The organism is Streptomyces sp. NPDC004435, assembly GCF_042873895.1.
GTDB lineage: Bacteria > Actinomycetota > Actinomycetes > Streptomycetales > Streptomycetaceae > Streptomyces.
The window spans coordinates 167525-222907 of record NZ_JBIAMB010000012.1; the positions used below are offsets into that span (position 1 = coordinate 167525).

At 72.4% G+C, this 55383-nt stretch carries 56 protein-coding genes (2 of these 56 only partly in view); 27 read left to right on the forward strand and 29 right to left on the reverse strand.

Annotation, left to right across the window (positions count from 1 at the left end):
• A protein-coding gene (locus ACFYT9_RS22740; protein WP_389166562.1) for an FG-GAP repeat domain-containing protein crosses the window boundary here: on the reverse strand, positions 1-1645 show its 5' portion. It extends 80 nt beyond the left edge of the window; 1645 of the gene's 1725 nt are visible here — the first part of the coding sequence; its start codon is at positions 1643-1645; the stop codon falls past the left edge of the window.
• Positions 1646-1737: 92 nt separating this feature from the next.
• Complete coding sequence (locus ACFYT9_RS22745) at positions 1738-2217, reverse strand: GNAT family N-acetyltransferase (RefSeq protein ID WP_376603271.1); 480 nt, start codon at positions 2215-2217, stop codon at positions 1738-1740.
• A gap of 51 nt (positions 2218-2268) precedes the next feature.
• Here ACFYT9_RS22745 and xth point away from each other — a divergent pair, with 51 nt between their 5' ends.
• Entirely contained in the window at positions 2269-3072 is an 804-nt protein-coding gene (gene xth, locus ACFYT9_RS22750; protein ID WP_387277202.1) for an exodeoxyribonuclease III, read from the forward strand.
• A gap of 47 nt (positions 3073-3119) precedes the next feature.
• On the opposite strand, the gene ACFYT9_RS22755 is transcribed toward xth, so the two are convergent.
• A complete protein-coding gene (locus tag ACFYT9_RS22755; protein WP_389166567.1) occupies positions 3120-3809 on the reverse strand; it encodes a MerR family transcriptional regulator in 690 nt (229 codons plus the stop codon).
• Positions 3810-3942: 133 nt separating this feature from the next.
• Here ACFYT9_RS22755 and ACFYT9_RS22760 point away from each other — a divergent pair, with 133 nt between their 5' ends.
• From ACFYT9_RS22760 to ACFYT9_RS22780, 5 genes are all read left to right on the forward strand, one after another.
• Positions 3943-5481 (forward strand): flavin-containing monooxygenase, encoded by a 1539-nt coding sequence (locus ACFYT9_RS22760; protein ID WP_389166570.1) that lies wholly within the window; start codon positions 3943-3945, stop codon positions 5479-5481.
• Positions 5478-6383 (forward strand): alpha/beta fold hydrolase, encoded by a 906-nt coding sequence (locus ACFYT9_RS22765; RefSeq protein ID WP_376598717.1) that lies wholly within the window; start codon positions 5478-5480, stop codon positions 6381-6383. The genes ACFYT9_RS22760 and ACFYT9_RS22765 overlap by 4 nt, the downstream gene beginning before the upstream one ends.
• A complete protein-coding gene (locus ACFYT9_RS22770; RefSeq protein WP_389166573.1) occupies positions 6380-7261 on the forward strand; it encodes an SDR family oxidoreductase in 882 nt (293 codons plus the stop codon). Before ACFYT9_RS22765 ends, ACFYT9_RS22770 begins: the two co-directional genes overlap by 4 nt.
• A 120-nt stretch (positions 7262-7381) precedes the next feature.
• Positions 7382-7570, forward strand: a complete 189-nt coding sequence (locus tag ACFYT9_RS22775; RefSeq protein WP_389166576.1) for a hypothetical protein — start codon at positions 7382-7384, stop codon at positions 7568-7570.
• 179 nt (positions 7571-7749) lie between these two features.
• The gene (locus tag ACFYT9_RS22780) at positions 7750-8274 is read left to right on the forward strand and encodes a GNAT family N-acetyltransferase (protein ID WP_389166579.1); all 525 of its coding nucleotides are present in this window, start codon (positions 7750-7752) and stop codon (positions 8272-8274) included.
• Here the strand turns inward: ACFYT9_RS22780 and ACFYT9_RS22785 are convergent.
• Positions 8217-11507: a S41 family peptidase gene (locus ACFYT9_RS22785; protein WP_389166582.1), complete on the reverse strand. Its 3291-nt coding sequence runs from the start codon at positions 11505-11507 to the stop codon at positions 8217-8219. The two genes, ACFYT9_RS22780 and ACFYT9_RS22785, sit on opposite strands and share 58 nt — an antisense overlap.
• A 187-nt stretch (positions 11508-11694) precedes the next feature.
• On the opposite strand from ACFYT9_RS22785, the gene ACFYT9_RS22790 reads away from it, so the two are divergent.
• Together ACFYT9_RS22790 and ACFYT9_RS22795 are read left to right on the forward strand one after the other, a co-directional pair.
• Entirely contained in the window at positions 11695-12267 is a 573-nt protein-coding gene (locus tag ACFYT9_RS22790; RefSeq protein ID WP_387280483.1) for a TetR/AcrR family transcriptional regulator, read from the forward strand.
• 108 nt (positions 12268-12375) lie between these two features.
• Positions 12376-14553 (forward strand): MMPL family transporter, encoded by a 2178-nt coding sequence (locus ACFYT9_RS22795; RefSeq protein WP_389166585.1) that lies wholly within the window; start codon positions 12376-12378, stop codon positions 14551-14553.
• Between the two features lie 96 nt (positions 14554-14649).
• Here the strand turns inward: ACFYT9_RS22795 and ACFYT9_RS22800 are convergent, their stop codons facing one another.
• A complete protein-coding gene (locus ACFYT9_RS22800) occupies positions 14650-14994 on the reverse strand; it encodes an SsgA family sporulation/cell division regulator (protein WP_376598706.1) in 345 nt (114 codons plus the stop codon).
• A 189-nt stretch (positions 14995-15183) separates the two neighbouring features.
• Between ACFYT9_RS22800 and ACFYT9_RS22805 the strand changes: the two genes are divergently transcribed.
• From ACFYT9_RS22805 to ACFYT9_RS22825, 5 genes are read left to right on the forward strand one after another with little or no spacing between them, the layout of a single operon-like run.
• Positions 15184-16230, forward strand: a complete 1047-nt coding sequence (locus ACFYT9_RS22805) for an energy-coupling factor ABC transporter permease (protein ID WP_389166589.1) — start codon at positions 15184-15186, stop codon at positions 16228-16230.
• A 1-nt stretch (position 16231) separates the two neighbouring features.
• Positions 16232-16993: a cobalt ECF transporter T component CbiQ gene (gene cbiQ / locus ACFYT9_RS22810; RefSeq protein WP_376598702.1), complete on the forward strand. Its 762-nt coding sequence runs from the start codon at positions 16232-16234 to the stop codon at positions 16991-16993.
• A 15-nt stretch (positions 16994-17008) separates the two neighbouring features.
• Positions 17009-17755 carry an energy-coupling factor ABC transporter ATP-binding protein gene (locus ACFYT9_RS22815; protein WP_376598700.1) on the forward strand — a complete coding sequence of 249 codons (747 nt, stop codon included), beginning with the start codon at positions 17009-17011 and terminating at the stop codon, positions 17753-17755.
• A 42-nt stretch (positions 17756-17797) separates the two neighbouring features.
• Positions 17798-18958, forward strand: a complete 1161-nt coding sequence (locus ACFYT9_RS22820; RefSeq protein ID WP_389166593.1) for a serine hydrolase domain-containing protein — start codon at positions 17798-17800, stop codon at positions 18956-18958.
• Positions 18959-18966: 8 nt separating this feature from the next.
• A complete protein-coding gene (locus ACFYT9_RS22825) occupies positions 18967-19704 on the forward strand; it encodes an SDR family NAD(P)-dependent oxidoreductase (RefSeq protein ID WP_376598697.1) in 738 nt (245 codons plus the stop codon).
• Positions 19705-19726: 22 nt separating this feature from the next.
• Here the strand turns inward: ACFYT9_RS22825 and ACFYT9_RS22830 are convergent, their stop codons facing one another.
• The 3 genes from ACFYT9_RS22830 to ACFYT9_RS22840 all read right to left on the reverse strand — a co-directional run bounded on the left by ACFYT9_RS22830 (position 19727) and on the right by ACFYT9_RS22840 (position 22950).
• Positions 19727-20572 (reverse strand): EamA family transporter, encoded by an 846-nt coding sequence (locus ACFYT9_RS22830; RefSeq protein ID WP_389166597.1) that lies wholly within the window; start codon positions 20570-20572, stop codon positions 19727-19729.
• Entirely contained in the window at positions 20569-21069 is a 501-nt protein-coding gene (locus ACFYT9_RS22835; protein ID WP_376598693.1) for a YbaK/EbsC family protein, read from the reverse strand. Before ACFYT9_RS22835 ends, ACFYT9_RS22830 begins: the two co-directional genes overlap by 4 nt.
• A 252-nt stretch (positions 21070-21321) precedes the next feature.
• A complete protein-coding gene (locus ACFYT9_RS22840) occupies positions 21322-22950 on the reverse strand; it encodes a penicillin-binding transpeptidase domain-containing protein (protein WP_389166600.1) in 1629 nt (542 codons plus the stop codon).
• 238 nt (positions 22951-23188) lie between these two features.
• Between ACFYT9_RS22840 and ACFYT9_RS22845 the strand changes: the two genes are divergently transcribed.
• From ACFYT9_RS22845 to ACFYT9_RS22855, 3 genes are read left to right on the forward strand one after another with little or no spacing between them, the layout of a single operon-like run.
• On the forward strand, positions 23189-23707 hold the full coding sequence (locus ACFYT9_RS22845; RefSeq protein WP_387271414.1) for a hypothetical protein: 519 nt from the start codon (positions 23189-23191) through the stop codon (positions 23705-23707).
• Complete coding sequence (locus ACFYT9_RS22850) at positions 23707-26010, forward strand: hypothetical protein (RefSeq protein WP_389166603.1); 2304 nt, start codon at positions 23707-23709, stop codon at positions 26008-26010. Before ACFYT9_RS22845 ends, ACFYT9_RS22850 begins: the two co-directional genes overlap by 1 nt.
• A 2-nt stretch (positions 26011-26012) precedes the next feature.
• Complete coding sequence (locus ACFYT9_RS22855) at positions 26013-26642, forward strand: hypothetical protein (RefSeq protein WP_389166606.1); 630 nt, start codon at positions 26013-26015, stop codon at positions 26640-26642.
• Positions 26643-26651: 9 nt separating this feature from the next.
• Here the strand turns inward: ACFYT9_RS22855 and ACFYT9_RS22860 are convergent, their stop codons facing one another.
• The 18 genes from ACFYT9_RS22860 to ACFYT9_RS22945 form a co-directional block, all read right to left on the reverse strand.
• Positions 26652-27449, reverse strand: a complete 798-nt coding sequence (locus ACFYT9_RS22860) for a hypothetical protein (RefSeq protein ID WP_389166608.1) — start codon at positions 27447-27449, stop codon at positions 26652-26654.
• A gap of 1092 nt (positions 27450-28541) precedes the next feature.
• Entirely contained in the window at positions 28542-29771 is a 1230-nt protein-coding gene (locus tag ACFYT9_RS22865; RefSeq protein ID WP_389166611.1) for a tyrosine-type recombinase/integrase, read from the reverse strand.
• Between the two features lie 82 nt (positions 29772-29853).
• Positions 29854-30078, reverse strand: coding sequence for a helix-turn-helix domain-containing protein (locus ACFYT9_RS22870; protein ID WP_389166614.1), 225 nt, complete (start codon positions 30076-30078; stop codon positions 29854-29856).
• 310 nt (positions 30079-30388) lie between these two features.
• Complete coding sequence (locus ACFYT9_RS22875; protein ID WP_389166616.1) at positions 30389-31930, reverse strand: YfjI family protein; 1542 nt, start codon at positions 31928-31930, stop codon at positions 30389-30391.
• Complete coding sequence (locus tag ACFYT9_RS22880) at positions 31927-32214, reverse strand: hypothetical protein (RefSeq protein WP_389166619.1); 288 nt, start codon at positions 32212-32214, stop codon at positions 31927-31929. Before ACFYT9_RS22880 ends, ACFYT9_RS22875 begins: the two co-directional genes overlap by 4 nt.
• Positions 32211-33050, reverse strand: a complete 840-nt coding sequence (locus ACFYT9_RS22885; protein WP_389166765.1) for a DNA primase — start codon at positions 33048-33050, stop codon at positions 32211-32213. Before ACFYT9_RS22885 ends, ACFYT9_RS22880 begins: the two co-directional genes overlap by 4 nt.
• A 164-nt stretch (positions 33051-33214) precedes the next feature.
• A complete protein-coding gene (locus tag ACFYT9_RS22890; protein WP_376597496.1) occupies positions 33215-33403 on the reverse strand; it encodes a hypothetical protein in 189 nt (62 codons plus the stop codon).
• A gap of 37 nt (positions 33404-33440) precedes the next feature.
• A complete protein-coding gene (locus ACFYT9_RS22895) occupies positions 33441-33692 on the reverse strand; it encodes a hypothetical protein (RefSeq protein ID WP_389166621.1) in 252 nt (83 codons plus the stop codon).
• A 141-nt stretch (positions 33693-33833) separates the two neighbouring features.
• Positions 33834-36023: a cell division protein FtsK gene (locus ACFYT9_RS22900; protein ID WP_389166624.1), complete on the reverse strand. Its 2190-nt coding sequence runs from the start codon at positions 36021-36023 to the stop codon at positions 33834-33836.
• Positions 36024-36109: 86 nt separating this feature from the next.
• Entirely contained in the window at positions 36110-36319 is a 210-nt protein-coding gene (locus ACFYT9_RS22905; RefSeq protein WP_389166626.1) for a DUF6257 family protein, read from the reverse strand.
• 83 nt (positions 36320-36402) lie between these two features.
• Positions 36403-36789 (reverse strand): DUF6251 family protein, encoded by a 387-nt coding sequence (locus ACFYT9_RS22910; RefSeq protein WP_389166629.1) that lies wholly within the window; start codon positions 36787-36789, stop codon positions 36403-36405.
• Positions 36790-36802: 13 nt separating this feature from the next.
• Positions 36803-37075: a hypothetical protein gene (locus ACFYT9_RS22915; protein WP_389166632.1), complete on the reverse strand. Its 273-nt coding sequence runs from the start codon at positions 37073-37075 to the stop codon at positions 36803-36805.
• Between the two features lie 16 nt (positions 37076-37091).
• Positions 37092-37427 carry an RRQRL motif-containing zinc-binding protein gene (locus ACFYT9_RS22920; protein ID WP_389166635.1) on the reverse strand — a complete coding sequence of 112 codons (336 nt, stop codon included), beginning with the start codon at positions 37425-37427 and terminating at the stop codon, positions 37092-37094.
• Positions 37424-38563: a conjugal transfer protein gene (locus ACFYT9_RS22925; RefSeq protein ID WP_389166638.1), complete on the reverse strand. Its 1140-nt coding sequence runs from the start codon at positions 38561-38563 to the stop codon at positions 37424-37426. The genes ACFYT9_RS22920 and ACFYT9_RS22925 overlap by 4 nt, the downstream gene beginning before the upstream one ends.
• Positions 38560-38844, reverse strand: a complete 285-nt coding sequence (locus ACFYT9_RS22930; protein WP_389166641.1) for a hypothetical protein — start codon at positions 38842-38844, stop codon at positions 38560-38562. Before ACFYT9_RS22930 ends, ACFYT9_RS22925 begins: the two co-directional genes overlap by 4 nt.
• Positions 38841-39107, reverse strand: coding sequence for a DUF6284 family protein (locus ACFYT9_RS22935; protein WP_389166644.1), 267 nt, complete (start codon positions 39105-39107; stop codon positions 38841-38843). The genes ACFYT9_RS22930 and ACFYT9_RS22935 overlap by 4 nt, the downstream gene beginning before the upstream one ends.
• 154 nt (positions 39108-39261) lie before the next feature.
• Positions 39262-39459 (reverse strand): hypothetical protein, encoded by a 198-nt coding sequence (locus ACFYT9_RS22940; RefSeq protein ID WP_389166647.1) that lies wholly within the window; start codon positions 39457-39459, stop codon positions 39262-39264.
• Positions 39460-39581: 122 nt separating this feature from the next.
• On the reverse strand, positions 39582-40040 hold the full coding sequence (locus tag ACFYT9_RS22945) for a protein kilB (RefSeq protein WP_389166650.1): 459 nt from the start codon (positions 40038-40040) through the stop codon (positions 39582-39584).
• A gap of 635 nt (positions 40041-40675) precedes the next feature.
• Between ACFYT9_RS22945 and ACFYT9_RS22950 the strand changes: the two genes are divergently transcribed.
• Positions 40676-41446, forward strand: a complete 771-nt coding sequence (locus ACFYT9_RS22950; protein WP_389166652.1) for a helix-turn-helix domain-containing protein — start codon at positions 40676-40678, stop codon at positions 41444-41446.
• Positions 41443-41916, forward strand: a complete 474-nt coding sequence (locus ACFYT9_RS22955) for an NUDIX hydrolase (RefSeq protein WP_389166654.1) — start codon at positions 41443-41445, stop codon at positions 41914-41916. Before ACFYT9_RS22950 ends, ACFYT9_RS22955 begins: the two co-directional genes overlap by 4 nt.
• Here ACFYT9_RS22955 and ACFYT9_RS22960 read toward each other — a convergent pair.
• From ACFYT9_RS22960 to ACFYT9_RS22970, 3 genes are all read right to left on the reverse strand, one after another.
• Positions 41904-42473 carry an HD domain-containing protein gene (locus ACFYT9_RS22960; protein ID WP_389166657.1) on the reverse strand — a complete coding sequence of 190 codons (570 nt, stop codon included), beginning with the start codon at positions 42471-42473 and terminating at the stop codon, positions 41904-41906. The two genes, ACFYT9_RS22955 and ACFYT9_RS22960, sit on opposite strands and share 13 nt — an antisense overlap.
• Positions 42474-42484: 11 nt before the next feature.
• A complete protein-coding gene (locus ACFYT9_RS22965) occupies positions 42485-42928 on the reverse strand; it encodes a GntR family transcriptional regulator (protein ID WP_389166659.1) in 444 nt (147 codons plus the stop codon).
• 180 nt (positions 42929-43108) lie between these two features.
• The gene (locus ACFYT9_RS22970) at positions 43109-44866 is read right to left on the reverse strand and encodes a dolichyl-phosphate-mannose--protein mannosyltransferase (RefSeq protein WP_389166662.1); all 1758 of its coding nucleotides are present in this window, start codon (positions 44864-44866) and stop codon (positions 43109-43111) included.
• A 91-nt stretch (positions 44867-44957) separates the two neighbouring features.
• Here ACFYT9_RS22970 and rsmI point away from each other — a divergent pair, with 91 nt between their 5' ends.
• From rsmI to ACFYT9_RS23015, 9 genes are all read left to right on the forward strand, one after another.
• A complete protein-coding gene (rsmI, locus tag ACFYT9_RS22975; protein ID WP_376604516.1) occupies positions 44958-45803 on the forward strand; it encodes a 16S rRNA (cytidine(1402)-2'-O)-methyltransferase in 846 nt (281 codons plus the stop codon).
• A gap of 173 nt (positions 45804-45976) precedes the next feature.
• Positions 45977-46396, forward strand: a complete 420-nt coding sequence (locus ACFYT9_RS22980) for a hypothetical protein (protein ID WP_389166665.1) — start codon at positions 45977-45979, stop codon at positions 46394-46396.
• 113 nt (positions 46397-46509) lie between these two features.
• Positions 46510-47379 carry a TatD family hydrolase gene (locus ACFYT9_RS22985; protein ID WP_387271424.1) on the forward strand — a complete coding sequence of 290 codons (870 nt, stop codon included), beginning with the start codon at positions 46510-46512 and terminating at the stop codon, positions 47377-47379.
• Positions 47380-47530: 151 nt separating this feature from the next.
• Positions 47531-48841, forward strand: a complete 1311-nt coding sequence (locus ACFYT9_RS22990) for a ubiquitin-like domain-containing protein (protein WP_389166668.1) — start codon at positions 47531-47533, stop codon at positions 48839-48841.
• Positions 48842-48876: 35 nt separating this feature from the next.
• On the forward strand, positions 48877-49749 hold the full coding sequence (rsmA, locus tag ACFYT9_RS22995; RefSeq protein ID WP_376603654.1) for a 16S rRNA (adenine(1518)-N(6)/adenine(1519)-N(6))-dimethyltransferase RsmA: 873 nt from the start codon (positions 48877-48879) through the stop codon (positions 49747-49749).
• A complete protein-coding gene (locus ACFYT9_RS23000) occupies positions 49746-50687 on the forward strand; it encodes a 4-(cytidine 5'-diphospho)-2-C-methyl-D-erythritol kinase (RefSeq protein WP_389166671.1) in 942 nt (313 codons plus the stop codon). The genes rsmA and ACFYT9_RS23000 overlap by 4 nt, the downstream gene beginning before the upstream one ends.
• 98 nt (positions 50688-50785) lie before the next feature.
• A complete protein-coding gene (locus ACFYT9_RS23005; RefSeq protein ID WP_376603658.1) occupies positions 50786-52078 on the forward strand; it encodes an acyltransferase in 1293 nt (430 codons plus the stop codon).
• 73 nt (positions 52079-52151) lie between these two features.
• On the forward strand, positions 52152-53957 hold the full coding sequence (locus ACFYT9_RS23010) for an ABC-F family ATP-binding cassette domain-containing protein (protein WP_389166674.1): 1806 nt from the start codon (positions 52152-52154) through the stop codon (positions 53955-53957).
• Positions 53958-54070: 113 nt separating this feature from the next.
• A protein-coding gene (locus tag ACFYT9_RS23015; protein ID WP_389166676.1) for a PQQ-binding-like beta-propeller repeat protein crosses the window boundary here: on the forward strand, positions 54071-55383 show its 5' portion. The gene runs 562 nt beyond the window's last position; 1313 of the gene's 1875 nt are visible here — the first part of the coding sequence; the start codon lies at positions 54071-54073; the stop codon falls past the right edge of the window.

The window sequence follows — 55383 nt, forward strand, 5'->3', positions numbered from 1 at the left end:
CCTGGTAGTACCAGAGGACGCCGGCGGAGTCGCGGGCCACGAGGTCGGCCCGGCCGTCCGAGTTCAGATCGCCGGGCGAGACCAGGGAGGTGTACACGCCCCAGCCGCCGCCGACCCGGTGGGGGGCGCCGAAGGCGCCCTTGCCGTTGCCGGGGTAGAGCCACAGCACGCCGGCCTTGTCGCGGGCGATCAGGTCGGGCCTGCCGTCACCGCTGAGGTCGGTCCCGCCGGCCAGCGCGTTCATGACGTTCCAGCCGCCGCCGATACGGGTCTTGGCGGCGAACGGAGCCGTCTTCACGCCGGTGCCCCGGTACAGCCACAGCACGCCGGCCTTGTCGCGGGCGACCAGATCGGCCTTGCCGTCGCCGGTCAGGTCGCCCGCGCCGGCCAGCGCGTTGAAGACGTTCCAGCCGCCGCCGACCTTCCGGCGGGCCTGGAAGAGTCCGCCGTCCCCGGAGGGCGCCAGGAACCAGAGCACACCGCCGCGGTCGCGGGCCACGGCGCCGGGGCCGGTGCTCTGCACGGTCAGCGGACCGAGGCGGGTGAGGGCCGAGTAGCCGTTCCAGTCGGTCGTGCCGCCGACCAGATCGCTGTACTTGAAGATCTGCGGGCTGCGGCCGGAGCCCTGGTTGAAGTAGAGGTCGCCGCTCGGCGTGCGGCCGGTGAGCTGGTAGCGCGCGGTGACCGGGATCGTGCCGGCGACGCCGAAGTCGGCCGCCTTCTCCGGGTTCCCGGTGCCGAAGTCGTACACCTCGTAGACGCCGGTGGTGCGCAGCCGCCAGGCGGGGGCGGTCGCGGCGGCCTTCAGGGTGTAGCTGACCGTGTAGTCGCCGGGCTTGCCGATCTCGCAGCGGATGTCGCCGCCCCAGCCGATCTCGCCGAGCGAGTGGTCGCACGCGGCACCGGCGGCACCGCCCGCGTCCACGCCGGTGACCTGGACCTTCAGCTCACCCTCGTCCCAGCGCCGCTGGCCGGGCGCGGGGGACAGGCCGAGGACGAGCTTGCCCGCGTCGACCGCGTGCAGCTTCACGGTGTGCTTGACCGTGCCGCCGGCCGGGAGGGCCGGGACGGTGAAGGCCATGGTGTTCTTGGCCACGTGGGCGCGGGTCTTCACGGTGATCGTGGAGTGCGCCCTGCGGGTGCCGATCGGCTTGGTGGCGGCGGTCTGCGCCTCCTTGATGCCGGCGTCGACGCTGGAGCCGCGCGGCACGTAGACCAGCGAGTAGTACGCGGTCGTGTTGTCCGCCGCGGTGCTCGTCGCCTCGACCTCGGGCGCGGGGAAGCCGGCCGACCGGAGGTCGCAGAGGTAGACGCCGGCCTTGCCGCTCTTCGGCTTGCAGTCGCCGGTCGGGTCGACCTTCAGGCCCGCGGGGGCGCCGCCGCCCGACCAGCCGGCGTCTGTCAGCGGCTTCTTGCTGATGGCGTAGACGAAGGTGCCGTCCGGCTCCCCCGTGTGCTGGCCGCCGCTGCCGGACGGCGACAGCCAGGTGTAGCCCTCGCCCGGCATGAGGACCCGGGCGTCGACGGGGTCGAAGTAGTACGTCGGGTCGCCGGCCGCCATGGCCGTCCCCGCCCCGCCGACGATGCCGCCGGTGGCGAGCAGCGTCGCCGCCACTCCGGCGCTGAGAAACGTGCGCTTGCGCAAGTAGGTGCCCCCCTCGGGCGTTTGTTCGGTCGGCGGACGCTAGCACGCCGGGCCGACGGTCCCAGGGGGGGAGGGAGCCAGGGCGGGTCAGGTCAGGTCAGCGGCTTGGCGAAGCAGCGGCTGCTCTCGTGGTGCCGGTAGTGGCCGAACTTGGCGCACGGCTCGTAGCCGCTGGAGGCGTAGAGGGCGATGGCCTCGGGCTGGGCCGTGCCGGTCTCCAGGACCATGCGGGTCCGGCCGGCGGCACGGGCGTCGTCCTCCAGGAGGGCGAGGAGGCGGCGGGCCAGGCCCAGGCCGCGCGCCTCGGGGACGACGTACATCCGCTTCAGCTCGGCGTCGCCGTCCGCGTAGCCCTCCTCGTTCTCGTCCTGGCGGCGCCAGGCGCCGCTCGCGACCGGCCGGTCGGCGGAGTCGTACGCGAGGAGGTAGAGGCCCCGCGGCGGGACGAACATGGCGGGGTCGAGCGGTGTGGCGTCGCCCTCGCTGTCGTAGCGGACGGCGTACTCGGCCTGCACCGCGTCCTGCAGTTTCACGGCGTCGGGGTGGTCGTACGGGGTCGGCTGGATGCGCATGCCGGCCATCGTACGTGTGAGCGAAGAGCCGGGTGTCGGTATTCTCCCGGGATGTTCACTGTCACGAGCGCGAACGTCAACGGTCTCCGTGCCGCCGCCAAGAAGGGCTTCGTCGAGTGGCTGGCGGAGACCTCCGCCGACGCCGTATGCCTCCAGGAGGTGCGCGCCGAGGAGGCCCAGCTGCCCGCCGAGGTGCGGACCCCCGAGGGCTGGTTCACCTTCCACGCGCCCGCCGCCGCCAAGGGCCGCGCGGGCGTCTCCCTGTACCTCCGCCGCGAGCCCGACGCCGTCCGCGTCGGCTTCGGCTCCGCGGAGTTCGACGGCTCCGGCCGCTACATCGAGGCCGACCTGCCCGGCGTCACCGTCGCCAGCCTCTACCTCCCCTCCGGCGAGGCGGAGACCGAGAAGCAGGACGAGAAGTACCGCTTCATGGGCGAGTTCCTGCCCTACCTCAAGGAGCTGCGGGTCCGCGCCGCCGCCGACGGGCGCGAGGTCGTCGTCTGCGGCGACTGGAACATCGCCCACCGCGAGGCCGACCTCAAGAACTGGAAGGCCAACCGCAAGAGCGCCGGCTTCCTCCCCGAGGAGCGCGAGTGGCTCACCCGCGTCCTGGAGGAGACCGACGGCGGCTACGTCGACGTCGTCCGCGCCCTCCACCCCGACCAGGAGGGCCCCTACTCCTGGTGGTCCTACCGGGGCCGGGCCTTCGACAATGATTCGGGATGGAGGATCGACTACCAGATGACCACCCCGGGGCTGGCCGAGAAGGCGGTCAAGGCGTACGTGGAGCGGGCCGCCACCCACGCCGAGCGGTGGAGCGACCACGCGCCCGTGACCGCCGTCTACGCGCTCTAGGTGCACTCGGGCCGGGGGCCGTCAGGCCGTCAGGCCCGTCAGGCCCGTCAGGCCCGTCTGTCGCGGAGGCGGCGGTCGAGGGCCATGGAGAGTTCGGCCTCCACGACGCTCTTGGCCAGCGGGCGGAGGCGCTGGACGTCGGCCTCCTCGGTGTGGCCGGTCAGCATCTCGGCGAAGAGGCCGGCGAGCGCCTCGGCGTGTTCGCGGACGCGGGCGCCGGCCTTCAGGACCTCGGCGAGCGGCACGCCCTCGCGGACGAGGGCGGCGGAGACGTCGAGGAGGCGGCGGCTGACGTGGATGATGTCCTCGCCGTCGGTGGCGAGGTAGCCGAGGTCGAGGGCGGCGGCGAGGTTCTCCGGTGTGACCTCGCCGGCGAAGCGGTCGGCCAGCTCCTCGGGGGTGAGCCGGACCGGCTCCTCCTCGGTCGGGGGGCCCAGCTCCAGGACCTCGCCGACGTCGCGGCCGGACTCGAAGGCGGTGGTCAGGTCGGCGATGCCGGTGAGGGTGTGGCCCCGTTCGAGCAGGGCGGCGATGGTGCGGAGCCGGGCCAGGTGGCTCTCGTCGTACCAGGCGATCCGGCCCTCGCGGCGGGGCGGCGGGATCAGCCCGCGCTCCCGGTAGAACCGCAGGGTCCGCACGGTGATCCCGGCCGCCTCGGCCAGCTCGGCCACGCGGTACTCGTGCGGGGGCTCCTGGGCCTCCGCGGGCACCGCCCGTTCTCCTGATCGTTCCGCCACGCCCGCCAGCCTATGTTGTACCGCCGGTAACTTTCCCTCGCGCGACCCCTACCGCTCGGTATGGAGCTGCTCTACAGTCCCGACTGTGCCAGTGATTGCTGGCGGAATCTTGGCCGGGCGCACGGGAGGCGGCATGGCGAAGCACGAGCACGTTCGGGTGGCGGTGATCGGATCGGGGTTCGGCGGGCTCGGCGCCGCCGTCCGGCTGCGCCGCGAGGGGATCACCGACTTCGTCGTCCTGGAGCGGGCCGACTCGGTGGGCGGCACCTGGCGGGACAACAGCTACCCCGGGTGCGCCTGCGACGTGCCCTCGCACCTGTACTCCTTCTCCTTCGCGCCCAACCCCGACTGGCCCCGCACCTTCTCCGGGCAGCGGCACATCCGGGCCTACCTGGAGCACGTCGCCGACACCTTCGGGCTCCGGCCGCACCTGCGGCTGAACCACGAGGTGCGGCGGATGGAGTGGGACGCCGACGAGCTGCGGTGGCGGATCGAGACCAGCGCCGGATCGTTCAGCGCCGACGTCGTCGTCTCCGCCACCGGGCCCCTCTCCGACCCCAAGATCCCCGACGTCCCGGGGATCGACGGCTTCACCGGCAAGGTCTTCCACTCGGCCCGCTGGGACCACGACTACGACCTGCGCGGCAAGCGCGTCGCCATGATCGGCACCGGCGCCTCCGCCATCCAGATCGTCCCCGCCATCCAGCCCGAGGTCGGGAAGCTGACGCTCTTCCAGCGCACCGCCCCCTGGGTCATGCCCCGCATGGACCGGGCCATCAGCGGCCCCGAGCGCTGGCTGCACCGGAAGCTGCCCGTCACCGCCACCCTGCGCCGCGGCATCCTGTGGGGCATCCGGGAGCTCCAGGTCGGCGCCTTCACCAAGCACCCGGGCGAGCTGGGCCTGGTCGAGAAGCTGGCCAAGGCCAACATCGCCAAGGCGGTCAAGGACCCGGTGCTGCGGGCCAGGCTCACGCCCTCGTACCGCATCGGCTGCAAGCGGATCCTGCTCTCCAACACGTACTACCCGGCCCTCGCGCAGCCCAACGTCGACGTCGTCGGCGGCGGGCTCAAGGAGATCCGCGGCAACGTCCTCGTCGGCTCGGACGGCAGCGAGACCGAGGTCGACGCGATCATCTTCGGCACCGGCTTCCACGTCACCGACATGCCGGTCGCGGACCGCGTCTTCGGCGCCGACGGACGCTCCCTCGCCGAGCACTGGAAGGACGGCGTGCAGTCGCTGCGCGGTGCCACCGTAGACGGCTTCCCCAACTGGATGACGATCATCGGGCCCAACACCGGCCTCGGGAACTCCTCCATGATCCTCATGATCGAGTCCCAGCTGAACTACATGGCCGACTACCTGCGCCAGCTCGACGTCCTCGGGGGCAGGTCCGCGCTCGCCGCCCGCCCCTCCGCCGTCCACGCCTGGAACCGCAAGGTCCAGAACCGCATGGAGCGGACCGTCTGGAAGGCCGGCGGCTGCGACAGCTGGTACCTCGACGCCAACGGCCGCAACACCACGCTCTGGCCGGGCACCACCGGTGAGTTCCGCCGCGAGACCCGGCTCGTCGACCTCTCCGAGTACGAGGTGCAACGCGCCCCGAAGCCGGTCACGGCCACCCCCGAGCCGGCCGCCCGCCGCGCCGCCCGCAAGAAGGAGGCCGCCCAGTGATCGGCCTCCCCGCACCCCGTACCCTCACCGTCCGGTCCGCCGACGGCGCCGAGCTGCACGCCGAGGTGTACGGCCCCGAGGGCGCGCCCGCCGTCGTCCTCGCCCACGGCTGGACCTGCTCCATCGGCTTCTGGGCCGAGCAGATACGGGCGCTCGCCGCCGACCACCGGGTCATCGCCTACGACCAGCGGGGCCACGGCCGCTCCCCGGTCCCGGCGCCCGGCGGCTACTCGACCACCGCCCTCGCCGACGACCTGGAGGCGGTGCTCGCGGCCACCCTCGGGCCCGGCGAGCGGGCCGTCGTCGCCGGCCACTCCATGGGCGGCATGACGATCATGGCCGCGGCCGGCAGGCCCGGCTTCGTCCAGCACGCCGCCGCCGTCCTGCTCTGCTCGACCGGCCCGTCCCGGCTCACCTCCGAGGCCACCGTGGTGCCGCTCGGACCCGGTCGGCTGCGGACCCGGCTGACCGGCGCCGTCCTCGGCTCGAAGGCACCGCTGGGCCCGGTCAACGGCATGTCGAAGAAGGTCCTCAGGTACGCGACGATGGGACCGGGCTCCGCGCCCGACCGGGTCGACACCTGTGCCCGCATCGTGCACGCCTGCCCGCGCCCGTCCCGGTACGGCTGGTCGCAGGTGCTCGCCGGCCTCGACCTGGCGGCGGGCGTGCGGGAGCTGCGGGTGCCGGCCGCCGTCCTGGTCGGCACCGCGGACCGGCTCACCCCGCCGGTCCACTCCCGGGCCATGGCGGAGGCGCTGCCGCACTGCACCGGCCTGACCGAGCTGGCCGGCATGGGCCACATGACGCCGGTCGAGGCCCCGGAGGCCGTCACCGCGCAGATCCGCGAACTGACGCTCACGTATCTCGGGGCGCACCCGACCGGCAAGGAGGCAGGGGTATGAGCAGGGTCAGTCTGGAAGGACAGGTCGCCGTCGTCACCGGCGGCGCCCGCGGGGTCGGCGAGCTCCTCGCCCGCAAGCTCTCCGCGCGCGGCGCGCGGATCGCCCTGGTCGGCCTGGAGCCGGAGCTCCTGAAGGAGGTCGCGGCACGGCTGCACACCGAGGCCGACTGGTGGGAGGCGGACGTCACCGACCACGAGGCGATGGCCCGGGTCGCCGCCGAGGTCAAGGAGCGGTTCGGCAAGGTCGACATCGTCGTCGCCAACGCGGGCGTCGCGGCCGGCGGGCCGTTCGCCGACTCCGACCCGGTCGCCTGGCGGCGGGTCATCGAGGTCAACCTGATCGGCGGGGCGGTCACCGGCCGCGCCTTCCTGCCGGTCCTCATGGAGTCCCGGGGGTACTTCCTCCAGATCGCCTCGCTCGCCGCGATCACCCCGGCCCCGATGATGACCGCGTACTGCGCCTCCAAGTCCGGCGTCGAGGCGTTCGCGCACAGCCTGCGCGCCGAGGTCGCCTACAAGGGCGTGAAGGTCGGCGTCGGCTACCTCTCCTGGACCGACACCGACATGGTGCGGGGCGCGGACCAGGACGACGTGATGAAGGAGCTGCGGCAGCGGCTGCCGTGGCCGTCGAACCGCACGTACCCGCTCGGCCCGGCCGTGGACCGGATCGTCGAGGGCATCGAGCGCCGCTCGGCCCATGTGTACGCACAGTGGTGGCTGCGCGGGATGCAGGCCGTCCGCGGCTATCTGCCCGGGATCATCGCCACCGTCGGCAAGCGCGAGGTGGCCCGCTTCGAGCCGCGGCTCTCCACGGTCTCCAAGGGGCTGGTGGGCGCGGGCGGTGCGGCCGACGAGCAGTCCCGGGCGGGGAAGGGCTGAGGTGCGGCCGCACGGATGGTAACTGATCGAAATGCGTGGAATGTTCGCTCGTGCAAGGCTGGTCGAGGCCCAGGGGCACGCGCCCCCGACCCCTCTCTCACCCTTCTAGGAGTGACTTTCATGGGCATCAAGGACCAGTTCCAGGACAAGGCGCAGGAGCTCCAGGACCGAGCCAAGGACGCCATGGGCAAGGCCAAGGACCAGGCATCCCAGCGCGCTTCGCAGAGCCGCGAGGGCTCCCAGGACGCGAAGGAGCGCACGGAGCGCGAGGCGCGGCAGAGCGGCGTCCGCCGCGACCACGAGGCCTGAAGCCCGTCCTGTGACGGAAGGCGCACCCGGGACGCCGGGTGCGCCTTCCGTGCGTGTGCCCGTGCGTGTCCCGTGCCTTTCCGCGCGTGTGCTTTCCGTGCGTGCGCCCGGTGCTTCCGGCGGCCCGCCGGTCCGTAATGCGCGCGCGTGCGCGGGGGGATCTTCGTACCGTGGCCCCCATGTCCGTCGTACTGGAACGCCTGCGCCCCGACCACGCACCGGCCCTGCTCGTCTTCGAGCGGGAGAACCGGGCCTACTTCGCCGCCGCCGTGCCCGACCGGGGGGACGCCTACTTCGAGGAGTTCGACGCCCGGCACCGGGCGCTGCTCGACGAGCAGGAGGAGGGGACGGTCCGCTTCCACGTCCTGGTGGCCGGGGACGGGGAAATCGTCGGCCGGGTCAACCTCGTCGACGTGGCCGACGGCGCCGCCGAACTCGGCTACCGGATCGCCGAGTCGGCGACCGGCCGGGGGCTCGCCACCCGGGGCGTCCTGGAGGTGTGCCGGCTGGCCGTGGAGGAGTACGGGCTGCGCCGGCTGTACGCGAAGGCGTCGGCAGGGAACGCCGCTTCCCGGGCGGTGCTCGCCCGGGTCGGCTTCGGCGCGGTCGGCGGCGAGCGGCTGCGGACCGGGGAGTCGGCGATCGCTTACGAGCTGGACCTCGGGGGGAGCTTCGGGCGGGAGCGGTCCGGCACGTCCTCGTAGCCGGGCGGGTTCGCCGCCGGTTCCGAGTCCAGCAGGGCGAGGGCCTTGTGGACGGCGTCGTCGAGCTGGGCGTGGCGGCCCTCGGCCCAGTCGAGGGGGGTGCGCAGGACGGCGAGGTCGGGCACGACGCCGTGGTTCTCCACCGACCAGCCCCACTCGGTGAACCACGCGGCGTTCATGGGGACGGTGATCTGGGTGCCGTCGCCGAGCTTGTGGCGGCCGGTCATGCCGACGACCCCGCCCCAGGTGCGCTGGCCGACGACGGGGCCGAGGCCGAGGAGCTTGAACGCGGCGGTGATCATGTCGCCGTCGGAGGAGGTGGCCTCGTCGGCGAGGGCGACGACGGGGCCGCGGGGGGCGTTGGAGGCGTAGCTGACGGGCTGGGCGTTGCGGGTGAGGTCCCAGCCGATGATCTTGCGGGTGAGGGTCTCCACGACGAGTTCGCTGATGTGGCCGCCGGCGTTGCCGCGCACGTCGACGATGAGGGCCGGGCGGGAGACCTCCATCCGCAGGTCGCGGTTGAACTGGGCCCAGCCGGAGCCGCCCATGTCGGGGATGTGGAGGTAGCCGCAGCGGCCGCCGCTGAGTTCGCGGACGACGGCCCGGCGTTTGGCGACCCAGTCCTGGTAGCGCAGCGGGCGTTCGTCGACGAGCGGGACGACGGCGACGCGGCGGGCGCGGCCCTCGCCGCCGGCCGGGGTGAAGGTGAGTTCGACGGTGGTGCCGCCGGTGCCGGCGAGCAGCGGGTAGGGGCCGGTGACGGGGTCGACGGGCCGGCCGTCGACGTGGGTGAGGGCGGCGCCCTCGCGGATGCCGGTGCCGGCCAGCGGGGAGCGGGCCTTGGAGTCGGAGGACTCGCCGGGGAGGATCCGCTTGACCAGCCAGCCGTCGTCGCGGGGGACGAGGTTGGCGCCGAGGAGGCCCTGGGGGCGCTGGTAGTGGGCGGGGCCCTCGTTGCGCCGGGCGGGGGTGACGTAGGCGTGGGAGGTGCCGAGTTCGCCCATGACCTCGCGGAGCAGGTCGGCGAACTCGTCGGGGGAGGCGACCCGTTCGAGGAGGGGCCGGTACTGGTCGAGGATCGCGTCCCAGTCGACGCCGCTCATCCCCGGGTCCCAGAAGTAGGCGCGGACGATCCGTCCGGCCTCGTCGTAGGACTGGCGCCATTCGGCGCCGGGGTCGACGTCGTGGAGGATGCGGCGCAGGTCGAGGTAGACGGTGGAGTCGCCGTCGCCGGGCTCGGTGGCGGGGACGGCCCGCAGTTCGCCCTCGTCGAAGACGACGAGCCGGGTGCCGTCGCCGCTGACGGCGAACCAGTCGAGGTCGCGGGCGAGTTCGGTGCGGCGGGCCTTGACGACGGAGTAGTGCTCCAGGGTGGGGCGGCCGGAGGTGTCGGCGGGGTTGGCGAAGGTCTCGCCGAGGGCGCCGGAGATGGGCCAGCGCAGCCAGACGAGGCCGCCGCCGGAGACGGGGGCGAGCGCCGAGTACTTGGAGGCGGCGACGGGGAAGGGGGTGACCCGGTCGGGCAGTCCCTCGATCTCGACGGTGACGGTGCCGTCGCCGCTGTCGGCGCCGTCGTCGGCGGGGTCGAGGCCGCCGGCCGCGGGGCGTCCGTCGGGGAGGAGCGCGAAGGGGGAGGGGGTCGCGGAGGAGAGCGGGACGAGGTAGGGGCGGCAGCCGAGCGGGAAGGACAGGTCGCCGGTGTGGACGTCGTACACGGGGTCGAAGCCGCGCCAGGAGAGGAAGGCGAGGTAGCGCCCGTCGCTGGTGAAGACCGGGTTCTCGTCCTCGAAGCGCCCGTTGGTGACGTCGATGACCGTGCGGGGGCCGGGGCCGGAGATGCGGACGAGTTTGATGGAGCGCAGGGAGCGGCCGATGCCGGGGTGGGACCAGGTGAGCCAGGCGCCGTCGGGGGAGAAGGCGAGGTCGCGGACGGGGCCGTTGACGGAGCGGATGAGTTCGGTGACCTCGCCGTTGGAGTCCTCGGTGGCGTCGATGAGGAGGAGGCGGCCGTCGTGCGAGGCGATGGCGAGGCGTTCGCCGTCGGGGTCGGCGACGAGTTCCTCGACCCGGCCGAGTTCTCCGGCGGCGAGCCGGCGCGGGGGCCGGTCGCCGCTGGCGCGGGGCAGGTAGGCGATCTCGACGGCGTCGTCGCCCTCGGCGTCGGTGACGTAGGCGATCTGGCCCCCGCTGCCGAGCATCTCGGGGAGCCGGACGCGGACGCCGGGGGTGTCGGTGATCGCGCGGGCGGGCCCGTCGCGGTGGGTGAGCCAGTAGAGGCTGCCGCGGACGCCGACGGCGCTGGCCCGGCCGGTCTCGTCGACGGAGAGCGCGTCGACGTGCCGGGAGGCGGGGACCTGGTAGGGGCGGCGGCCGGCCCGCTGGCCGCCGAGGCGGACCTCCAGGCGGCGCGGCTCGGAGCCGGCGGTGAGGTCGTCGACGATCCACAGCTCGCCGGCGCACTGGTAGACGATCCGGCGTCCGTCGGAGGAGGCGTGGCGGGCGTAGAAGTCGGCGTGGTCGGTGTGGCGGCGCAGCCCGGTGCCGTCGGGGCGGCAGGAGTAGAGGTTGCCGATGCCCTCGTGGTCGGAGAGGAAGGCGATGCGGTACCCCTCCTCGCCGGGCGGGGCGGCGACGAACATCGGGTCGGCGAGGTGGCCGCCGATGTCGGGCAGGAGCCGTTCGCCGTGGAGCCAGAGTCGGCCGGTGGCGCCGCCCCGGTACCGCTTCCAGGCGGCGGGTTCGTGCGGCGGGGTGCCGGTGAGCAGGAGGGTGCGGCGTTCGCCGTCGAGGTCGCGGACGGCGATGTCGGAGACCGGGCCCCAGGGCATCTTGCCGCCGGGCGAGCCGTCGGTGGCGACGGTGTGGGCCCAGGAGAAGTACGAGAAGGGCTGGCCGTGCGAGGAGACGGCGAGGATGTCGCCGTCGGGGGACCAGCCGCAGACGCGGGTGTCGGTGGAGCCCCAGTGGGTGAGCTGGCGGGCGTGGCCGCCGTCGACCGGCACGAGGTGGATCTCGGGGTCGAGGCTGCGCCAGTTCGTGTACGCGATGTGGCGCCCGTCGGGGGAGAAGCGCGGGTGCCCGGCGCGGGTGCGGTCGACGGTGAGCCGCCAGGCGCGGCCGGGGCGTTCGCCCGCGGGGGCGAGGGGGGCGATCCAGAGGTCGTCCTCGGCCGTGAAGCACAGCAGGTCGTCGTGGAGGTGCGGGAAGCGGAGGTAGGCCACGTCGTCTCTCACCCGTTCATGCTTTCCGCGCGGAGGGGGTGCGGCAACTCGTACGGGCGTACGGAAGGGCGCGGGGTGTGGCCCAGGACACGTACGAAACGGTTTCGTTTCGCTGTCGGCGGGGGTACCTTCGTAGCGTACGGAGAGTACGAAACCGTTTCGTTCGCTCTCCTCGTCCCCCGCAGTCCGGAGGTAAGGCATGGCCCGCAGCAGACTCACCCCCGAGCGTGAGTCCGAGCTGTACGCGGCCGTGCTCGACCTCCTCCGCGAGGTCGGCTACGACGCCCTCACCATGGACGCCGTCGCCGCCCGCACCCACTCCAGCAAGGCCACCCTCTACCGCCAGTGGGGGAGCAAGCCGGAGCTGGTCGCCAAGGCCCTGCGCCACAGCAAGCCGTCCGGTTTCGACGAGATCGACACCGGCACGCTGCGCGGTGACTTCCAGGCACTCCTGGAGCTCGCCGACGACTGCCAGATGGAGAAGGACACCGCGCTGATGCGGGGTCTGGCCCATGCCGTCCACACCAACCCCGACCTGCACCAGGCCCTGCGCGAACTGCTCATCGACCCCGAGCTCAACGGGTTCGCCGAGTTCCTGGGCCGCGCGGTCCGCAGAGGCGAGGTCCAGCCGGACAACCCGGCCCTGGACTTCGTCCCGCACATGCTGATCGGAGCGCTCGTCGCCCGCCCGCTGATCGACGACCAGCCGGTCGACCACGCCTTCCTCAGCAGCTACGTCAACGCCGTGGTGCTCCCCTCGCTCGGCGTCTGACCCACCCCGCACCACCCGCACGTCCCTGCTCCACCTGACAGCGCACCGCTCACGCCGTCGGGCCGGCTCCCCATGCCCTGTCCCGCCCCACTATGGGAGTACGCACCCGTGGCCACCTTCCTGTACAAGCTGGGTCGCACCGCCTTCCGGCGCCGACGGCTCGTCGCCCTCCTCTGGGTGGCGCTCCTCGCGCTCGCCGGAGTCGGCGCCGCCACCGCGCCCGCCGCGACCTCCAGCTCCTTCTCCATCCCCGGCACCGAGGCCCAGCGCGCCTTCGACCTGCTCGAAGAGCGCTTCCCCGGCGCCGGCGCCGACGGCGCCACCGCCCGGGTCGTCTTCAAGGCCCCCGACGGCGGCAAGATGACCGACGCGGCCCCCAAGGCCGTCGTCGAGGAGACCGTCGACGCCCTGCGGTCCGGCTCGGACCAGATCGTCTCCGTCACCGACCCGTACACGGCCCAGGCCGTCTCCCGGGACGGCTCCACCGCCTACGTCTCCGTCGCCTACAAGGTCAACGGGATGGAGCTGACCGACGAGACCCGTGAAGCCCTCAAGCAGGCCGGACACGCGGCCCAGGGCAAGGGCCTGACGGTCGAGCTCGGCGGCGACGCCCTCCAGACCATGCCCGAGACCGGCGCCGGCGAGATCGTCGGCGTGGTCGTCGCCGGCATCGTCCTCGTCATCACCTTCGGCTCGCTCGTCGCGGCCGGACTGCCGCTGCTCACCGCGATCATCGGCGTCGGCATCGGCGTCTCCGCGATCACCGCGCTCGCCAACGTCCTGGACCTCGGCACCACCACCTCCACCCTGGCGATGATGATCGGCCTCGCCGTCGGCATCGACTACGCCCTCTTCATCGTCTCCCGCTACCGCGCCGAACTGGCCGACGGGCGGGACAAGGAGGACGCCGCCGGCCGCGCCACCGGCACCGCCGGCTCGGCCGTGGTCTTCGCCGGACTCACCGTCGTCATCGCCCTCGTCGGCCTCGCCGTCGTCAACATCCCGATGCTGACGAAGATGGGCTTCGCCGCCGCCGGCACCGTCGTCATCGCCGTCCTCATCGCCCTCACCCTGATCCCCGCGCTGCTCGGCTTCGCCGGCGACAAGGTGATCGGCCGCAAGCAGCGCAAGAGCGCCGGATCGCCGCAGACCGAGACCCCGGAGAAGGACGCCAAGCCGAACGCCGGCACCCGCTGGGCCCGCTTCGTCCTCCGCCGCCCGGTCTTCGTCCTGCTGGCCGGCGTCATCGGCCTCGGCGCGATCGCAATCCCGGCCGCCTCCCTGGAGATGGGCCTCCCGGACGACGGCGTGAAGCCGGTCTCCGCGACCGAGCGCCGCGCCTACGACCTGCTCTCCGAGGGCTTCGGCCCCGGCTTCAACGGCCCGCTGCTCGTCGTCGTCGACGGCGACAAGGCCGCCGCCGACAAGACGGCCGACACGATCAAGGGCCTCGACGGCATCGCCGCCGTCACCCCGGTCACGCCCAACAAGGCCGGCGACGCCGCCATGATCACGGTGATCCCGAAGGACCGCCCGTCCTCCGGCGCCACCGAGACCCTGGTCCACGACATCCGCGGCGCCACCGGCGACGACGTCCTCGTCACCGGCGCCACCGCGATGAACATCGACTTCTCCGAGAAGATGAACGACGCCCTCGTGCCCTACCTGGCACTCGTCGTCGGCCTCGCCTTCGTCCTGCTGACCGTCGTCTTCCGCTCGATCCTGGTCCCGCTCAAGGCCGCCCTCGGCTTCCTGCTCTCGGTGGTCGCCGCCCTCGGCGCCGTCGTCGCGGTCTTCCAGTGGGGCTGGCTGGGCAGCCTGTTCGGCGTCGAGCAGACCGGCCCGATCATGTCGATGATGCCGATCTTCATGGTGGGCGTGGTCTTCGGCCTCGCGATGGACTACGAGGTCTTCCTCGTGACCCGGATGCGCGAGGCGTACGTCCACGGCGAGCGGCCCGGCGAGGCGATCGTGACCGGCTTCCGGCACAGCGCCCGGGTGGTCACCGCCGCCGCGGTGATCATGATCGCGGTCTTCTCCGGCTTCATCGGGATGACCGACCAGATGATCAAGATGATCGGCTTCGGCCTCGCCGTCGCCGTCCTCTTCGACGCCTTCGTCGTCCGCATGGCGATCGTCCCGGCCGTCCTCGCGCTCCTCGGCCACAAGGCCTGGTGGCTGCCGAAGTGGCTGGACCGGGCGCTGCCCAACGTCGACGTCGAGGGCGAGGGCCTCGCGGCCCAGGACTCCGGCGCCCCCGCGAAGCCGGACCTCGTCAAGGCGTGACCTTCACAGAACCCCGGGGCCGCCCCTGAGCGGGGGGTGCGCCCCGGACCGCGCCGGAACCTGTGGGGACGGGGAGCCCGACGCGGCCGTACGCCGTCAGCGCGTCGTCAGCGACGTGCCGACGGCGTACGTGTGCTCCAGGAAGCGGTTCAGGGCGACGGTGTCGAACTGGACGACCGCGACCTCGTCCCGGCCGTGGAACTCCACCACCGTCTGCACCCGCCCGCACGGCCAGACCGCTATGTCGCCGCGGTGCGCGGGATCCCGCAGCCCGTCCTCCAGGAGGGCGCGGGGGAAGGACCACTCGACCCCGCCGGGGAGGACGAAGCGGACGGTCGCGGGGGAGAAGCCGGGGTCGTAGCGGAGGGTCACGGGTACGGCCCGGGCGACCGGGGCGTCGCCGATCAGACGGCCTCGGGCGCGGTCCTCGACGGCGGGCATCGACGGCTCCTCACGTAGGGCTGCGATTTGCTACTCAATGTCGCATTCTTCCCCCATGGGAGCGTGGTCACTCCCGAAACGGACGGACAGTGTCCGCCCTCACACGCCTGCCCCCCGCTCCCGCTCCTACCCATCTTGTGATGTGGGCGCTCTTGCGAGTCATTTGCAGGAGCGCTCATCATTCGGGTCGTGCATGTACCTGACGGATTCATCAACGCCCCCGTGTCGGCCGTCGCCGGTGTCGCCGCCGCGGGCGCCGTCGCCCTGAGCCTGCGCGGCGCGCGCAAGGAACTCGGCGAGAAGGCCGCGCCCCTCGCCGGTCTCGTCGCCGCCTTCGTCTTCGCCGTCCAGATGCTGAACTTCCCGGTCGCCGCGGGCACCAGCGGCCACCTCCTCGGCGGCGCGCTCGCCGCGATCCTCGTCGGACCCTGGACCGGCGTCCTCTGCATAGCCGTCGTCCTGCTCATGCAGGGCGTCCTCTTCGCCGACGGCGGCCTCACCGCCCTCGGCGTCAACATCGTCGTCATGGGCGTGGTGACCGTCGTCGTCGCCCACTTCCTCTTCCACGGCCTGCGGACCGTGCTGCCCCGCACCCGCGGCGGCGTCACCGCCGCGGCCTTCGTCGCGGCGCTCGTCTCCGTACCGGCCTCGGCCGCCGCCTTCACCCTGCTCTACGCCGTCGGCGGCACCACCCACGTGCCGATCGGCAAGGTCCTCACCGCCATGCTCGGCGTCCACGTCCTCATCGGCATCGGCGAGGCCGCCATCACCGCCCTCACCGTCGGCGCCGTCCTCGCCGTCCGCCCCGACCTCGTGTACGGCGCCCGCGGCCTCACCGCCCCGCTGAAGCTCCGCGTCGACGGCGAGCTGGTCGACGCGGCCCCGGCCGAGGACGCGCCCGCCACCGCGCCGGGCTCCCCGAGGAAGGTGTGGATCGGCGGCGTCGTCACCGCCCTCGTCCTCGCCGGCGTCGTCTCCTTCTACGCCTCCCAGAGCCCCGACGGACTGGAGAAGGTCGCCGCCGACCAGGGCATCGACGCCAAGGCGGAGGAGTACGAGCACGCCACCGCCGACTCCCCGCTCGCCGACTACGAGCTCGACGGCATCGGGATCAAGCGCCTCTCCGGCGGCCTCGCCGGAGTGATCGGCGTCGGCCTCACCCTCGCCGTCGGCACCGGCGCCTTCTGGGCCGTCCGCCGCCGCAGGCAGGCGGCCGACACCGGCGCCCAGGTCTGACATGGGAGCGGGGCACGCGCACACCCTGTACCGGCGGGGCGACTCGCCGGTGCACCGCCTGCCCCCGCACACCAAGCTCGCCGCCGTCCTCGGCTTCGTCCTGGTCGTCGTCACCACCCCGCGCGAGGCCGTCTGGGCCTTCGCCGGCTACGCGGCCCTGATCGGCGCCGTCGCCGCGCTCGCCCGCGTCCCCGCCGGCTTCCTGCTCCGGCGGCTCGCCATCGAGCTGCCCTTCGTCGGCTTCGCCCTGCTCATGCCCTTCGTGGTCCCCGGCGAGCAGACCGAACTCCTCGGCGTCTCCGTCAGCGTCCCCGGCCTGTGGGGCGCCTGGAACATCCTCGCCAAGGGCACCCTCGGCGTCGCCGCCTCCGTGCTCCTCGCCGCCACCACCGAACTCCGCGCCCTGGTCCTCGGCCTCCAGCGCCTCGGCCTGCCGTCACTGCTCGTCCAGATCGCCTCCTTCATGATCCGGTACGGCGACGTCATCACCGACGAGCTGCGCCGCATGTCCATCGCCCGCCGCTCCCGCGGCTTCGAGGCGCGCGGGGTCCGCCACTGGGGCGTCCTCGCCAAGACCGCCGGCGCGCTCTTCATCCGCTCGTACGAGCGCGGCGAACGCGTCCACCTCGCCATGATCAGCCGCGGCTACACCGGCACCATGCCGCTCCTCGACGAGCGCCCCACCACCCGCGCCCAGTGGACGACGGCCCTGGCGCTCCCGCTGGCCGCCCTTCCGCTCTGCCTCCTCGCCCTCCTGGGCTGAACCGGGACGACCACCATGACCAGCACCCCCTCCCTCGACGTCCGCGGACTCGCCTACGCCTACCCCGACGGCCACCAGGCCCTCTTCGGCGTGAACCTCACCCTCGGACGCGGCGAGCGGGTCGCCCTCCTCGGGCCCAACGGCGCGGGCAAGACCACCCTCGTCCTCCACCTCAACGGCATCCTCGCCGCCGGCGCGGGCAGCGTCACCGTCGCCGGGCTCCCCGTCGGCAAGAAGCACATGGCGGAGATCCGGCGGAAGGTCGGCATCGTCTTCCAGGACCCCGACGACCAGCTCTTCATGCCGACCGTCCGCGAGGACGTCGCCTTCGGCCCGGCCGCGGCCGGGCTGCGCGGCGCCGCCCTGGACGCGGTCGTGGAGCGGGCTCTGGAGCGGGTCGGCATGACCGCGTACGCGGACCGGCCCCCGCACCACCTCTCCTTCGGCCAGCGGCGCCGGGTCGCCGTCGCCACCGTCCTCGCCACCGAGCCCGAGATCCTCGTCCTCGACGAGCCGTCCTCCAACCTGGACCCGGCCTCCCGCCGCGAGCTCGCCGACGTGCTGCGCTCCCTCGACGTCACCGTCCTCATGGTCACCCACGACCTGCCGTACGCCCTGGAGCTCTGCCCGCGCGCGCTGATCCTCAGCGAGGGCGTGATCGCCGCGGACGGCCCGACCCGCGAGCTCCTCTCCGACGAGGAGCTCATGGCCCGCCACCGGCTCGAACTGCCCTTCGGTTTCGTTCCGGGTTCCGTCGCCTGAGACCATGGGACCCGTTCGTACGAAAGGGTGAAGGTGGGTCGGGTGGACGTCCAGGGCACGGTGGCACCGGGCTGGGAGCCGGTCGCGGACGCGTTCCGCCGCAACTTCGAGGAGCGCGGGGAGAAGGGCGCGGCGGTCGCCGTCCACCACGACGGCGCGAAGGTCGTCGACCTGTGGGCGGGCACCAAGGACGCCGACGGCACGGACCCCTGGGAGGAAGGCACCGCGCAGGTGGTCCGCTCCGCCACCAAGGGCGTCGCCGCCGCCGTCCCGCTCCTCCTTCACCAGCGCGGCCGGATCGACCTGGACGCCCCGGTCGCCACGTACTGGCCCGAGTTCAAGGCGGCCGGCAAGGACCGGGTGTCGGTACGGCAGCTCCTCGCCCACCAGGCCGGCGTCCCCGTCCTCGACCGCCCCCTCACCCTCGCCGAGGCCCTCGACCCCGAGGCGTCCACCGCGGCCGTCGCCGCCCAGGCGCCCGTCTGGGAGCCCGGCACCGCCCACGGCTACCACGCCCACACCTTCAGCTGGCTCCTCTCCGGCCTCGTCCACCGCGTCACCGGCCGCACCATCGGCCGCTGGGTCGCGGAGGAGATAGCCGCCCCGCTGGACCTGGACCTCTGGATCGGCCTCCCCGAGACGGAGGCACACCGGGTCGGCCGCCTCGCCCCGGTCGAGGCCCCCGAGGACACCGGAGCCCTGCGCCTGCGCCCCAAGCGCTCGGTCACGGAGGCGTGGCAGGACCCCGCCTCCCTCACCCGCCGCGCCTTCGAGGTCATCACCCCCAAGCCCGACGAGAACGACCCGGCCTACCGCGCCGCCGAACTCCCCGGCTCGGCCGGCGTCGCCACCGCCCGCGCCCTCTCCCGCTTCTACGCCGCCACCCTCGGCCCCCTCGCCGACGGCGCCCCCCGCCTCTTCGCCCCCGCGACCCTGGCCCTGGCCCGCACCGAGGAGTCCGCGGGCCCCGACCGGGTCCTGCTCGTCTCCACCCGCTTCGGCCTCGGCCACATGCTCCACGGCCCCGCCTCCCCCCTCCTCGGCCCCACCTCCTTCGGCCACCCCGGCCGAGGCGGCTCCCTCGCCTTCGCCGACCCCGACTCCGGCACCGCCTTCGGCTACGTCACCAACGGCATGCGGAAGACCGTCACCTCCGATCCCCGGGCCCAGGCCCTGGTGAGGGCGGTCAAGTCCCTGCTCTGATAGGCGGCATGAACCGTTTCGAGGGACGCACGGCACTGATCACCGGCGCGGGCAGCGGCATCGGCGCGGCGACCGCCCGCCGACTCGCCGCAGAGGGGGCGCGGGTCCTCGTCACCGACATCGACGAGGAGGCGGCCCGCACGGTGGCGGCGGACCTCCCGCACGCCACGGCGCTGCGCCTGGACATCACCGACCGCGCGGCGATCGACCGCCTGATCGGCGGACTCCCCGCCCTCCACGCCCTCGTCAACAACGCCTTCGTCCCCTTCACCGACGACCCCGACGAGAACTGGCGCCGCCAGCTCGACGGCACCCTCCTCGGCGCCGTCCACTGCTCCCGCGCCGCCCTTCCGCACCTGGCCGCCACCGCCGGCGCGATCGTCACCATCGGCTCCGTCAACGCGGAGACGGACTTCGGCGACCACGCCTACAGCGCCGCGAAGGCCGCCCTCGGCTCCTTCACCCGCACCCTCGCCGGCGAGGCCGCGCCCCTGGGCGTCCGCGTCAACCAGATCAACCCCGGCACCATCGACACCCCCTCCTGGGCGGGCCGCGAGGCGCCCCTGGCCGAACTGGGCGCCCGCGCATACCCGCTGGGCCGGGTGGGCACCCCCGAGGACGTCGCCGCCGCCGTCGCCTTCCTGGCCTCCGCCGACGCGGCCTGGATCACCGGCACCACGCTCCGCGTCGACGGCGGCCTCCTCGCCGTCAACCGGCACTTCCGCGAGATCCTGGGCGACGGCTGAGCGGCAGGCGGCCGACGGTCGCTCAGGTGACGTGCAGCATCAGGCCGATGCCCGCCACCATCAGACCGGCCGCGGCGATCCTCGGCCCGCCGAAGCGCTCCTTGAAGAACAGGGCGCCGATGGCCGCGCCGACGATGATCGAGGACTCGCGCAGCGCGGCGACGGGAGCGAGGGGCGCCCGCGTCTGCGCCCACAGGACGAGGGCGTAGGCGGCGACCGAGAGCGCCGCGCCGAGCAGGCCGCGCGCCGCGTGCGGGCGGAGCGCGGGGAGGAGCGCGCGGCGGCGGACGGCCAGGGCGTACGCCGGGACGACCAGGCCCTGCAGGAGCATCAGCCAGGTGATGTAGCCGAGCGTGGTGCCGGAGGCGCGGACGCCGACGCCGTCGACGACCGTGTACAGCGCGATGGCGAGGCCGGTGGCGAGCGCGGCGAGCAGCGCCGGCCGGTGCGCGCCCTTCCCGCGGACGCCCCACAGGGCGAGACCCGTCAGGCCCGCGCAGGCGACGGCCACGCCGAGGAGCTGCCAGGCGTCCGGCACCTCGTGGAGGAAGACGGCCGCGAGCAGCGTCACCACCAGCGGGGCCGTACCGCGCGCGATCGGGTACATCTGCCCGAAGTCCCCCAGGGTGAAGGACTTCATCAGCAGCGCGTAGTACGCGACGTGCAGGGCCGCCGAGGCGAGCAGGTACGGCCACGCCCCGGCGGCGGGGACGGGGACGAAGGGCACGATGGCCAGGCCGATCAGCGCCCCGCCGCCCGCGATGAGCGTGAAGGAGAGCAACTGGTCGCGGATGTGGTGGGCGAGGGCGTTCCACGACGCGTGCGCGACCGCCGCGAGCAGCACCACGCACGCGACCAGCGGCGTCACGCCGTGCGCTCGCGTCGCTCGCTCACGTCCGCGAGGGTCGCGCCCGCGTGGGCGATCAGCTCCTTCGGGGGCAGCGCGAACACGGAGTGCGGGGTGCCGGCCGCCGCCCACACCAGGGCGTGGTCGAGCAGGCCCTCGTCGGCCAGCACGCGGGTCCGGGTGCGGTGCCCGAAGGGCGGTACGCCGCCGATCGCGTACCCGGTCGTCTCCCGCACCACGCGCGCGTCCGCCCGCGTGACCTCCCCGGCGCCCAGCGCCTCCCGCACCCGCTCGACGTCCACCCGCGAGGCCCCGTCCATGAGGACGAGCACCGGGACGCCGTCGGCGGCGAAGATCAGCGACTTCACGATCTCGGAGACCCGGCAGCCGATGGCGTCGGCGGCCTGCTGGGCGGTGCGCGTCTCGTCCGGGAAGCGGCGGACCTCGACATCGAGGCCCAACTCGGCGAGGGCGGCGGCGAACTGGGGGTGGGCGGCGGAGCCGGCGTCGGTCGTCATGCCCGCACGGTAGCGGTGGGTGTACGCGCCACGCGACGCGTTTCGGTCCTCGGACCCCCGCCCTCGGGCCGGCCCCGGACCCCCGCCGTCGGGTCGGGCCCGTACCTCCGCTGTCAGGCTCGGCCCTGTACCTCCGCCGTCAGGCTGGTCCCCCGTACTCCCGCCCTCGGGCCAGGCCCGTACCTCCGCCGGCACCGACCGTCCTCGAACCTCCGTCCCCAGCCCAGCCCCCAGCTCGGCCCCGCCCCCGGCTCAGTCCGCCTTCAGGACCTCCGCCACCACCGGTCCGGCCGCCTCGCCGCCGTGGCCGCCGGCCTGGACGACGGCCGCGGCGGCGAGGTCGCCGGAGTAGCCGGTGAACCAGCTGTTGGAGTCCTGGCCGTCGACCTCCGCCGAGCCCGTCTTCGCGCCCTTCGGATACGGCACGCCGGCCATCGACTCCAGCGCGGTGCCGTTCGAGGCGGTGGCCGCCGCGCGCATCATCTTCCGCAGCCCGTCCGCGACCTCGCCCGGCAGCGGCTCGGCCTCGGCGAACTCCCGCCCGTCCACGTCCCGGGGGATCAGGTACGGCTGGCGGAAGCGGCCGTCCTTCACCGTCGCCGAGACCGACGCCATGTTGAGCGCGTTCATGGTGATCCTGCCCTGGCCGATGTAGGAGGCCGCCGTCTCGGACCCGGCGGACTCCGGCACGGACCCATCGGTGGTCTGCGTGCCGACGGACCACACCTCGCCGATGCCGAACCACTTGCGGGCGGTGTCACCGAGGGCGGTGTTGTGGACGCCCTTGGCCTGGAGCGGGGTGATCGCCTTGATGAAGGCGGTGTTGCAGGACATGGCGAACGCGTTGGTCAGGTCGCCTCTGGTGGTGAAGCGTTCGAGGTTCTGGAAGGTCTGCTCCTCCCACCGCACGTCCGGCGGGCACTCCACCGGCGTCCCCGGCCGGGCCACCCCGTACCGCATCATCATCGCCGCCGTCACGATCTTCATCGTGGAGCCGGGGGCCTGCTCGCCCTGGAAGGCGGTGTTGAAGCCCGAGGCCGGGTTGTTGGCGACCGCCCGGATCGCGCCCGTCGACGGCTCGACGGCGGCGACGGCCGTCTTCGGGAACCGCTTCACCGCCTTCTCGGCCGCCGCCTGCACGCCCGCGTCGATCGTCGTCCGCAGCTCACCCGGCTTCCCGGCGGCCAGCACGAGGAGCGTGCTGCTCGGGTTGCCGTTCGCGTCCTCGATCCAGGTCTCGACCCCGGGCTTCCCGCCGGCCTCGGCGCCGTACCGCTGCCGCAGCGCGTCCAGGACGGGCACCAGCGACGGGTACTTCTCGGCCGGCAGCGCGACGCCCTTGTGGTCGAGCGCCCGCACCGCCGGGACCTTCGCCGTACCGGTCCGCAGCGTGGCGCCGGCCGTCAGCTTCGGGTGCAGCACGGTGGGCGTCCACCGCACCAGCGGCCGGCCGGTGGACTCGCCGCGGACGACGCCCAGATTCGACCGGTACGTCCACGGCTTCGACACCCCGTCGTACGTGACCGTCGCCTTCACCGTGAACGGCACCGTCGTCCCGGTCGGCGTCCCGGCCGTGATCACCGCCTCGGAGACCCCGCCCCCCTCGCGGTACGCGGCGATCGCCGGGCCCGCCGTCACCGGATCGTTCGTCAGCTGACCGGCCCGGTCGGCCTCCCCCGCCGCCCAGGCCGCGAGGAACTCCCCGGCGGTCGCGGTGACCTCCTCCTCCGTCAGTGGTCCGGTCCGCGGCGCCGACCGCGTCCCGACGTCCGTCGCCCCGCCGGTGACGCCGTTCCAGAGGTTGTACCCCCCGTACCCCACCCCGCCGGCGACGACGAGGAACACTCCTCCGACGATTCCGACCTTGGCTCCACTGCGCATGATGTGGGTTCCCCTCCCCTTGTGGACCATCGAGTCAAGCAGCCGCCACTGACACCGGTCGAGCAGGATCAGGTCACATCTGTCATCTCCACCGCAAACGGAATTCTCCCTTGCGAAGGATCTGTGAAGGCGTCCGAACCCTGGTCCCGGCTGTGGCGCCGAGTGTCTCCGTCCCTAGGATGCCGTCCAGCGTTGCTACCGCATCGACGGTCCGGCGGGGCGAATGGGAGGAGTCACCATGGCGTGGGACGAATGGAACCAGCTCAAGGCGGAGGCCGGGGCCTCCTCGGCCCGGATGCGGCTGAACGGCGTGCCGGACGAGCAGGACGGCAAGAGGGAGTCGACCAACAGCCAGGGCGACCTCAAGGTCGTCAACGAGCACCTCGCCAAGATCGGCGACCACGCCTTCGGGCTCCACCACCGGCTGTGGCGCGAGGCCCGGGTCGCCGAGACCACCACCGACTCCGCCGCCTCCGACCTCTCCGGCCAGGGCTTCGAGCTGGGCGGCGCGCTCAGCCACGTCTCCGTCAAGTGGGACTCCGCGGTGGCGGACCTCATGGACGCCTGCGCCCACATCTCGAACCACATGGACTACACGAAGAACGCCCACGCCGGCGACGAGACCTTCATCCAGCGCCGCATGAGCAGCATCGCCACGCTCGACGCCGGCTTCGACGAGCGGGCGTCCGAGCCCGGCAAGCCGAACAAGGTGTACGGCGAGAAGGAAGACAAGGGCGACAAGAAGGACGGCGAGTGATGGACTTCGACACCCTGCTGCACGCCAAGTTCGGCACGCTCGACGCGGCGCTGACCGACTGGAACACCCAGGTCACCAACCTGGAGAAGCTGGAGAAGGACGCCAGCCAGGGCCTGAAGGGCGCCGCCGCCAAGGCCGACTGGCAGGGCGTGAACTCGCAGGTCGGGCGGAGGTTCATCGACAAGACCGCCGGCGAGTTCGCCGACGCGCACACCCAGGCCACCTCCATCCGCAACATCCTCCGCGACACCATCGGCGAGCTGAAGAAGGCCAAGACCGACCTGGAGGGGGCCATCGCCACCGCCCGGCTCCAGATGGTCTCCGTCGTCCCCTCCGGGAAGAACTTCATGGCCAAGGCCATGGACGGTGACGCGGGCAAGGACGTCAAGCAGAGCACCGTCGACGGGGTGCGCGACCAGATCGACCGGATCATCTCCGCCGCCCGCGAGAGCGACAGCTCCGCCGCCAAGGTCCTGCGCGCCTTGGTCGACCAGGCCGACAAGGGCTTCGGCGACGCGAAGTACGCCGACCGGGACCAGGCCGCCGAGGCGATGAGGACCGCCGAGAACCTCGCGGCCCTGGCGAAGAAGGACCCGAGCAAGCTGACGGCGGCCGAGTTCGACACGCTGCTCGCCGGCCTCACCAAGTACCACGGCGACGACCTCTTCTCCTCCACCTTCGCCCACAAGCTCGGCGCCCAGGGCACCCTCGACTTCTGGGCCGGCCTCAACGACGCGAACAGCCGGGACCAGCCCGCCGACGGCAAGCGCCTCGACCGCTACAAGGACCTCCAGCAGCAGCTGAGCCTCACCCTCGCCAACGCCACGCAGAGCGCGAGCCCCGACATGTCGCGCTGGAAGTTCGACATGCTCCAGGCCGTGGAGAAGCCGATCGGCCCCGGCAACGGCATCTCCGGCTACGTCGTGATGAGCAACCTCATGCGCGCGGGCGACTTCGAGGACGAGTTCCTCGGCAGCTACGGCCGCAACATGCTCTCCCACGAGCAGGAGGGCGTACGCGAGGGCCGCCGCCCGGAGCAGATCTGGGGCTACAACGGCGGCGGCCTCTGGCCCCACCTGAACTCCACCGGCACCGACTTCGGCTTCGACCCGATGACCGGCTACATGAAGGCCCTCTCCAACAGCCCGGACGCCGCCACCGCGTTCTTCTCCCAGGAGTTCATCGCCAAGGACACCGAGAACAACCCCTTCAAGCGCGACACCGACGGCGACGGCAACAAGGGCCACATCGGCCTCTCCAACTTCCAGTACCTCTTCGAGGAGCGGGAGTGGATGCAGGACCAGGACTCGGAGGGCGAGGACAGCATCTCCGGCAAGAACTACCTCGCCGCGGCCCTGGAAGCGGCCACGACGGGCCACCCGGCCGGCGAACTCCCGACCTCGGCGACCGCCGTCCACACCGAGGACCAGGCCAAGCTCTACGGCGAGATCGTCAAGTCCGTCTCCGAGGTCCCCTCCCGCCTCACCGACAACAGCTTCATGTCGGACAGCATGGGGCAGATCTCCGCGGAGTACATGGCGGACATCCACCGCGGTCTGCGGGCGGGCGACGCCGGCGAGGAGAAGCTCTACCCGATCGCGGGAGCGACCGCGCCCCTCAACGAGCAGGACCTCACCCGCTTCCTGTACACCGTGGGCCAGAACCCCGAGGGGTACGCGGCCGTCAGCGTCGGCCAGCACGCCTACACCGCGGGGATGCTGGAGTACCACTTCGCCCACCCCGACGCGTTCGTGGACGAGAAGGGGAACACCCCCGCGCAGAACCTGGAGAAGGCCACCAGCGCCGTCGCGCACAACGCCGGCGAGATCCAGGGCATGCTGGGAGCGGGCCGCGCGTACGCGGCGGAGCTGGACGCGGGCAACAAGGACGCCGAGTTCAACGACGCCATCACGAAGGCCGGCGAACTCGGAGAGTCCCTCGTCGGCATCGGCGTCGGCGCCGCCACGGCCTCGGCCGTCGGCCCGGGCGCGGTCATCGCCGGCGGCGCGGCGGAGACGGTGGCGGGCGAGATCATCGGCAGCCTCACCGAGGGCCTCATGAAGGACAGCTCGGGCGAGGTCATCTACCGCAACGGCGAGGAGATCAACGCGACCCGCGAGTCGACCTTCGCCCTCGTGGAGAAGGCCGCCCAGGAGTCGGAGAAGAAGACCGGGGTCTCCTACCCGAGCGTGGTGTCCTCGATCGCGGGACAGACCGAAGCGGGCTTCACCTCCGCCCACACCAACATCCGCGACTACTGCGAGGGCGTGGGCGTCCCGAACGCGCTGGAGAAGGACAAGTGAGCATGACGTCGAGAAAGCGCGGCACCCTCGCGCTCGCGGTGTGCCTGGTGCTGGTCGCCGCCTGGGCGGCGATCAGCTACGCCACGAACACCCCGCCCTTCAAGAAGCCGAAGGGGACGATCGAGGCGGCCGACCTCTGCCCGTCGTTCGGGGAGTCGCAGGAGGCCGCCGACCTCCTGAACCGACTGCTGCCGTACGCCGCGGAGTACCGGTTCTCACGGGACGAAATCCCCCTCCGAGCCGTCGGCGACCCCGATCTGCGCAGCACGTCGAGCTGCTCCGTCAGCGGCGACGGCCGTCGCCTGCTCCTGGTGCGCACGGAGATGGCCTCCTGGAGCAGCGAGGAGGCGTGGCAGGAGGAGGTGCGCAGCGAGACCAACGGGCGGAAGCCGACGGCCTTCGACGCCGGACGCTGGGCCTTCACCACCACTCCGGAGATCCTGAGGGTCGGAGCGGTGTTCTCCGCGTGCCTGAGCGAGCCCCAGGACATTGGACTGAGCACCTCCGTCCTGCTGCCGGCCCCCGCCCCCGCCGACCGCCTCGACGACCTCCGCCGTCTCACCGAGATCGCCGCCCAGCAGGCCCACACCGGCGCCCGCTGCCCGCTCCCGGCGGACACCCCCCGCCGGTAGGAGAGGGGATCAGGCGCGTCGGAAGCCGTCGACGGCCATGGAGACGGTGAGGGCCAGGAAAGCGAGACCGACGGCGACGACGGCCAGGAGGCCGAGCGTGCCCGTCGCCTTGGCGATCCACGATTTCGCCTGGACCGGGTCGGCGGGGTTCCTCGGGTGGTAGGCGACCTTGACGGTCGGCGCGCTGCCGGAGACGTACGCGCCGCGGACCACGCCGTGCAGGTCGGTGTAGGCGTAGTCCTTGGGCCCGCGGCGCACCGCCTCGACGGTGATGCCGTACCGGGGGTAGGTCCACTCGCGGTACTGCATGGACAGGGCCGCGACCCCGAACGCGGCGATGCCCACGGCGATGGGGGTGAACACCAGGAACGCGACCGCGCGGCTCACCGACTCCACGATGCCCAGGGGTACGGCCACCCCGGCCGCCACCAGGCCGGTGACCCACGCCGTGAGCCTGAACGCGCGCGTGTACCAGTCGTCATCGGACCCCGCCGGCGCGCCGTCGGTGACGAGGGCCGCGCCGTCGGCCGCCCGCTCCTCCGGCAGGAGCGCGGTGACGGCGTCGGCGAACGCCGTGGCCGCCACCTCGCTCACGCCCCGGACCTCGTACGTGACCGGGGTCGTCCCGGCCGGGGCGGTCAGCTCCACGGCAAGGGCCCGGCCCTCGGCGCCGACCCGGCGGACGGCCTGGAGCGGGATCCGCTTCTCCTCGCGCCGCCGGCTCAGGACGAGGACGTCGTCCTGAGCCTGGAGGGTGGTACCGGCGCGGCCCCGGAGGACGGGTATCGGTGAGGTGGTGGTGGACATGGGCGTTGATAGTAGGGGGGGACGGCTTTCAGGCGTGGGGTTGTTCAGGGACGGGCGACCGGGTGGGCACCGCACCCCTCTGAAAGGCTCTTCAACGGTCGAGAGGGCCCGACCGTCGGTCGGGCCCTCTCGGGGTGTCTCGGCAGCTAGATCCAGGTGTCGAGCCACATCCTGGCCCGCCACTGGTCCATCGGGATCGGTGTCGCCGTGTAGATCGGCCAGAAGTAGATGAAGCCTCGCGGGTCACGGCCCGCACGGCCCTGACCAGTGCCTTCGCCCCCTTCAGGCAGCTACCTGGCCTCTGTGGGCCGTCCCTGGGCCGTGTGGAGGTGTAACTCTTCTGCTGAACGGGGGTGGGGTGAGGTGCCGCACACGCGCTGCGTACCGGTGAGAGGTGGCTCTTCCGAAAGCGGGGTGTGGCGAATCGTGGCGAACCAGCGCTCGCGCTCTGAAGTGATCTGACGCAGCGGTAGGTTGCAAGAGTCTGCTGCTCTCTCTCCAAGAGCACCTGTCGTGGTGACAGGGCCCAACGTTGTTTGGGCGATTGAGAGAGGAGCCTGACCTGATGGGGCGATCGAGCAAGAGGAAGTCCTGCCGCAGTGCTCAGTTACGAGGCTGGGCTGAACTGGCGGTACTGGCTCTAACTGCGATCACTGCCATTGCGGGATGCGTCGAGCGTTTCATGTGACGCAGCAGGGACTGGACGGCTGGTCGGGCATTGAGTGGGCCCGGCCGACGAGTACTCGGCCAGGCCCACGCTACCCCGCGCACGGGCCTGGCTATGGGCGGCATCCCGTAGTCAGGCCCGACGTGCGTACAGGGCGGCAGAGGCCCCGAGTGCGACGAAACGGAGCCGCTGCAGGACGAGGTAACCGCAGTTCATCCGGTTCATCAAGCGTCAGTCATTGACCGAGAGGGAAATGGGCCTCTTGTCATGATTTAACCGTGGCGCAAAAACCATAGCGCCCCATGGCTACGCCAGGGCGGAAAAAATGAAAACCGCAGGTAGGAGCTTTGAAGGGGGTAGCGAATCCTGGCGTATCGAGGCCACTCCTCCTTACTGCCCAGTTGAAGAGAGGCGGCGATGCGCTATCAGCGAGTTGGATGGTAGAGGCATTCGATCGCCTTCCGGGTGCGGCCCTCGCTGCTCGGCATGAGGTGGGTGTACGTCCGGAGCGTGAACCCGGGGTCGGCGTGACCCAAGTACTGACTCAGGGCCCGGATGTTCTCGCCGGCGTCCAGGAGCACGGAGGCGTAGAAGTGCCTCAGGGCGTGCATGCCATGCTCCGGGGCGGACGCGTGCCGTTCGCCGTCCTTCGGCTCCGGGATGATGCCCGCGGCTGCAAGTGCGGGCTTCCACATGAAGTCGTTGAAGTAGCTCACGCGGACGTGGTCGCCTCCCGACCCGGAGAAGACGAGCGACTTGGTCACGGGCGGACCGTCCGGGGTGCGCCAGGGGAGCGTGATGGTGACCGGCGGGTGCTTCTCCGAGTGCGCCTTGATGGCGGCGGACACGGACGGAGGCAGGGGAACGTCGCGGACCTTGCCGCCCTTCGGGGGAGCGAAGACAAACTTCCCTCGGATGCGCTTGAGCTGGTGGCTCACGGAGAGCCATCCGCCCTCGTGGTCCACCTCATCCTCGGAGAGCCCGAACACCTCCCCCTGGCGCAGCCCGCACCCGCCGGCCACGTCGACCGACGTTCGCAGGAACTCCGGCAGAGCCGCCCGGACGGCGAACACCTGGTCCACGGTCCAGGGAGCGATCCGGGTAGGGGCCCCCTTCGGAACCTGGACCGACCGTGCCTTGCACGGGTTCTTGGAGATGACGCCGTCGTCCAGGGCGGCGCTGAACGCTGCCGAGACGGTGCCGAAGATGATCCGGCGGTGCGAGGCGGCCGGCACGTTCGTCTCCAGCTCACCGAGCCACGTCCGGATGTGCCCCGGCTGGAACGACACGAGCGGCCGGGTCCCGATGTACGGGTACGCGTGCAGTCGCAGCCGACGCTCCGCCGCCTCGCGGCTGTTCACCTCGGTCGTGTGCGTCGCGACCCACTTCTCCGCGAACTGCCGGAAGGTGATCCGGGCGGCGCGGGGGTCGGTGTACTGCCCCCGGGCCATGTCGGCGGCCGTCTCGTTGAGCCACTTCTCGGCGAGGCGCTTCTGCCTGTCGGGGAAGCTCTTGGACTTCTCGGTGCCGTCGGGACCGACGTAGCGGGCCCTGTAGCGCAGGCCCGTGCCGTAGCGGTCGGACTTGACCCGGCGTTCCTTTCCGTCGGCGTCGGTCTCGGTCTTGTACCAGCGGTCCTGGACGTGGCCGGCCATGGGTGAGTGTGGTTCCTTTCGGCGTACGGGAAAGGCCCGTGCCGCCTCACGATCGGGGTGGCACGGGCCGGTGAGGGATGGGTCAGGCGGCGGCGTCGAGTTCGCTCTGCTCGGTGACCCACGCCTGGACGGCGACGGGGTCGTAGCGGACGTGTCGGCCGACGCGGAATCCGGGCGGGCCGGTGCGCTGCTTGCGCCAGTGGTAGACGGTCTCCAGGGGGACCTCGAAGAGGGCGGCAATGTCCTCGGGTGTGAGGTACCTGGAGGGGAGGTTGGTGATGGGCTGGGGCGTCTTGGCGGTGGCCATCAGGCTCCTTCAGCTCGGTCCGGGGTTGCTGGAAACCCCGGAAAGTGCTGACAGAACTGACAGAACCTCGCCGTATGGCCTCTGACCTGCCGCTTTGGCCGCTTTGACTGCTGTGACAAAACCTCAAAAAACTCTGACAGAACCTCGAAAACCTAGGTTCTGTCAGACCGGGCGGGTCGGCCCCGGGGAGGTTTTTTGAGTTCTGTCAGAGTTTTCGAAGGTTTTGTCACACCTCCGGAAACCCTTGTTTTCGCAGGTCAGGCGGCTGGTCGGGAGGTTCTGTCAGTTCTGTCAGCGGTTTCGGGGGTTTTCAGGCGGCGGAGGTGACGCGGGGGTGGGTCTCGTAGCGGGGCGAGGGCGGCCGGCCGCCGCGCGTGCTGCGGGGCGGCGGGGGCTGCTGACGGAGCCAGCCGTGTTCCTCCAGGAGGTCCAGGGCGGGGTCGAGGTCGCCCATGGCGGCGAATTCGCTGCGGGGCATCGCGCGGAAGAGGTCGCGCTTGGTGAAGGTCGCGGTGCGGGTTTCGCTCAGGTGGGTCAGCACCGTGTGGGCGGCTTCCTGGGCGGGGGCGGCCTTCATGGCGTTGAACACGTCGAGGGCGTGGGCGGTGAAGTAGTCGCCGAGCCGTGTGGCGGCGGCCATCGTCTCGGCGGCGATGGGCCGGTGCCAGGCGTCCTCGGGGTGGGTGGCGAGGTGGAGAAGCCCGGCGATGCGGGCGACCGCGCCGTCGCGCTTGCTGGCCCAGTTGATGACGGGCCAGAGGGGGCCGTCCTTGCGCAGGCGGGACTCGGTGACCCGCTGGTAGGCGAGGAGGACGGCGTCCGCCTCCGGGGTGAGGGTGAGGGTGGCGGATTCGGTCCAGGCCGCGAGGGTCAGGGCGAGGTGTCCGAGCTTCTGGGCGTAGGTGCCGCCGGTCTCGGGGGCGAGGAGTTCGGGGGTGAGGTTGCGGTAGCCGACGAGGGACTCGGGCTTGGAGTAGAGGAACCGTGCGAGCAGGCCGCGGCCGTCGGCGCCCTTGATCTGCCCGATGGCGTCCAGGACGTCCGGCTGCACGGCCAGGCCCATGGTGATGGCCGGGGTCTCGATGTACTGGGCTTCGCGGACCTGGCGGTTCACGCGGGCCATGTCGCCGGCGTGGCCCTTGAGGAAGATGCCCATGTTCGGGGCGCCGGAGTAGCGGCCCGCGATGATCTCGAAGATCTCGCCCTCGGGGGACAGGATCGAGATGCGGCCGTCCTGCTGAGCCAGGAGCGTCGTCAGGGACTCGGCGGTGACGTCGTCGGCGACGAGCTGCGGCTCGGCCGGGACGACGGCCCGCTCGGCCGCTTCGGACAGGGCGACGGCCTGGGCGGTCAGCTCGACCAGCTTCTCGGGCTCGGCGTTCGCGGCGAGCTTCTCGGCCCGCTCGGCTGCGGCCTTCGAGATGCGTGCTGCCGCTGCGGCCTCGGCCCGCTGGGTCGCGGTGAGCTCGATGAGGGCCTTTTCGGCGGCGAGGAGGGGCTTGGTCATGAGGCCGAACACTGCGCTCTTGCGGTTGCCGGGCGGGAGGGCGACGGCGGTGTAGATGTTGACCGGCTCGCTCCACTGACCGCGCACGGACACGGTCAGGCGCCCGCCGGCGGCCGTGCCGACGACCGCGAGGGCGAGGCACCCGGCGAGGTCGACGGGCGTCTGCGTCTCCTCGGCGACGCCCGCGGTCATGGCGGCGAGCCAGTCGGGCAGCGCGTCGACGGGGAAGGCCGGGAGGGTGCCGCGGGGGTTGAGCGGGATGGGCTCGTCCCAGATGGGTCCGGCGATGTCCTCGGCGGTCATCTCCTCGAACCCGGCCCACAGCTCGGGGTCGTGCGGGCTCATGCGGCTTCCTTTCCCTCGGTGAGCAACGGGCACTGGCTGCGGTGGCGGGTGTGGTCGTCTGCGAGCCGGGCGACCTGCTGGTGTCCGAACACCTTCAGGTCCCGGCCGCAGGAGCACCACGAGTGCGCGGTGGGGCTCGCGTTGCGGTCGGCCGCGCCAATGTGGAGCATCGCGAGGATCCGAGGGCCGGTTGCCTGGCGCGGGTCAGAACCAGAGCGGACGCCTTCGGCGACGACCTTCTCGGCGCCCACGGCCGGTGCGGGCCGGGGCGGTCGGGCGGTCATGCGACGGCTCCCAGGGCCGCGTTCATCCCGTTGGTGACGCACCGGCGGGCGTACGGGGCCGGGACGCCGACGGCGATGGCGGCGGCGATCAGGTCCTCGGCGATGCCGTCGAGCCCGCAGGGGCCGGGGCAGGCGGTGTGCCGGGAGGCGAGGAACCGAGCGGCCCCGTAGGCGGCGGTGCCGGCGCCCTGCTCGGGGTGGGCCCGGATGTTGTCGAGGCCACGTTCCAGGCCGGTCTGGACGAACGCCGGAGTGTGGCGACAGCCGGTGGCCACGCTGCGGTCCCACCGGGTCGGGGTGGAAGAGTCCACGGCCGCGCGGGCGGGGGTGGACTCTTCTCTCTCGACCAGGGCGAGGACGGTCGGCGGCAGAACCGCGATCGGGCCGGTGCCGGGGCCGAGCCAGCGGGCGTAGGACATCAGGGACTTGATGTCGACGCCGGGGCGGACCTTGTTGGCGGAGCGCATGGCACCCCGGTAGATCCAGTGCTCCCCGCGCGTCGTCTCCACGGTGGTGGTGGGCGGGAGGGTGGTGCGGGCCCACTCCACGGCGTCGGCGTTGTCGAGGTCGACGACGGTGACCAGGGCGCCGCCGGGGTGGTAGCCGATCGCCCGTGCCCGCCGCCACGCCAATCCCCACTGGCGGGAGGCGAGCACGCTGGGGTTGGTGGTGGCGGCGGCCCAGCCGTGGCACGGCCACGGGCACACGCACAGCCCCGGCGTCTTCATGTTCGGCCGTCCGCCGCACGCCAGGTCGGCGCAGTCCGGGCAGTTCCCGAGGGGTCGCTTGTCGGCGCCCAGGGGCAGGACGGGGAGGTGGCCGTCGGCGAGGGCCATGGCGTTGATGGCGAGGCTGTTCACGCGGCCACCACCGCGTGGTCTCGTCGGGACTGGTTCGGATGGGTCATGCTGTAGTCCTCCGGTCAGCTAGATCAGGAGAAGAGGGCGGCCCCGGTCTTTGGCGAGATGAGGGGGCCGCCCTCGGCGTTTGTGTGGGTGGGTCAGAGGTTGCCGACGGCGTCGAGAACGGCGTTGGCGAGCTGGTTGATCGGCCCAGCGGCGCCGGTGGAGGCGAGGAAGAACCCGAATCCGGCGGCGGTGAACGCGGAGCCGTAGCCGAGGGAGCCGGAGCGGAGCAGGAAGAACAGGACGAGTCCGAAGAGGAAGACCAGGGATATGGTCACGGCCATGCCGCAACCTCCTTCAGCGCGAGGTGGAGTGGTGGGTTCAGCGGGTGCCGGCGCGGTAGGTGCGGGAGGCGCGGTTGTAGAGCCAGCGGCCGATGCGTATGCGCTTGCCGGTGGCGTGGCAGCGGCGGCAGTCCTTGCCGCGTTTGGGCTGTCCCTTGCGGTCGCTCTTGAGCGCGTGGCCCAGTCCGTGGCACTTGCGGCAGTCGCCGAACGGCGACGCCATACACTTCCCGACATAACCGAGGGTGACGGTGAGCAGGCAGGCGATAGCGAGCAGGGCAGGGGTCATGACGGGCCCTCCCAGGCGGTTTCCAGGGGTTTTCGCAGATGGGCCGCTATCCGCTAGCAGCCAGCTCAGAGCGGGTTTGGGGCGCTAGCGGAGCCGCTAACGTTAGCGAGGGCTGCCGCTAGCGCTAGCGGCTCCGGCAGGTCATCCCACGTCCCGCTTTCCGTCACGCTCCGCGATCGTGGTGGTGATGTCGGCGCGGGCGATGCCCCGGCGGTTGACGACCTTGCCGTCCACCCGGCGGCCCACCTGCACGGTGGAGATGCCGTGCGGCTTGAGGCCGGCGGCGAGCGCGTCGGTCTCCCACCCGCCGTAGACATCGGGCCGCAGCTCGGCGAGCCGCGCGACGACAGTCTCGGACCACACCTTGGCCTCGGCGGCGGGGACGACGGCGAGGATGTCGGCGAGCAGGTCGTACGCCGGGCCGGTCACGACCTCCGGGGCCTCGCCCATGGCGTACCCGGACAGCAGGCCGGCCTTTTCGCGGGCGGTGCGGGCTCGGGCGGCGATGGCTTCGGCGCCGGGGGCGTCGACGTAGACGGAGGAGACGATTCGGGCGTCCGCGCCTTCGCCGACGAAGTAGTGGATGCCCTTGTCGCCCCAGGCGAACATCGTGGCCCGCACCCCCCGTTTGTAGGCGGAGGTGCCGAGGACCATGTCGTTCTCGGTCTGGCCCATGACCTTCAGGCACCAGCGGGCGCCGGCGTTCGCCGAGATGCCCGTGGGCAGGGACTTCGCGTCGGGCCTCTGGGTGGCGAGCATGAGCACGATGCCGGTGGCGGGGCCGCGCTTGACGAGGTCGGTGCAGATCTCCTCGAACTCCTTGCCGTGCTCGGCGTGCTCGAACAACACCTGGCACTCATCCACCCCGATCACGATCGGATGCAGGCCGAGCGAGGGCTTGTCCGCGAGCTGGGAGGTCACCTTCGACTCCGGGCAGATGTCGCGGGGCAGCGCGCGGATCGCCTTGGTACGGCGGCGCAGCTCCTCGCGGACGGCCCGCAGGTCGGCGAGCGCGTAGCCGATGGCTTCGTCGTCGTCGCCGGCGGCGTGCCGATGGGAGACGGCGTTGCCGACCGGGTCGAGGTCGCCGGTGCCCTTCATGTCGTACGTGTGCAGCTCCGCCCGCGGGTCCAGCGCGGCGATCAGCAGGAGCAGGCGCAGGAGGAACGTCTTGCCCATGCGGGGGATCGCGCCGATCACCCCGGCGATGTACATGAGGGTCACCTCGACCCAGCGTCCGCGCTGGTCGGTGCCGTAGGCGACCGGCTTGAACAGATCCACCCCGCCCGACTTGGCCAGCGGCCACGCGGGCTTCTTCGCCTTGGTGAGGTCCTGGTCACCGACCCACAGCACCATGTGCCCGGGGTGCTCCTCCGAAGCGGGCTCGGGCCACACGCAGCCGAGGGGGCGGCGCAGGCCGGAGGCGAGGCGTTCGCGGCGCTCGATGACGTCGGCGACGGTGACGCCGTAGGGGAGGTTGCCCTGAGCGCGCCAGCCGGGGCCGTCGCGGGTGATCGGGGCGGTGAACTCGAACCCGTCCCGCCCCTTCCCCTGAGCCTGGTTGATCGCCGGGATCCCGAGGGCGCCGAGGGCCCGCAGGACGATGTCGGAGGTGAGCTTGGACGCCTTGGGGATCTCGACCGCGCGGTGGACGACCGGGGCGTCGGCCTTGCGGCCGGCCCAGCCGAGCGCGAGCAGGACCAGACCGACCGAGACGGTCTGGAGCCAGCCCGGCGCGAGCACGTAGATCGCGAGGGCGACCGTGGCGCCGATGAATGTGGCGACGGCGGCGATCAGGGTGCGGAGCTTGACCCGGTCGTCGCGCTGGGACGACAGGCGCAGGTACTCGGCCGCGTCCTCCCGCCGGACGGCGGCGGCCCGGACCGGTTCACCCTCCCGGTCGGCCACCCACCGGATCGCCCCGCCGACGAACCGGGCAGCACCGGTAGGCGACTGGAGCGCGAGCCGCAGCGCGTAGACCGGGGTGCGGAGCGCGTGGTAGCCGACGGTGTGAGCGTAGTGGCGGGCCACCCACCCGGCGGCGGTGCGCAGTTCAGAGGTAGACCGCAGCCAGACCGGAACCACGTCGCGGCGCTTGGCGGAGGCCAGTCGGCCGAGGTAGCCCGGTCCGGTCGCGGCGGGGGTCGGCTGGTCGACCACGAGCCGACCGGTCGGGTCGTCCGGCTCGGCCGGTTCGGTGGTGGTCTGGCGGGCGGCGCGGGCCTTGCCGAGGTCGACCACCTCGGCGCCGCCGTCGTCGGTCGGCTGGTCGGCGGTCATCTCGGCTTCCAGCCGGGCGAACAGCTCGTGGTCGTCGTCGGGGTGCTTCACTGAAACGTCCTCTCCATGTGAGGGAACACGAAAGGCCCGGGGGCGGCCGGTGTGCTTGGCGGCTGTCGGCCGCCCCCGGGGCACAGCTACTTGCCGTCGCGCAGCTTCTTCTCCGCGCGCTCGCGGGCGCCGTCGAGAATGCGGTCGACCTTCTTCTCCAAGTCGCCCTGGTAGACGCCCTCGCCCGCGATGCCGCGCTTGGCCATCCGGGCGATGAGCAGCCCGAACTTCACGCCCTCGCCGACGGTCAGAGGCGGGTGGTCGGGGTCGTACTCGTTGCACTTGCTGCTGGCCACGATCAGGTCCCTTCCGGGGCCGGGGCTGTCCCGGCTCCCCTTCCACCCCCGACCGGTGCGGGTCGGGGGTGGTCGGGCAGCCGTCAGCGGCGGCGCAGGGACTTCGCGGTCTTGCCGACGTTCTTCGCCGCGTTCGCGCCGTCGGTGCCGCCGATGGACTTCACGACGGAGACGACGCCCCAGGTCATGGCGACGGCGAGGAACGCGAGCAGGGCGAGGTTCGCGGCGATCGCGGTCAGTGCCCCGACGAGGAGGGGGCCGAAGTAGACGCCGGCGGCGACGGTACCGGCGCCGATCCCGGAGCCGAGCGCGATCCGCTGCACGGTGCGGTCCGGCGGCGCCTGATGGATGTGCTGGTGGATCACCTGCGGCACCGGCCCCGACTGGATGGGGGTGGGGAGGTGATCGGCGTAGGTGTAGGTGCCGTCCGGGAGCCGGACGACGGGGGCGGGCTCGGGAAGGTTGTTCACGGTTCCCCCCTGGTCAGATGGTGGTGAGGGCTGCGGTGGGGATCTCGTAGATCTCGGTGATGAACGCGCCGGTGTCCCAGTACCTGAAGCTCTGGTGGACGTGGGCGATGTGGAGGCTGTTTCCGTCGCGGTCGGTGGTCTCGTAGACGTGGACGGTGTCGACGCCCTTGCGGGCCGCGCTGATGCAGCCGCGGGCGGTGTGGACGGTCAGCCGCTCCGGGCGGTAGTGCCCGGTGCGGTCGGCGTCGCTGCGGCGGGACAGGCGGTACAGGGTGACGGGTCGCATGGCGTGACTCCTCAGGTCAGGCAGCGGACGTGTCGGGGAAGGCGCACGGGGTGCACATGCCGAGCGAGGCGGGGATGCGGTATCCGGCGTCCCGCCCGCACTCCGGGCAGAGTCGGCGAGCGGCGTTCGCCCGCTCCAGGGCCGCCCGCTTAGCCGGGGTCATCGGCCGCACGGGCTTGGCGGTGTCGATGCGGTAGAGGTAGGCGACCAGCGGTTCGCGTCGGCGGCGGGGCCGTTCGAGCTGGGCCACGACCGGCGAACCACCCGGCCGCAGCCCGAGCGCGCGGAGCTGCCGGAGCGTCGCCAAACCTTCCGGGGCGAGCCGCCAGCGGTAGACCGGGAGCGTGCTCACGCGGCCTCACCGCGCTCGGCCCGCAGGGTCTCGCGCAGCCACCGGCCCTTCTCCGGTGACGTGCGTACCGCCCGCCGGATCCGGTCGGCCGTCAGGTTCTCCACCGGCCACGACTCGGTGAGCTGCCGAGCCTCGGCGAGGAGTTCTTCCCGTGTGCGGCGCGGTACGGGCGTCTTCGCCGCGTCCGGCACTCGGCGGGTGATCCGGTCGGCCGGGGTCGACTGTTCGGCGGCGACGACCCGCATGGCCGCTCGACCGGTCGACTCGACCGAAGCGGGCGGGGTGGACTCTTCCTCCCCGCCCGGCGCCGGGTCGGCGGGGGCGGGTTCGAGAGCGGGAAGCGGCTGGTCAGAGGTAGACCGTTCCGTACCGGTCCATTCCGATTCCTCCGTATTCGCGGGGTCGACCGGTCGACCCGACCGGTCGATCTCCAGTTCCACCGTGAGGGTCTGCTCGGGCTCGACCGGTCCGGTGAGAACGGGGGCCACGGTGGTGGCGCCGAACATGGCGGAGAGGGCGGCGTGGGCGCCGTCGGTGACCTTCTCGCGCTGGGCGTCGACCAGTCGGGTGCCCAGGACGATGTCTCCCGCGCCGACCTTCTTCGCGAGCTTCCAGGATTCCAGCTCGGCCTTCTTGCGGACCTTCGGGTCGGGGTGCCGCTCGGACATGGCCCGCTGATACGCGAGGGCCTGAACCAGGTTCGCGGCGTGTGCTTCGGCCTCGGCGTCGCGACCGTCGCGGTAGACGACGATCCGCCGGGCCAGGAACGCCGCACCCTCGGCGGAGGCGGTCATGCCCATGGGGGTGAGGGCGTAGATGACCATCTCGCCCGGGGTGGTGGCGGCGGTGGCGGACATCGCCGCTGCGGCTGCGGGAAGAGCCCACAGCCCCGCCCGGATCACGCGCGGCGAGGACTGCCCCAGGAGCGTCAGGCCGAGGAGGACGATCGCGAGGACGGCGGTGGCGCCCTCGCCGGCCGCGACGGCGCCGACGGCGGTGCCGGAGCCGTAGGCGGCCTTGATGTTGGTGTAGGTGCCGTACCCGCCGGCGCCGCCCGTGGCCAGCATCGGCACGAATGCCGCCCCGAGCACGACCCTCTGGAGCGTGCCCAGCTCCCTGCCCGTGTCGGCGGTCATCCCTCCGCCTCCATCCGGTCGGACTTGTAGGGGGTGTAGGTGACCGGGTGCTCGGCCGTGCAGCGGCGGATGTAGGCCGCGTCGTCGGCGAGGTCCGGGTGGGCGCGGTGGCGCAGCAGGCTTTGCAGGGCGATCCGGGCGTGCATGGTGCGGTTTTCGAGCAGCCGGTAGTGCTTGCGTTCGTCGGCGGTCTCGATCGACGGGATCGGGAGGTCCAGCGCTTCCACGACTGCCGTCAGCAGGTCCGCGACGTCGGCCGGGAGCGGGTCGCGCTTGCTCATGCGGCACCGCCCGACTGGACCAGGCCGGCGCGGTTGGTGAGGTCGCGGCGCTCGGCCAGGACCCGGTTACGGGCCCGGCGGATCCGCCGCTCGTCCAGCTCGGTGACCGGACGGTCCAGGGTCATGATCTGCGCGTCGAGCAGGTCGACTTCCGCCAGGATCAGCGGGAGTTCCTGCTCGATCGCGTCCAGCTCCGCGTCCGACGGCTCACCGTCGAACGGGACGGCCGTAACAACGGCCTGAAGTGCAGCGATGGACTTCATTGGGTCGTGCTCCCTTCACGCATAAGGGGTAGGTGCGGCCCGCTCGGGCCCCCGGAGTTGCAGCTCCGGGGGCCCTCCTCTTGATGAGGCGGGCCCGTGCCCCGGCCGGGAGTCGAACCCGGCCTTGCGACCATCGGGGCTGAAGTGCGGCCGGTCAGCTGTAGTGCTTGCGGTAGTTCGCCCTCTCCGCCTGCACCGCGAGATCGGCGGTGTGGGCCTCCCAGGAGTTCTCGCCGTACTTGTTGGCGGTCTCGGCGTAGACGTCCTCGGCGTATGCCATCGAGCAGCGGTCCGAGTGCTGCTGGTCGACCTCGGGGTCGCTGGAACGCTCGAAGGATCGGAACAGACCCATGACTGACTCCTTGTCGTGTGGAAGCCGCACGGTGCGGCGGTGCCCGACCGGGGTTCGGACCCTGGCCGTGGTGCCCCGGCCGGGAGTCGAACCCGGCCTGCGACCATCGGGGCTGAGAAAGGTCAGAGCGCGCCGGCAGCGGCGAGCACGAGCTGGTCGGCGGCAGCGATGGCCGCGTCCCGACCGGCGTTGAGCGCGTCGGCGTCGGCAGCGTGACGCAGGCTGAAAGCGGCGCCGGCGGCCATTGCCGCCTGCCCGGCCAGGGCGGGAACGAGGATCTGCACGGCGGTGAGCGGGGCGGTGATCGCGGCCCGGGTCGCGTGGCTCGCGGCCCGCGCCTGCTCGTAGACCGCCGCGTCGGCGCCGTTCAGCCTCAGGTCCTCGCGGACCCACATCGCCCGGCGGTGCTCGGCCAGCGCCGACACCAGGGCGGTCACGGCGGCAAGCCGCTCACGGCGTAAGTCGGCGGCTTGGACCGCCACTCGCTCCCGGCGGGTCAGCCGGTACTGCAACAGCCCGGCCACCAGGGCGCCGAGCAGGGTACCGACAACGGCGATCACACTGGTCAGGACAGCTTCCATGGCGACTCCTCCAAGCGGCGGGTACGGAGCTTCCGGCTCCCCTCAGCCCCGCCCGTACGGCACCCCGCGAGGGGCCCGGACGGGCGGAGGAGGCAACCGGCCGCAGCCGAGTAGCTGCGGAAGTCGTGGGGTACTGCGTCGGACCTCCGATTCGCGTGGTGCCGCTGACCCCGGGGAGGTCCGAGTTCCCGGAGCGCGTTGCGGCGTCAATGTCGGCCACGCGGTTCTTTAGAGCCGACTGCGTGTCCCCCTATGAGGGGTGTGGGGCCCGGATGTGACGCGGGCCCGGTCTCGATCGGCTGGTCTCCACTCGCCTCGGCCGGCGTTCTCACGGCCGTCGTACTGCGGTGGATCACGCTGTTCAGTTCTCAAGCACCAGGCGCTTCCATCGAGCCGACCCGTCTACACGGAGCCCTCCGGGCGTAAGGTACATGTAGTACCTGTTCCTCAGGATGGAGTGGATGGTTCGCGGCGTCAAGTCCTTCGGCTTTTTCGACTTCGCGAGTCCGCCCCAACGAGGTGCCTTAAGCGTGGCTTGAACAGGCACGACGACGAACCCCGTGCTTGACCAACTCGCGGACGTCTTAGCTACGGTGAAGTCGTCCCAAGTCGTCCCTCAGGGGGGAGTGCACGGCATGGCCAACGAACGGTTGCGCGGCGCGATCGTCGAAAGCGGTATGACGCTGGACCAGATCGCTGAGCGACTGGGGGTGTCGGCGAAGACCGTGGAGCGCTGGGTCAATGAGCCCAAGCGTCAGCCGTACCGCCGGTACAAGTACGCGACGGCATCCCTCCTCGGACGGGAGGTGTCCTACCTCTGGCCCGAGGAACGGACGTCGGCCGAGGTGACTGAGGCGGGTAACGCCGAGTTGGTCCAGCTGTACCCGCACCGCTCGGTCGTGCCGAATCGGCTCTGGCCGCAGCTCTACGCCGGCGCCACGCGGCACTTCGACGTGCTGGTCTACTCGGGCTTCTGGCTCACCGAGGACGCTGCGTTCCACCAGGTGGTGAAGGAGAAGTCGGCCGATGGCCTACGGATCCGGTTCATGCTCGGCGACCCCGACTCGGCCGCCGTCGCCGTGCGCGGCGAGGACGAGGGCATCGGCGGTGCGATGGCGAGCAAGATTCGCAACGCGCTGGTGAACTACGCGCCGCTGTTCAGGCTTCCAGGGGTGGAGTTCCGGCTGCACTCCACCACGCTCTACAACTCGATCTACCGTGCCGATGACGTGATGCTCGCGAACGGGCACCTGTACGGCGTCGGCGCCTACATGGCACCGGTCCTGCACCTCCAGCGCGTCCCCGGAGGAGAACTGTTCGACGCCTACGCGGAGAGCGTCGAACGCGTCTGGGAAAGCGCCCGCCCCATCTCCTCGCCCACCGACCTGCGAGGATCGGACGCATGAGTCGGATCGACTACTTCCGCGACCCCAAGGCGCCCAAGGCCAACTCGGTAGTGCCGTCCGTGACGGTTGTGGTCCGCGACGACCACGGGCACCTTCTCCTGATCCACAAGACGGACAACGACCTGTGGGCACTTCCCGGCGGCGGCCACGATATCGGCGAGCGGATCGGCGACACCGCCGTCCGTGAGGTGGAGGAGGAGACCGGGGTTCATGTCGAGGTCGACAACATCGTCGGGCTCTACACCGACCCCGGCCACGTCCTCGCCTATGACGACGGTGAGGTGCGGCAGCAGTTCTCCATCTGCTTCCGGGCCCACCCGGTCGGGGGCGCTCTCCGGACCAGCAGCGAATCGAAGGAGGTCCGCTGGGTGAATCCGGCGGACCTCGATGGCCTGGACATTCACCCGTCGATGCGGCTCCGCATCGCGCACGGCCTGGACGAGACCCGACGGGAGCCCTACATCGGCTGAGTGCCGGCCGCGGCGGTAGTCAGCCGGAGTTCTACGCGCTCGTTCGCGGCGTAGATCTCCGGAGCCGCCCGCTGGATGAAGCGGCCGACGATCGTGTCCGGTCCGTACCGCTGCACGATCTCGTCCAACCGAGCCGCCGGCGTCGTGTGCTCGCCGTCCGGGGTCGTCGTCATGTCGGAGACGATGAGCGCGTCCACCAGCTCCGGCCGCTCCAGCTCGAACTCGGACTCCAGCTCATGCCGGAGTCCTCGCTCCTCCGCTTCCAGGAGTGCACAGGAGTGATGGGCCACGAGCCGTACGACTCGTTCATCGGCCCCTTCCTGGTCGCGGAGGAACCGCGCGCCGTCGAGCGGGTGGAAGCCGGTCGTGGCGATGGAGGGGGAGTAGCCGACGTCGTGCAGGACGGCCGCGGCTTCCAGCAGCTCGGCGTCACGGCCGAGGATCGGGCTCAAGGATCGGGCCCGCTTGGCGACGCCGAGGGAGTGCGCCCAGCGGCGCGGCAACGGTTCGGACAACATCGATTCGGAGAGCGAGTACGCCCACTCGGTAAGCCCCATGGGTGCCAAGGCTACGTATCCTTCGGGTTCGTCGGGAGAGCGCGAACGGTGCGGCCCTTGCCGTGGACTGTGGCGAGCAGGCCGGTTCCCTCCATCTGAGCGAGGGCATGCCGGACCGCCGTGCGGGAGGCGCCGAAGCGCTCGCAGAGCTTCGACTCCGACGGGTATGCGTCTCCCACCGCCAGCGACCCTTCCGCGATCAGATCGGTCATGCGGTTGATGAGCGGCCTGATGGGCTTGCTGGACACCCGCCATCCGGCCCCTGGAACGGAGGTGACGAGCTTCTCCGCCTCCAGGGTCTTGAGCGCGCGCCGGATGGTGTTGCGCGAGACGTCATGCGTCCGCATGAGAGCGGCTTCGGACGGGAGCGCGTCTCCGTCCGGCCTCTCCTCGATGTCCCTTCGCAACGCATCGGCGATGAGCAGATAGGTTCCGCGCGGGCTGGCCTCCGGCACGGCACCTCCTTTCGTGAACATCGGTTGCTGCCAGGGTCGCACGTGGCAGCTCAGGGGAGGGCGGGCTCCGCTTCGGGCCGTCTGTGGGCCGTCTCAGGGCCGCCGGGGGCCACCGACGGCCACCAACAACAGCCAAGAGGGCGCGACTAGTGGTCGCGCCCTCTTTCTCGCTTCGGCCTGCTAGATCCAGGTGTCGAGCCACATCCGCGCCCGCCACTGGTCCATCGGGATCGGGGTCGCCGTGTAGATCGGCCAGAAGTAGATGAAGTTCCAGACGATCAGCAGGACCAGGCAGCCCGCCGCCACCGCGCCGAAGGTGCGGCGTCTCTCCGTGGCGCCCTTCGGGCCGATGATCGCGCCGATCATCATGGCGACCGCGAGGCACAGGTAGGGGATGAAGACGACGGCGTAGAAGAGGAAGATCGTGCGCTCCTGGTAGAGGAACCAGGGGACCCAGCCGGCGGCCACCGCGCAGGCGATCGCGCCGGCGCGCCAGTCGCGGCGGAAGGCCCAGCGCCAGAGGACGTACAGGAGGGCGAAGCAGGCGGCCCACCACAGGAGCGGGGTGCCGAGGGCCAGGATCTCCTGGGCGCACTTCTCCGTGGCGGAGGAGGGGCAGCCGGCGGTGCCGGGGGCGGGGGACTCGTAGAAGTAGGAGACCGGGCGGCCGAGGACGATCCAGGACCAGGGGTTCGACTCGTACGTGTGGGGCGAGGTGAGCCCCACGTGGAACTTGTACACCTCGTACTCGTAGTGCCACAGGCTGCGCAGCCAGTCCGGCAGCCAGGACCAGACGCCGGGGCCGCCGGGCAGGGCGTCCTGCTTCGCGGCCCAGTCGCGGAAGTAGCCCTTGTCGCCGGCGATCCAGCCGGTCCAGGTCACCAGGTACGTCACCAGACCCACCGGCACCACCGACACGAACGCCGGCAGCAGGTCCCGCTTGAGCACCGCGAGGTACGGGCGGACCGCGCCGGCCGTGCGCCGGGCGCCGACGTCCCACAGGACGGTCATCAGGCCGAACGCCGCCATGACGTACAGGCCGTTCCACTTGGTGGCCGCCGCCAGGCCCAGCATGACACCGGCCGCGATCCGCCAGGGCCGCCAGCCGAGCCGCAGCCGGTCCGCCAGGTCCGCGTCGGGCCGCAGCACCCCCTCCTCGTCCTCCGGCAGCGCCGCCGCGAGCCGTTTCCGGGTCCGGTCCCGGTCCAGGACCAGGCAGCCGAAGGCCGCGAGCACGAAGAACATCAGCACCTGGTCGAGGAGCGCGGTGCGGCTCATCACGAAGTGCAGGCCGTCGACGGCCAGCAGCAGGCCGGCGAGGCAGCCGAGGAAGGTCGAGCGGAACAGCCGGCGGCCGATCCGGCAGAGCATCAGGACGGAGAGCGTCCCGAGCAGCGCCACCATGAAGCGCCAGCCGAACGGTTCGAAGCCGAAGATCTTCTCGCCGACGCCGATCACCCACTTGCCCATCGGCGGATGGACGACATAGCCGGGGTCGGTCGGGATGGCGACGGCGTCGGGGTTCGCCAGGATCGACTTGTCGACGTCCTTGGGCCACGCCCCCTCGTACCCCTGGTTGATCAGGGCCCACGAGTCCTTCGCGTAGTACGTCTCGTCGAATATCACCGCGTGCGGCTTGCCCAGGTTCCAGAACCGGAGCACGCCCGCGACGGCGGCGACCAGCAGCGGCCCGCCCCACGCGGCCAGCCGCCACAGCCGGTCGGCCGCGGCGGGTCCGAGCCCGAGCAGCGACATGACCCTCTCCGAGGGCCGGGTGTACGGCGGGTCGAGCCGGTCCCGCAGTCCGAGGGAGAGCGTGCCGGTGGCGGGCGGACGGTAACCGAAGCGGCGCAGCCGGAGCTGCCACGAAGACGGCTCGGCCACGTTCGGTGCCATCGCGATCTGGCCCTCCGGGGCCTCGGGTGCGGTACGGGTCACCGCGCCATCGTAGGGACTGCGTCTGTGCGCGTCGCCTGTCCGGGCGGTGGGGTGTCCCCGAGCAGCCGCTCCGGGCTGGGAGGATGGCGGGGTGACAGGAACGCTGGTACTCGCAGGCACCCCCATCGGCGACATCGCGGACGCCCCGCCCCGGCTCGTCGCCGAGCTGGAGGGAGCGGACGTCGTCGCCGCCGAGGACACCCGCCGGCTGCGCGGGCTGACCCGGGCGCTCGGCGTGCACACGACCGGCCGGGTCGTGTCGTACTTCGAGGGGAACGAGTCCGCCCGCACGCCCGAGCTGGTCGAGGCGCTGACCGGCGGCGCGCGGGTGCTGCTGGTGACCGACGCGGGCATGCCGTCCGTCTCCGACCCCGGCTACCGGCTGGTCGCCGCCGCCGTCGAGGCCGGCATCAAGGTGACCGCGGTCCCCGGCCCGTCCGCCGTGCTCACCGCGCTCGCGCTCTCCGGGCTGCCGGTCGACCGGTTCTGCTTCGAGGGGTTCCTGCCGCGGAAGGCGGGCGAGCGCCTCGGCCGGCTCAAGGAGGTCGCGGCCGAGCGGCGGACCCTCGTCTACTTCGAGGCCCCGCACCGGCTCGACGACACCCTCGACGCGATGGCCGAGGTCTTCGGTGCCGAGCGCCGCGCCGCCGTCTGCCGCGAGCTGACGAAGACGTACGAGGAAGTGAAGCGCGGCCCGCTGGCCGAGCTGGCGGCCTGGGCGAAGGACGGCGTGCGCGGCGAGATCACGGTCGTCGTCGAGGGCGCCCCGGAGACCGGCCCCGAGGAACTGGACGCGGCCGAGCTGGTGCGCAGGGTGCGGGTGCGCGAGGAGGCGGGGGAGCGGCGCAAGGAGGCCATCGCGGCGGTCGCCGCCGACGCGGGGCTGCCCAAGCGCGAGGTGTTCGATGCCGTCGTGGCGGCAAAGAACGCGTCCTGAAAAGGCCCGGGAAACGGTAAAGGACTAATCTTTAAGGCAAAGCCGAATCCGCCGCCGGGAGCCTTTGCGGAGCGTTTGGCAAGGGAACGCCAAAAACCGCTTCATGCTTTCCTCCGTGCTGATGCGCTCCGGCCCGAAAAGGCGTCCACTGGGACCAGTGGAGAGGAGCTGGCATGAGCGAGACCACCGGCACCGGAACGCCCGTCGCGCATGAGGCGTACGCCTTCGCCTGCATGAGGTGCGGGTACGGCTGGGAGCAGTCCTACGACATCGAGCACCACACGGACGCCCGCGGTCAGGCGTTCGTCGTCTACAAGGCGGACGGGGAGCGGGTGCCCTCCCCGCTCTCGAACCCGACCTGCATGAACTGCGGCGGTCACGTGGTGCGGATCATGCGCGCCGGACAGGTGTCCACCGTGCTCGACCTGATCGCGTCGATGGAACACCACGGGCGCGGCGCGAAGGAGACCCCTCCGGTCTCCGCGGCAGGGCCGATCGGACAGGAGCTGACCGAGGGCGACGAGGACCGGCCGCCGGTCCCGCACCACTGGCACCTCTCCGACCTGCTCCACCCCTTCCGCTCCCGCCACTGAGATCCCGCCGGCGAGAACCCGCTACCGCGAACCCGCCATCGAGAACCCGCGCCGGCGGCAGCACGCGTGAACCGCCGCGCGGACCCGCTCATGGCCCTCGTACGATCGGGGCCATGAGTTCCAAGGACGCCCCGCCGCCGCTGCCCGAACCCCTCCTGGTCGAGGTCGCGGACTCGCACACCCACCTGGACATGCAGTCCGGCACGGTCGAGGAGGCGCTGACCAAGGCGGCCGCCGTCGGCGTGACGACGGTCGTGCAGGTCGGCTGCGACGTGAAGGGCTCCCGGTGGGCCGCCGAGACCGCGGAGCGGTACGAGCACGTGCACGCGGCGGTCGCCCTGCACCCCAACGAGGCCCCCAGGATCGTCCTCGGGGACCCCGAGGGCTGGTCGCGGCAGGGGGCCCGCGACGCGGGCGGCGACGCGGCGCTCGACGACGCGCTCGCCGAGATCGACCGGCTCGCCGCCCTCCCGCACGTCCTCGGCGTCGGCGAGACCGGGCTCGACTTCTTCCGCACCGGCCCCGAGGGCATGGCCGCGCAGGAGCGTTCCTTCCGCGCCCACATCGAGATCGCCAAGCGGCACGGCAAGACCCTCGTCATCCACGACCGGGAGGCCCACGCCGACGTGCTGCGCGTCCTCGACGAGGAGGGCGCCCCCGAGCGGACCGTCTTCCACTGCTACTCCGGCGACGCCGCCATGGCGGAGATCTGCGCCGCCAAGGGCTACTACATGTCCTTCGCAGGCAACGTGACCTTCAAGAACGCCCAGCCGCTGCGCGACGCGCTCGCCGTCGCCCCGCTCGGCCTCGTCCTGGTCGAGACCGACGCACCCTTCCTCACCCCGGCGCCCTTCCGCGGCCGCCCCAACGCCCCGTACCTGATCCCGGTCACCGTCCGGGCCATGGCCGAGGTGCGCGGCATCGACGAGAACGCGATGGCGGAGGCGATCGCGGTGAACACGGCCCGCGCCTTCGACTACTGACCGGGCCCGGCCCCCGGCGTACCCCGGCTTCCCGGCGTCCCCTGGCTCCCCGGCGTCCCCCGGAGCTCACCATCACCGATCCATAACGGTTACGTGTGGTAGTCGCGTCGTTTTGGAGAGTGACCGACGGCGGGGCTAGGGTCCCGGCCTCGTGAGCACTTCCCAGGGCAGTCACCGCGCCGGACGGCGGGGGGCGGCGGCCACGCTGCCCGTCCACGAGCAGCCCACCCAGGCGGCGCCCCTCGTCATCCCGCCCGGCGCGGCCCCCGCGCCCGCCCCCGGCACGGCCGCCTCCGCGCCCGTCCCCGCGCAGGGCCGGGCCGCCGCCCGGCGTGCGGCCCGGCGCCGGAAGCCCGCCCGCACCACCGCCGGGGACGGGCTGCGCCGGCTCGTCCCGCAGGCCCTCGTCGTCGCCTTCCTCGCCGGCGGCACCACCGCCTTCGTCGCCGACGACAAGGCGATCCGGCTCTCCGTCGACGGCGTCCCCCGCACCCTGCACACCTTCGCCGACGACGTCGACGAGCTCCTCGCCGACGAGGGCCTCACCGTCGGCGCCCACGACCTCGTCGCCCCCGCCCCCGGCACGCCGCTGGCCAGCGGCGACGAGCTCGTCCTCCGGTACGGCCGGCCGGTCGCCCTCACCCTCGACGGACACCGCCGCCAGGTGTGGACCACCGCCGACACCGTCGAGGGCGCCCTGCGCCAGCTCGGCGTCCGCGCCGAGGGCGCCCACCTCTCGGTCTCCCGCTCCGCGCCGATCTCCCGCGGCGGCCTCGCCCTCGACGTCCGCACCGAACGCGCGGTCACCTTCCTCGCCGACGGACGCGAGCGGACGGTCCGCACCAACGCGGCCACCGTCGGCGAGGCCCTCGACGAGGCCGGCATCACCCTCGGCGGCGAGGACACCACCTCCGTGCCCCGGGAGACGTTCCCCCGCGACGGCCAGACCGTCACCGTGCTGCGGATCACCGGCTCCACCCAGACCCGCGAGGAGGCGATCCCGTACGCCGTCGAGCGCGTCCGCGACCCCGCCCTCTTCGCCGGCACCGAGGTCGTCGAACGGCAGGGCGTACCGGGCCTGCGCCGGATCACGTACCACCTCCGGTCCGTCAACGGCGTCCGGCAGAAACCCCGCCGCACCGGCGAGGAGATCGTCCGCGAGCCGGTCTCCCGCAAGGTCCGCGTCGGGACCCGCGCGCTGCCCTCCTCCGTCGCCGGAGCCGACGGCCTGGACTGGGGCGCCCTCGCCGCCTGCGAGTCCGGCGGCCGCCCCACCGCCGTCGACCCCTCCGGCACCTACGGCGGCCTCTACCAGTTCGACCCCGGCACCTGGCGCTCCCTCGGCGGCTCCGGCGTCGCCCAGGACGCCCCCGCCGCCGAGCAGACCTTCCGCGCCAAGAAGCTCTACGTGCAGCGCGGCGCGGGCCCGTGGCCGCACTGCGGGCGCCGGCTCTTCGGATGAGGCCCGCCCCTCCGGACAGGCCCTAGGCTGTACCGGTGAGCACCACCACCGGCCCCGACGGCCCCGACGCCCTCCTCGGCCCCGCCGACATCCGTGAGCTGGCCGCCGCCCTCGGCGTGCGCCCCACGAAGCAGAAGGGCCAGAACTTCGTCATCGACGCCAACACCGTCCGGCGCATCGTCCGCACCGCGGGCGTGCGCCCGGAGGACGTGGTCGTCGAGGTGGGGCCCGGCCTCGGCTCCCTCACCCTGGCGCTCCTGGAGGCCGCCGACCGGGTGACCGCCGTCGAGATCGACGACATCCTCGCCGCCGCGCTGCCGGCGACGATCGCCGCGCGGATGCCGGAGCGGAAGGACCGCTTCGCGCTGGTCCACTCCGACGCCATGCTCGTCCAGGAGCTGCCGGGCCCGGCGCCGACCGCGCTCGTCGCCAACCTCCCGTACAACGTGGCCGTGCCCGTCCTGCTGCACATGCTCGACCGCTTCCCGAGCATCGAGCGGACCCTCGTCATGGTCCAGGCCGAGGTCGCCGACCGGCTCGCCGCCGGACCGGGCAACAAGGTGTACGGGGTCCCCTCCGTCAAGGCCAACTGGTACGCCGAGGTGAAGCGGGCCGGCTCCATCGGCCGCAACGTCTTCTGGCCCGCGCCCAACGTCGACTCGGGTCTCGTCTCCCTGGTCCGCCGCGCCGAGCCGGTCGCGACCACCGCCACCAAGGCGGAGGTCTTCGCGGTCGTCGACGCGGCCTTCGCGCAGCGCCGCAAGACCCTGCGGGCCGCCCTCGCGGGCTGGGCGGGCTCCCCGGCCGCCGCCGAGGAGGCCCTGGTGAAGGCCGGGATCTCGCCGCAGGCGCGCGGCGAGTCGCTGACGGTGGAGGAGTTCGCGCGGATCGCGGAGGCGAAGGCATGAACGGCGTGGACGGTTCCCGGGGCGCGAAGGGCTCTCGGGGCGGGAAGGGCGTGACCGTACGGGTCCCGGCCAAGGTCAACGTCCAGCTCGCGGTCGGCGCCGCCCGCCCCGACGGCTTCCACGACCTCGCCAATGTCTTCCTCGCCGTGTCCCTGTACGACGAGGTGACGGCGGTGCCCGCCGACCGGCTGACGATCACCTGCGAGGGCCCCGACGCGGACAAGGTCCCCCTCGACCGCACCAACCTGGCCGCCCGCGCCGCGGAGCTCCTCGCCGCCCGGCACGGCCTCTCCCCGGACGTCCACCTCCACATCGCCAAGGCCATCCCGGTCGCCGGCGGCATGGCCGGCGGCAGCGCCGACGGCGCCGGCGCGCTCCTCGCCTGCGACGCCCTGTGGGGTCTGGACACCCCCCGTGACGTGCTCCTGGAGATCTGCGCCGAACTCGGCTCCGACGTGCCGTTCAGCCTCGTCGGAGGGGCGGCGCTCGGCACCGGCCGGGGCGAGAGGCTGACGGAGCTGCCGGTCGGCGGAGCCTTCCACTGGGTGTTCGCCGTCGCCGACGGCGGGCTCTCCACACCGGCCGTGTACGGCGAGTTCGACCGCCTCACCGCGGGCACCGAGGTCCCCGAGCCGGCCGCGTCCCCGGTCCTCCTGGAGGCCCTGCGCACCGGCGACACCACGGCCCTCGCGGGCGCCCTCGCCAACGACCTCCAGGCCCCGGCGCTCTCCCTGCGCCCGTCGCTGGCCGCGACCCTGACGGCCGGCACGGAGGCGGGCGCCCTCGCCGCCCTGGTCTCCGGCTCGGGCCCGACGACGGCGTTCCTGGTGAAGGACGCGGAGGCCGCCGAAACGGTCGCCGCCGCCCTCGTCGCCTCCGGCACCTGCCGCGCGGCCCACGTGGCGACCTCCCCGGCGGCGGGCGCGACGCTCCTCTGAACCCCGGCCTCGCGACGCGATCCCTGAGGCCGTACTCACGCGCCGGTTGAGTATCCGCGCCCTGTCGGCGGCGGGGGGCCGCGCGGGACCTTACGGGCATGGGAATCAGCGCGCGTGAGCTCGCGGCGGCGACGCCGGCGAGCCGGGACCGGTACGTCGACCTGCTGCGGGTCGCCTCGCTCGCCGTCGTGGTGCTCGGGCACTGGCTGATGGCGGCCGTCACCGCCGACGGGCAGGTCGGGAACCTGCTCGCCGTCGTGCCCGGACTCCAGCCGGCGACCTGGGCGTTCCAGGTGATGCCGGTCTTCTTCTTCGTCGGCGGCTTCGCGCACGCCCTCGCCCACCGCTCCCGCCCCCGGTACGCCGACTTCCTGCGGGCCAGGCTCCAGCGCCTGCTGCGGCCGACGATGGTGTTCGTCGGGGTGTGGGGCGCCGCCGCACTGCTGCTCCAGCTCTCCGGCGCGGACGGCGGGCTCACCGGCGTCGCGCTGCGGCTCGTCACCCAGCCGCTCTGGTTCATCGGGATCTACCTGGCGATGGTGGCCTTCACCCCGCCGCTGCTGCGGCTGCACGAGCGCTGGGGGTGGGGCGCGTTCGCCGCGCTCGCGGGCGGCGCCGTCGCCGTGGACGCGCTGCGGTTCGCGGCGGACGTCCCCTTCGTCGAGTTCCTGAACTTCGCCTTCGTCTGGCTCGCCGTCCACCAGCTGGGCTTCCTCCGCGCCGACGGCATGATCCGCCGCCCGGCCGTGCTCGCCGCCGCGGGCCTCGCCGGAGCGACCGCGCTGGTCGCCCTCGGCCCGTACCCGCTGTCGATGGTGGGAATGCCGGGGGAGAAGGTGTCGAACATGGCGCCGCCGACCCTCGCCCTGCTCTGCCACGCCCTGTGGCTGGTCGGCGCCGTCGAACTGCTCAAGGGCCCCGGGACGCGGTTCGCCGCCCGCGCCGGCGTGTGGCGGGCGGTCGTCGCCGCCAACGGCATCGCGATGACGGCCTTCCTGTGGCACCTGACGGCCATGCTCGGGGTGTACGGGGCGCTGCTCGGCCTCGGCGCGGAGCTCCCGGCCCCCGCCACGGGCGCCTGGTGGGCGCAGGTCCCGCTGCGGTTCGCGGCCGCCGGGCTCCTCACGGCCCTGCTCGTCGCCGTCTTCCGCCGCTTCGAGGCCCCCGTCCCCGCCGCCCCGGCCACCGACCGGGGCGGCCCCCTCGCCGCCTTCGGCATCACGCTCGCCCTCCTCGGCGTGCTCGGACTCTCCCTGACGGGCTTCGCCGGACTCCTCGACGGCCACTCGGCGACCCTGATAGCCGTCCCCGTCACCGCCCCGGCGGCCGTCGCCCTCGCCCTGGCCGGGTGGCTCCTGGTGGAGCGGGCCGGGCGGGCGGGACCGCGCTGACGGCGGCCCGGCGGGGGAGGCGTGCGGGGACGTACCCTGGGACGTCGATCGATCACCCCGCACTGGAGTCAACGTGGCCGTCAACCTCGTCAATGTCGAGAACGTCAGCAAGGTGTACGGCACCCGTGCCCTGCTCGACGGGGTCTCGCTCGGCGTGTCCGAGGGGGACCGGATCGGGGTCGTGGGGCGCAACGGCGACGGCAAGACCACCCTCATCCGGATGCTGGCACGCCTGGAGGAGGCCGACACCGGCCGGGTCACGCACAGCGGCGGGCTGCGGCTCGGGGTGCTCACCCAGCACGACTCGCTCGACCCGAAGGCCACCATCCGGCACGAGGTCATCGGCGTCATGGCCGACCACGAGTGGGCCGGCAGCGCCAAGATCCGCGACGTGCTCACCGGCCTCTTCGGCGGCCTCGACCTGCCCGGCTTCGAGCAGGGCCTCGACACGGTCATCGGCCCGCTCTCCGGCGGCGAGCGCCGCCGCATCGCGCTGGCCAAGCTGCTCATCGAGGAGCAGGACCTGCTCGTCCTCGACGAGCCGACCAACCACCTCGACGTCGAGGGCATCGCCTGGCTCGCCGGCCACCTCCAGACCCGCCGCTCGGCGCTCGTCTGCGTCACCCACGACCGCTGGTTCCTCGACCAGGTCTGCACCCGCATGTGGGACGTGCAGCGCGGTGACGTCTTCGAGTACGAGGGCGGCTACTCGGACTACGTCTTCGCCCGCGCGGAGCGGGAGCGGATCGCCGCGACCGAGGAGGTCAAGCGGCAGAACCTGGTCCGCAAGGAGCTGGCCTGGCTGCGCCGCGGCGCCCCGGCCCGCACTTCCAAGCCCCGGTTCCGCATCGAGGCGGCCAACGCGCTCATCGCGGACGTGCCGGAGCCCCGCGACGCCAGTGAGCTGATGAAGTTCGCCAACGCGCGGCTCGGCAAGACCGTCTTCGACCTGGAGGACGTGACCGTCACCGCCGGACCCAAGACGCTGCTCCAGCACCTCACCTGGCAGCTCGGCCCCGGCGACCGCGTCGGACTCGTCGGCGTCAACGGCGCGGGCAAGACCTCACTCCTGCGGGCGCTCGCGGACGCGGCCGTCACCCAGGGCGAGCAGCAGCCGCCGGCCGGCCGGGTCGTCGTCGGCAAGACCGTGCGGCTCGCCTACCTCTCGCAGGACGTCACCGAACTCCCCGCGCAGCTGAGGGTCCTGGAGGCCGTGCAGCAGATCCGCGACCGGGTCGACCTCGGCAAGGGCCGCGAGATGTCCGCGGGACAGCTCTGCGAGCAGTTCGGCTTCGGCAAGGAGAAGCAGTGGACGCCGGTCGGCGACCTCTCCGGCGGCGAGCGCCGCCGCCTCCAGCTGCTGCGCCTGCTCATGGACGAGCCGAACGTCCTCTTCCTCGACGAGCCCACCAACGACCTCGACATCGAGACCCTGACCCAGCTGGAGGACCTCCTCGACGGCTGGCCCGGCTCCATGGTCGTCATCTCCCACGACCGCTTCTTCCTGGAGCGCACCACCGACCGCACCTTCGCCCTGCTCGGCGACCGGACGCTGCGGATGCTGCCGCGCGGCATCGACGAGTACCTGGAGCGGCGGCAGCGGATGATCGAGGCGGCGGCCCCCGCGACCGCGGCCCCCGCCGCGCAGCCCGCCGCCGGTGTCTCCGCCGCCGACGCGCGCGCCGCGAAGAAGGAGCTCCAGAAGGTCGAGCGGCAGCTCGACAAGATCTCCGAGAAGGAGACGAAGCTGCACGCCCAGATCGCCGAGAACGCGACGGATTTCGCGAAGGTCGCGAAGCTCGACGCCGAGTTGCGGGAACTCCAGGGAGAACGTGAAGAGTTGGAGATGCGCTGGCTCGAACTGGCGGAGAACGCATAACGAGGGCATCACGGACCGGTCCTCCCTTGGGCACAAGGGATGGACCGGTCGCTTTTGCGCCACCGCGTGAGTGGTAGAAAGAAAACCCGCTCACAGCCAAGGGGGAAGCGCTGATGACCCAGCCGCCCAGCAACCAGCCGCCGGGGGGCTTCGGAGCTCCCCAGGATCCGAATCAGGGTGGCACGCCGCCCGTCCCGCCGCAGATGCCCGGCCAGCCGCCGCAGATGCCGCCGACGCCTCCGCAGCCCCCGGCCCAGCCGCCGCAGGGCCAGCCGCCCGCCCAGCCCCCGCAGGGGCAGCCCGGATACGGCTACCCGCAGCAGGCGCCGCAGCCGGGCCCGTACGGCTACCCGCAGCAGCCGCAGCAGCCGGGCCCGTACGGCCAGCAGCCGCAGCAGCCGGGGCCCTACGGCCAGCAGCAGGGCCCGTACGGGCAGCAGCCCGGTCCCTACGCCGGCTACCCGGGCCAGACGCAGCCGATGTACCCGCCCGCGCCCGCCCCCACCGGCGGCTCCGGCGGTCCGTCCAAGAACCGCACGGTGCTCGTCGCGGCCGTCGCCGCGGCCGTGGTCGCCGTCGCCGCCGTCACCACCTGGGCCGTCGTCGGCAAGGGCGACGACGAGAAGCCGGCCGTCGCGAACCCGACGGCGAGCGCCTCCTCCAGCGCCGGCTCGGCGGCACCGCAGCCGAGCGAGTCCGCCGACGAGGGCGACGGCTCCGGAGACGGCACCGGCGGCGACAAGGGCGGCACGGACGACCTCAACGCGGCCCGCGAGGCGGGCGAGGCGAAGGTCAACTTCCTCACCACCAACGACGTCGACCTGCCCCGCAACGGCTCCGAGGTCTTCGGGCCCTGGATCGTCGGCGACACCGTGGTCAAGGCGATGTACAAGGGCGTCGCCGGCTACAGCCTCGCCGACGGCGCCAAGAAGTGGCAGGTCGACCTCCCGTTCAAGCTGTGCGCGACCCCGGCCCAGCCGGGCGCCGACGGCCTGATGGTCTTCGGGTACGAGGAGAGCGCCAAGGACGGCGCCAAGTGCTCGATGCTCCAGCAGATCGACCTCAAGACCGGCAAGGCGGGCTGGAAGAAGGCCGTCCCGAAGCCGACCGGCCTCTTCGCCTTCTCCGACAACACCCTCGCCATCGGCGGCAACACGGTGACGGCGGCCGGCAGCAGCAGCGCCTACGGCTTCTCCCTCACCGACGGCCGCCAGGTCTTCACCGGCCCCACCGGCGACTGCAAGCCGTACGCCTACGCCGGCGACGCCACCAAGCTGATCGCGGCCAGCCAGTGCCGCACCGGCGACGTGAACAAGGAACAGCACACGGTCAGCGAGGTCGACCCCAACACGGGCAAGCCCAAGTGGACCTACAAGCTGGCCCTCACCTGGGAGGTCGACAAGGTCTACTCGGTGAACCCGCTGGT

What these genes read in the sequence shown, in the direction of transcription:
- ACFYT9_RS23000 (WP_389166671.1), top strand. Translation starts at nt 49,746, where the DNA reads ATGAACGGCGTGGACGGTTCCCGGGGCGCGAAGGGCTCTCGGGGCGGG.
- ACFYT9_RS22940 (WP_389166647.1), bottom strand. Translation starts at nt 39,459, where the DNA reads ATGGGTCTGTTCCGATCCTTCGAGCGTTCCAGCGACCCCGAGGTCGAC.
- ACFYT9_RS22790 (WP_387280483.1), top strand. Translation starts at nt 11,695, where the DNA reads ATGGCCCGCAGCAGACTCACCCCCGAGCGTGAGTCCGAGCTGTACGCG.
- ACFYT9_RS22860 (WP_389166608.1), bottom strand. Translation starts at nt 27,449, where the DNA reads ATGTCCACCACCACCTCACCGATACCCGTCCTCCGGGGCCGCGCCGGT.
- ACFYT9_RS22985 (WP_387271424.1), top strand. Translation starts at nt 46,510, where the DNA reads ATGAGTTCCAAGGACGCCCCGCCGCCGCTGCCCGAACCCCTCCTGGTC.
- ACFYT9_RS23005 (WP_376603658.1), top strand. Translation starts at nt 50,786, where the DNA reads ATGGGAATCAGCGCGCGTGAGCTCGCGGCGGCGACGCCGGCGAGCCGG.
- xth (WP_387277202.1), top strand. Translation starts at nt 2,269, where the DNA reads ATGTTCACTGTCACGAGCGCGAACGTCAACGGTCTCCGTGCCGCCGCC.
- ACFYT9_RS22745 (WP_376603271.1), bottom strand. Translation starts at nt 2,217, where the DNA reads ATGCGCATCCAGCCGACCCCGTACGACCACCCCGACGCCGTGAAACTG.
- ACFYT9_RS22945 (WP_389166650.1), bottom strand. Translation starts at nt 40,040, where the DNA reads ATGGAAGCTGTCCTGACCAGTGTGATCGCCGTTGTCGGTACCCTGCTC.
- cbiQ (WP_376598702.1), top strand. Translation starts at nt 16,232, where the DNA reads ATGGGAGCGGGGCACGCGCACACCCTGTACCGGCGGGGCGACTCGCCG.
- ACFYT9_RS22850 (WP_389166603.1), top strand. Translation starts at nt 23,707, where the DNA reads ATGGACTTCGACACCCTGCTGCACGCCAAGTTCGGCACGCTCGACGCG.
- ACFYT9_RS22870 (WP_389166614.1), bottom strand. Translation starts at nt 30,078, where the DNA reads ATGGCCACCGCCAAGACGCCCCAGCCCATCACCAACCTCCCCTCCAGG.
- ACFYT9_RS22925 (WP_389166638.1), bottom strand. Translation starts at nt 38,563, where the DNA reads ATGACCGCCGACACGGGCAGGGAGCTGGGCACGCTCCAGAGGGTCGTG.
- ACFYT9_RS22775 (WP_389166576.1), top strand. Translation starts at nt 7,382, where the DNA reads ATGGGCATCAAGGACCAGTTCCAGGACAAGGCGCAGGAGCTCCAGGAC.
- ACFYT9_RS22950 (WP_389166652.1), top strand. Translation starts at nt 40,676, where the DNA reads ATGGCCAACGAACGGTTGCGCGGCGCGATCGTCGAAAGCGGTATGACG.
- ACFYT9_RS22865 (WP_389166611.1), bottom strand. Translation starts at nt 29,771, where the DNA reads ATGGCCGGCCACGTCCAGGACCGCTGGTACAAGACCGAGACCGACGCC.
- ACFYT9_RS22930 (WP_389166641.1), bottom strand. Translation starts at nt 38,844, where the DNA reads ATGAGCAAGCGCGACCCGCTCCCGGCCGACGTCGCGGACCTGCTGACG.
- ACFYT9_RS22780 (WP_389166579.1), top strand. Translation starts at nt 7,750, where the DNA reads ATGTCCGTCGTACTGGAACGCCTGCGCCCCGACCACGCACCGGCCCTG.
- ACFYT9_RS22825 (WP_376598697.1), top strand. Translation starts at nt 18,967, where the DNA reads ATGAACCGTTTCGAGGGACGCACGGCACTGATCACCGGCGCGGGCAGC.
- ACFYT9_RS22960 (WP_389166657.1), bottom strand. Translation starts at nt 42,473, where the DNA reads ATGGGGCTTACCGAGTGGGCGTACTCGCTCTCCGAATCGATGTTGTCC.
- ACFYT9_RS22880 (WP_389166619.1), bottom strand. Translation starts at nt 32,214, where the DNA reads ATGACCGCCCGACCGCCCCGGCCCGCACCGGCCGTGGGCGCCGAGAAG.
- ACFYT9_RS22885 (WP_389166765.1), bottom strand. Translation starts at nt 33,050, where the DNA reads ATGGCCCTCGCCGACGGCCACCTCCCCGTCCTGCCCCTGGGCGCCGAC.
- ACFYT9_RS22895 (WP_389166621.1), bottom strand. Translation starts at nt 33,692, where the DNA reads ATGACCCCTGCCCTGCTCGCTATCGCCTGCCTGCTCACCGTCACCCTC.
- ACFYT9_RS22855 (WP_389166606.1), top strand. Translation starts at nt 26,013, where the DNA reads ATGACGTCGAGAAAGCGCGGCACCCTCGCGCTCGCGGTGTGCCTGGTG.
- ACFYT9_RS22815 (WP_376598700.1), top strand. Translation starts at nt 17,009, where the DNA reads ATGACCAGCACCCCCTCCCTCGACGTCCGCGGACTCGCCTACGCCTAC.
- ACFYT9_RS22845 (WP_387271414.1), top strand. Translation starts at nt 23,189, where the DNA reads ATGGCGTGGGACGAATGGAACCAGCTCAAGGCGGAGGCCGGGGCCTCC.
- ACFYT9_RS22770 (WP_389166573.1), top strand. Translation starts at nt 6,380, where the DNA reads ATGAGCAGGGTCAGTCTGGAAGGACAGGTCGCCGTCGTCACCGGCGGC.
- ACFYT9_RS22890 (WP_376597496.1), bottom strand. Translation starts at nt 33,403, where the DNA reads ATGGCCGTGACCATATCCCTGGTCTTCCTCTTCGGACTCGTCCTGTTC.
- ACFYT9_RS22875 (WP_389166616.1), bottom strand. Translation starts at nt 31,930, where the DNA reads ATGAGCCCGCACGACCCCGAGCTGTGGGCCGGGTTCGAGGAGATGACC.
- ACFYT9_RS22980 (WP_389166665.1), top strand. Translation starts at nt 45,977, where the DNA reads ATGAGCGAGACCACCGGCACCGGAACGCCCGTCGCGCATGAGGCGTAC.
- ACFYT9_RS22760 (WP_389166570.1), top strand. Translation starts at nt 3,943, where the DNA reads ATGGCGAAGCACGAGCACGTTCGGGTGGCGGTGATCGGATCGGGGTTC.
- ACFYT9_RS22835 (WP_376598693.1), bottom strand. Translation starts at nt 21,069, where the DNA reads ATGACGACCGACGCCGGCTCCGCCGCCCACCCCCAGTTCGCCGCCGCC.
- ACFYT9_RS22935 (WP_389166644.1), bottom strand. Translation starts at nt 39,107, where the DNA reads ATGAAGTCCATCGCTGCACTTCAGGCCGTTGTTACGGCCGTCCCGTTC.
- ACFYT9_RS22800 (WP_376598706.1), bottom strand. Translation starts at nt 14,994, where the DNA reads ATGCCCGCCGTCGAGGACCGCGCCCGAGGCCGTCTGATCGGCGACGCC.
- ACFYT9_RS22840 (WP_389166600.1), bottom strand. Translation starts at nt 22,950, where the DNA reads ATGCGCAGTGGAGCCAAGGTCGGAATCGTCGGAGGAGTGTTCCTCGTC.
- ACFYT9_RS22955 (WP_389166654.1), top strand. Translation starts at nt 41,443, where the DNA reads ATGAGTCGGATCGACTACTTCCGCGACCCCAAGGCGCCCAAGGCCAAC.
- ACFYT9_RS22915 (WP_389166632.1), bottom strand. Translation starts at nt 37,075, where the DNA reads ATGCGACCCGTCACCCTGTACCGCCTGTCCCGCCGCAGCGACGCCGAC.